We start from the raw sequence: 57,671 nt of genomic DNA on the forward strand, positions 1-57,671 counted from the left end.
GGACATCGGTGACAGTTCTGCATCAACACATCGGTGACAAAACAAGCACTCTTGGTGGTGACACTTCTTGATTTGTTAATCCATGAATCCATGGGGTGAACTGATCGGATGTGAAATCCAACGAACCCGTCGATGCCCGACTCCGGCTAGACATTGCCCAATGGCCCGACGATGCTCCCCGTGGCGCGGTGACGACTTTCTGCCAGGCCCACGGCATCAGCCGCAAGACGTTTTACAAGATCCGCGCCGTTGCCCGCAACGAAGGCCAGGCTGCGGCCCTCGAACCGCGCTCACGCCGGCCGAAAACCTCTCCCACCGCCCTGAGCGAATCGGTAAAGGACCAAGCTGTCAAGGTCCGCGCCGCAATGGAGTCATCGGGCCTGGACCACGGGACCATCAGCGTGCACGACAAAATGAAGTCCCTCGGCATGGACGCACCGTCCACCGCTGCGCTGGCCAGGATCTTCCGCGAACGGGACGTTGCCCGCAACGAGCCACAGAAGAAGCCACGTGCAGCGTGGCGCCGCTTCGTCTACCCGGCACCGAATGCGTGTTGGCAACTGGACGCCACCGAATACGTCCTGACCGGCGGACGCAAGTGCGTGGTCTTCCAGCTGCAGGATGACCACTCCAGGCTGGCAGTGGCCACGTTGGCCGCGTCCGGGGAAACCAGCGAAGCGGCCATCGCCGTGGTGAAGAAGGGCATCGCGGCACACGGGGTACCCCAACGCCTGCTCACGGACAACGGCATGGCTCTTAATCCGACCCGGCGCGGAGCGGTCGGCCAACTGGTCACCTACATGACGTCCCTGGGCGTCAGCATGATCACGGGCAAGCCGTACAAGCCCACGACCCAGGGCAAGAACGAGAGGTTTCACCAGACCCTGTTCCGCTACCTGGACAAGCAGCCCATAGCCGAGTCGTTGGCCGAGCTGCAAGCACAGGTGGATCGGTTCGACGTCATCTACAACACCCAACGGCCGCACCAGGCACTGCCCGGACGCATCACCCCTCAGCAAGCCTAGGATGCCACAGAAATTGCCGAGGCGCCACGCCCGGACGTTACCAAATCAACGCAGGGCGGCGGCGCCGAGCCCGCAGGGCCTTCGCCCCAAGGGCCCGAGCCGTCCGAGCCGCTGCTGGCCACGGAACCGGAAACACCCTTGGTCGAGGTCTCTGCCAGCCCTGCCCGGGTCAGCGGCAGCTTCAACACCACTGAACCGAGCGGAGACCGGACGCTGAAGGTCTACTCCAACGGCACGATTCGTTTCAAGGATGTCGTCTATTCGCTGACCACCCGACAGGCCCACCGGCAGGTGACCATCACGTGGGACCCCGAGGCGATCATCTTCGTCACCATGGAAGGCGAGATCATTGCGGAATTCGGCTGGCCGGCACCGGGAACCAAGCATGTTGGAATCAAATCCGCCCGAACGTCTTTTCAGCGAGCCGTGAAAACGTAGAAAACGCCCCGCAACCGGGCCGAACCGCTACCGATGTCTTGACACATCGAGTGTCACCGAAGTGCTGATGCAGAAGTGTCACCGATGAGTCGAGACATCACACGGAGAGTGTTAAGCCTCGTATGTGAACCCAAAACTCAACACCCTCCTGACCACACTCTACGTCCTACTCACCGACCGTATCTTGCCGGATTTGGGATACGACCGCTCGAGCAAACCCGGCCGCAAGGCCGCGCTTAGCGACGCCGAGCTGCTGTGCCTGGTCGTGGCCCAACACCTCTTGCACGGGCATTCCTCCGAGTCGCGGTGGGTGCGCTACGCCCGCACCCACCTGCGGGAACGGTTCCCCGGCATCCCGCAGCAATCCGGCTACAACAAACGCGTACGCGCCGCCGGAACCCTGATCTCAGCGGTGATCACCGCCCTGGCCCGGGACACCGAATCCTGGCACGAAATCCTCCGCCTGCTCGATTCCACCCCGGTGCCGTGCGGCACCAGCCGCGAAACCGTCAAGCGCTCGGACCTGGCCGGGCACGCCGGCTACGGGTACTGCGCCTCGCACTCGCGCTACTTCTGGGGCTTCCGCCTGTACCTGATCAGCACCCCGGAGGGCATGCCGGTGATCTGGGGACTGGCCAACCCCAAGCTCGGGGAACGCGAGGTCACCGAGGCCCTGCTGCGCCGCGACCACCACCTGGTCCGCGACGGGCAGGTCATCCTCGCCGACAAGGGCTTCGCCGGAAAGGACTTCGAGCGGTTCATCGCCGAGGACCTCGGTGCCAACCTGGTGCGGCCGGACCGCAAGGACGAAAAACCCCGGTTCAGGAAGTTCGGCGGCATCCGCCAGTGGATCGAGTCCGTCTTTGACACCCTCAAGGGCCAGCTTGGGCTGGAATATCACGGTGCTCGGACCCTCGACGGGCTTTATGCCCGCGTCGCCTCAAAACTGTTGGCCCTCGCGGCCGGAATCTGGCACAACTGGAAAGCCAACGAGCCCCGAAAACGGTCCCTGACCGCCTACGACCACTGAAATGAATAGGACTTAATCATCTAGTTGGCTCTTTCGCGGACGTCGGCCGCGGCCTCGCCGTGGCAAGGGCCGCCGTCGATGTCCTCACCTACGAGCGGCACGACGGGGCGACAACTACTGGACGCTCAGCCGGACCCGAACCGCAGAGGCTTTCCGAGTTGCTCCCTGGAGGGGCGAGCCGCCAGCGGGTCCGGCCGGAAACGTCCGGAGGGAATGTGAGATCCACGCTGGACCTGCCCCGTCCTGCCCGTCAGCCCCGGCCGCCCGGAAGGTATCGATTCGATTCCGGCAGATAGACGCGCTGGAAGTTCAGACGCTCCACGATGGGAGCATCGCTGAACCGGAACAGGTCAAATTCCGTGCCAGCTTCGAGTGACCATGGAATCCACGACGGGACGACGAATAGGTCACCCTTTGTCAACTCCCGCCGATCGCCATTCAGCACGATGGCGCCCGAGCCTTCGAAGACTTGCCATACCGACGAACCAACCTCGTGGCGGACGGCGGTTTTTGCCCCCGCGCGCAGTCGGTGGAATTCGGCCCTCATGGTGGGGAGTACGTCACCACCGTTCGTGGGGTTGGTGTATTTAATGGCTGCATGCCCCGGCTCCAGTGTGGCCGGATGCCCCTCGTCTTCCAGCTTCAGTTGCTCGCGCAGTGCCTGATCCGTGAACTCCCACCGATAGGCGGCAATGGGCGTGCTGGACTGTGAGTCCTGTGCGGACAGGGGCGTGAGGCCGGGGTGCGCCCAGAGGCGTTCGGACCGCGAGACGCTGGGTGACGCTTCGTCGGTGACCCGCTCCGAGCCGAATTCAAAGAAGCCGAAATCCATGTCGTGGACAAACGGGACATCAAGCCCGTCTATCCAGGCCATCGGCTGATCCGTGTCGTTGTGGTGGCCGTGGAAAGCCCACCCCGGGGTCATGAGTAGGTCCCCGCGCCGCATAGCGACCGGATCACCATTAACCACCGTCCAGACGCCTTCGCCCTCAACGACGAATCGGAAAGCATTTTGTGCGTGACGATGCTCGGGCGCTGTCTCGTGCGGACCGAGGTACTGGATGGCACACCACAGCGTCGGGGTTGCGTACGCGGTCGGAGCCAGTCCGGGGTTGGCCAGTCCGATTGCCCTGCGTTCCCCGCCACGGCCTACCGGCACCAGATCACCCGAACGTCGCGCAATGTCCAGTAGGTCGTGCCAGCGCCAGACATACGGGATTGCTTTTGGCGACGGCACGATCGGCATCAGATCATCGAGCTGGGTCCAGAGAGGGGATGTACTAATACGTGCGTAGTCCGCATATAGTCTATCGAGTTCCGGGCTGGGCTCTGGCCGGTTCATGGCGTCCAGTGAGACGGTTGACTCCGCGGTCATGCTGTCAGTTGATGGATCGTTGCTCATTTCCACTCCTTTGTAGTTGGCATTCGTGCACCGTGCGGCAGGCTGTGTCCGCTGCGGGATGTGGACTCCGCCAGGGAGCGACACATTACTTTTAGAATATCGATCGCACTTTTGATTGTCTATAAAAATGCGGTTCGTCGGAGGAAGGAACTTCCAATCATCCGTTCCGTCCAATAACGGCATCTAGGGCCGAGATGGTGTCTTCGGTACGTACCGCGGCATCATTGTCTGCCGAGGACCGCCTTGATTTTGTCCTGTGATTTCGGCGGTAATTCGCAGCCCTGGTTCCGCCATACGAATAACGGGATGTGGCCGTGAGACAACGGTGGCGATCGGGAAACCTGGAAAAACCCGTAAAGAGCAGGGACCCGTTCGGCATGGCTAGGGTGCGACCTCTAGGACCCATTCGAAGGCGGCAGTCTTTGAACGTGCGCCCTGGGCGGCCTTGGATCGGTTTGCCTCGCCGAGATCCGCGAGTAAGAGCTCGGTGAGGGCGACGAGTGCTCCGAACTTCCCCGGTGTCAGCCATGCCGGGCGTGTGGCGAAGAGGATATCCTCGCTCGAGCTGTTACCACTCGCGCCGGGGGCAAACGGGCAGCCCCCGAGTCCGCCGAGGGCACCGTCCACCATGGTTGCCCCCGCCTGGATTGCAGCGAGAGTGTTCGCCACGCCGAGGCCCCACGTGTCGTGGCCGTGAAAGACAATACGCCGTTCGGGTGTCTCGTGGAGGACTCGGCCGATCAGGCCGGAGACTTGCGCTGGCACAGCCTGACCAAGCGTGTCGCAGATGACGATGTCCACTGTTCCTGCGGTCCTTGGATCGTTGGCAATGTCGATAATCCGCTGAGGAGGGATCATTCCCTCAAAGGGGCAAGTGAACGATGTCGCAATGCACAGCTGGACCTGTCCGCCGACCTGATCCGCGCAGGCGATGGCCTGCGGCAGCGCGTCCAGGCTGGCTTCCACGGAACGACCAAGATTCGCCTGATTATGTGCTTCCGAGGCGGAGAGGCAATATTGAAACCGGGTGACCCCGAGTGCGGCCGCCCTCGCAACGTGCTTGGGCGTTGCCACCCAGATCCAGCACTTCGCTAATTCCTCCGGGGTCAGGGCCTGCACGACCTCCAAAGTGTTAGCCATGGGCGGCACGAGATCGGGCTGGGCCATCGACCCGATTTCGATTTCGCTGACCCCCAAATCGATCAGCGACCTGACCAGCTCGACTTTTCTCTCGACGGACAGGAGCTTTCCCGTCAGCTGAAGCCCGTCGCGCAGCGTCACATCGCGCAGGACGGCGGAAGGTGTGAATTCAAATTGTGTGGCGGGGTGTCTCATCGCGGCACCATCTCCTCGCCACCGCAAGCCTGAAGGATTTGATCCGGTGTCAGGTTGAGCAGGCCGCTCAGAATCTCCTCCGTGTGCGCACCAAGGTCGGGACCCAGGCTGCGCACGGGCAGCGACTCGTTGCCGATCACGGGAACAATACCCGGAAAGCCGATGTTTTCGAGTTCCTCTTCGCCCGTCGAGACGGTGACGCGCTGAATCATGTTGCGGGCAATATATTGTTCATCGGTAGCTATGTCCGCGGCTGTATAGATGGGGCCGGCCGGGACGCCTGAGGCGTCTAGTTCTGCCAGCGCCTCGAGGCTGCTGCGGCCTGCGGCCCACGCGCCAATGGCAGAGTCTAGCTCGTCGCGGCGCGCCCACCGGCCAGCATTGGACCGCAGATCCGGATCGGCAGCAAGGTCGGGGCGGCCGACGACTCCCATGTAGCGCTGGAAAATGGAGTCTCCGTTTCCGGCGACGACAATGCTCGCACCGTCTTGGCAGATGTAAGCGTTGGACGGTGCGATCCCCTCGACGCGGCCCCCCACACGTTCGCGGATTACACCGTAGGCCTCATAGTCCGGCACGAGGGATTCCATGATCGAGAAAATGGCCTCATGCAGGGCAACGTCGATGACACGGTGTTCCAGGGCCGAGCCGGGCAGCCGCTTCCCGCGCCGTGACTCCCGCTGGAAGAGGGCCATGACGGCGCCAAACGCAGCATAAATCCCGGCAATGGAGTCGCCGATCGAAACCCCGACCCGCACCGGCGCCCGATCGGAGTCGCCGACGAGTTCGCGCAGGCCGCCGTAAGCTTCAGCCACTGCCGCAAAACCCGGCCGGCTCGCAAGCGGACCGGTCTGTCCGAAGGCCGAGATCCGGCTGATCACCAGCTCAGGATTCGCTTCGTTGAGCACCTCAGGTCCCAAGCCCCACCGCTCCAGGGTGCCCGGCCGGAAGTTCTCCACCAGGATGTCGCAGTGCGCGACGAGTTCAATCACCGCGGCGCGGCCGGCATCGGTCCGCAGATCCAACACCACCGATTTTTTGTTCCGGTTGATGGTCCGAAACAGCATCGACGTCGTTCCCTTGTGCAGTCTCCAGTTGCGGAGTTCATCTCCGGTGCCAGGTCGCTCGACCTTGATCACCTCTGCGCCGAAATCCGCCAGCAGCCGCCCGGCCGTCGGTGCCGCGATGTAGTTTCCCAGCTCCAGGACGCGGATGCCGGCCAGCGGTGCAATCTGTTCTTCATTCATGGTCTATCGGTATCCTCTGATTTTTCTCGGTATTCAGGGCTGTCCGGCGTGACGATCAGCTAGCTTCAGTCAATTCGGCGGGGTGAGCGGAAGCGACGCCGGGGCGCGCGCCGTTGAGTATATGTGCGAGCAGTCCGCCGGAAGCCAAGACCGATCGTTCACTGGGTGAAAGATCCAGTCCCAGCTGCAGGCTCCCACCTCCGCCCACTAGTGCAGTTACCTCGGTGGCACTGGAGGTGATGGCGTCAGCCAGGCCCTCGATGACCCAGTGCTCCCCCGGCGTGCTCCGGGCGGAAGGTGGTATCAGCAAAGGCACGATGCCTACGGCAATGAGGTTCCGCCGATGGATGCGCGCATAGCTGCGCGCTGCGATGACTCGGATACCGAGGTAGAGCGGGACCAGTGCCGCGTGCTCGCGGGACGAGCCCTGGCCGTAGTTTTCACCGCCGACAATGACGCCCCCGTCCCATTCCCGTGCCCGGTCGTGGAAACCGGGGTCCACACGGCGGAACATGAAGGCTGCGCAGGCCTTGATGTTTGACCAGACGGACATGGCGATCGCGCCGTCGGGCGCCATGTCACCGGTGGAAACGTCGTCACCAACTACGGTCAGTACGCGGGCATCAATCGTCGGCGGCAACGGGCCGGGCACCGGCGGCGGTACAAGGTTCGAGCCACGGATAATTTCAATTGCCGTGCGTCTGGCCTCCGGAAGCGGTGCGGAAATGTGAATCGAGTGGATGTCCATGCCGGCATGTACCGCCGGACGCAGTGACTGAATGCCCACAGCGCTCGGATCGGTAATGACACCGGTCAGCGCACTGGCTGCAGCGGTTGCGGGCGAACACAGGTAGACCATATCCTCTGCGGTGCCGCTGCGTCCCGGGAAATTCCGGTTGAAAGTCCTCAGCGAGGCTTCGTTGCCTAACGGGGCCTGGCCGATTCCCACGCAAGGCCCGCAGATGGGTTCCAACATTCTCGCTCCGGCTTGTAGCAGGTCGTCATACACTCCCGAGGCAATAATGGTCTGCAGGATTTGCCGCGATCCGGGAGTCACCGTCAACTGGATGCGCGGGTGGATCTGTTGCCCCTTGAGGATCGCCGCTACCGTGGCCAGATCCTCGTAGGAACTGTTTACCGACGAGCCGACGCAGACCTGCGACAGTTCAACACCGGACGTTTCCGCGACAGTCTTAACATTGCCTGGCGAGTGCGGGATTGCGATCAACGGAACCAGCGCACCCAGTTCGATCGATTCCACGGAGTTATATGCTGCCCCGTCGTCAGCGGTGAGCTCTTGGAAATCGGCCTCGCGCCCCTGCTCAACGAGCCAGCGTCGCGTCTCACTATCGGAGGGAAAGATCGCCGTGGTGGCTCCGGTTTCAACAATCATGTTGCAGATGGTGCCCCGTGCCGAGGTGCTCAGGCCGGCCACTGCGTCCCCGAAAAACTCGAACACCTTCCCCCTGCCACCTCGCACATCGTGCCGGCGCAGGAGTTCCAGCACAATGTCCTTCGCCGACGCTGCTCCCACGAGCCGGCCGCGTAATTCGACGCCCACCACCTCCGGGCAGACGAAGTCAAAGCCGAATCCGGCCATCGCGACGGCCACCTCAAGTCCGCCGGCACCTGCTGCGAACATCCCTACAGCTCCCGCCATCGAGGAGTGAGAGTCCGCGCCCACCAGCACACCGCCGGGCCGGGCATACTTCTCTAGGTGGATGTAGTGCGAAATACCGTGGCCGGCCGGGGAGTAATGCAGGCCGTACCGGGCCGAAAACGTCCTCAGGTACTGGTGGTCCTGCATGTTCTTGTCGTCAATCTGCAGCACATTGTGGTCGACGTAGGTCACCGCCAGAGGGACGGCGACGGAATCCACTCCCAACATCTCAAACTGCATGGCCGTCATGGTGCCGGTTGCGTCTTCCAGGAGCACCTGGTCGACCGAAACCGTCACATCCCGTCCGGGGGACAGCTCGCCCGAAGCGAAGTGGGCCCGGAGAATCTTAGTGGTCAAGTTATCGGACATAATCGCCGCTTTCTTCAAGGATCTGTGGAGAATCAGCCATGCGGGCCTCCGCACACGGCGGACATCGGTCTGTACGAGTCGGCTAGGGGACGAACTTCTCCATATCGGGCAGTTTGTCGATCAAACCGTTTTTCAGCGCAAGTTCGGCAACTTCGTTGACGGAATCACGGTTGACCTGGGATGGGAAGCGCGGAAGAACGATCCTGTTCACCAGGTCGTCGTCCATGGCGGTGAACTCCGGCAGAATCTTCCGCACGGCGTCGGGATGCTCATCGGAGTACTTGAGGGACTTGGACATGGCCCGCTTGAACGCTTCCACCACTTCCGGCTTTTGGGCTGCCATCTGTTCCGAAGTAAAATATGCCGTTACCATCAGGTCGGTCAGCGGGGCGGCGTAATTCGAGACCGCCGAATGAGTCTTGTCCTCCAGGATCATGGAGCGGAACGGCTCCACGGTGGCCACCGCATCGACGTTTCCTTTTGCCAGCGCGGCCCGCATGTCGGGGAACGGCATCTCGACGAAGGTCACATTGGACCCATCAGCTCCGGCGGCTTCGATGGCGGCGCGGACAGTGGTGTCACTAATATTGTTCAGGGTGTTGACGGCTATCTTTTTGTGTACAAGGTCTCCGGCGTCCTCAATGCCGCTGTCGTCCTTGACCAGCACGTCGGCGAAGTCCTTGCCTTCTATGCCGGTGGTGGCGTTGCCGGCGGACACGATTTGGAGGGGCAGCCCCTTGGACCGTCCGATGATCAGCGACGTGACGTTGCTGAACCCAAAGTCGGCGCCGCCACTGACCACCAGCGGAACGATCGCCGCGCCGCCCTGGGCCGGAACCAGTTCCGCTTTGAGGCCCTCCTCCTCAAAGAATCCCTGGTCCACGCCTACGTATGCGGCCGCGGCATCGGTGATTGTGATGACCCCGACCTTGATCGGTGTCAGACCGCCCTCCCCGGCCGTCTTGGCGGCTGGGGAGGTTCCCCCGCAGGCCGTCAGGGACAGGAGGGTCGCTGCAAGGATTGCAACTGCTAATTTCTTCATGGCAACTCCCAAAGGTTCACCGCGTCATTGCGGATAGAATATATACAAGATATCGATCGTCTATAGTAACGTCAACCATTTTTTCGGAACGTGACCCAACCCAGGCAGTGGTTATGGTCGCGCCATTGGCGCAGGTCCGTTATCGGTGCAGGCCAGGATTCGGCGGCCGCCTGGCGGGCAGTACTCAGCAATCTGCCCGGGGAGCTCCTCGAATCGCGCTCCATTGTCAAGATCGACCGCGTGGATCCAAACTTCATGGGCCCGAAACCAAACGGTGTCCGCCAGCGGCAACTCACCGCCGTCCGGCAGCACCAACGTATTCCGCCAGGTCTCCGGCGTCGTGTCGCGCCACTGAACATCTAGGTGCACCGCAGAGTGGGCGAAAAGGTTTCGAAGTGCCTGCGGCGCAAGCGTCGCTCCGAAGGCAATAAGCTCATCCTGGGCCGCCGGAGGCGGGTACATACGTGATTCGACCCCCGCCGCCTCGGCCAGCCGAACGAGCGCCCTCGCTTGGTAGGCGGCATGCGCCACGACGTGGCGGCGGCTCCAGCCTGAAATTCGGGAGGGTCCGTCCAAATCCACATCCCGGAGTTCGTTGAGTTTCCTGCCGAAGTGGGAGGTGCCCCGGCGGGCGAGCAGCAGGGCGAGCCTGAGATCCGGGTCAGTGACCAAATCATGTCGGGCAACCATTAATACACCTTCCGAATTCGACCGGCATTAATGGCCGGCCTGCGCCGCGGCGGTGGGGCGGTGCCCTGCCTTGGCGAGCTGGATCTGTTCGTAGACGTGGTGGCGCAGTTCGGTGAACCGCGGCAGCGAGCGGGTGTTGAGTTGGTCCCGCTCGTCGGGCAGATCGATGGTCAGATCCTCCTGAATCACCGTCGGCGAGCTGGAGAGGATGATCACACGTTCACCCAGATAGACGGACTCGTCGATATCGTGGGTGACGAACAGGACGGTCACGCCGAGTTTGCGCCAAACGGTGCGGATCAGGTCCTCCAGGTCCGCGCGGGTCTGTGCGTCCACGGCCGCAAACGGTTCGTCCATCAGCAGCACCTCGGGCTGATAGGCCACGGCGCGGGCGATGGCCACGCGCTGCTGCATGCCGCCGGAAAGCTGCCAGGGGTAGGACTGCGGAACGTGGGCCAAGCCCACGGCCTCCAGCGCGTCGTCGACGAGCCTGTCGCGTTCAGCCTTGGGCACACCCTGGTTCTTCAGCGGCAGCTCCACGTTCTCCCGCACCCGCATCCAGGGAAAGAGTGAACGGCCGTATTCTTGGAACACCACAGCCATCTTCTTTGGCGGGCCGGAGACTTTCACGCCGTCGAGCAGGACCTCGCCCTCGGTCGGGGCCATCAGCCCGGCAATGCACTTCAGGAGCGTGGTCTTGCCGGAACCGGAGGGGCCGACCAGGCAGGCCAGCTCGCCGGCCTTCAGGTCGAAGGTCAGGTTCCGCACGGCCTCGATGTCGCCGCCGTCGGTCTTGTAGACCTTCTTCATGTTGCGGACCGAGAGCATGGCCTCGTTCCCGGGCAGGGTCTTACCGGCCGGAGCCGGGGTGGTTTCAGATTGCATTTTCTACCTCTCGCAGGCCGTGGTACCAGCGCAGCACACGCCGCTCGGTCCACTGGAAGATGAATGACATTGCCACGCCGATCAGGCCCAGGATCACAATGCCGGACCACATTTCCGGAATGGCGAAGGACCGCTGGAACTGGACAATGGCGAAGCCAAGTCCAGAGGATGAGGCGAACATTTCGGAAATGACCATCAGGATCAAACCGATCGACAGGCACTGGCGGATTCCGGCCATAATCTGCGGACCGGCGGACGGAAGCACCAGGTACTTAACCCGCGCCCAGCCCTGGATTCCGTAGGTGTGGGCCGAGTCTGAGAGCACCCCGTCGATGGCGCGGACACCTTCGATGGTGTTCAACAGCACCGGCCAGATACAGCCGGAGATGATCACAACCACCTTCATGGAATCGGAGATACCCATCAGCAGCATCAGGACCGGCACAAGGACCGGCGGCGGAATGGCACGGAAGAATTCAAGCACCGGTTCCGTCAGGTCCCGCAGCCACTTGACCGAACCGATCAACAGGCCCGTGACAATGCCGAAGATGATCGCCGAGGAAACCCCGACCACCAGGCGCCCGATGCTGGGCAGCACGTCCGAGAGGATGCGATCCCCGAGCCACGTCTCGGCGAACGCCTCGGCCAGCAGCGCCGGGGTAGGCACGAAGAAGTTCGTCTCCCCCAGCGTCGAGACCCACCAGATCGCAACCAGGATCAGAGGCAACGCCAGCACGTATCCAAGAGTCTTCAAGAACCTCATACGATCGCCTCCGAACGGATCGAGGAATGCCAGGACAAGGTCTTGCGCTCAATGAAACGCATGACCAGGTTGATGACGACGCCGATCAGGCCCGTCGCGAGTACCAGCGCGTACATCCCTGAGATCGCGCCGCCAGACTGGGCCAGAGCAATCTCGCGGCCCAGCCCGGGGGAACCGATCACCAGTTCGGCGGTGATCGCCAGGATCAGCGCCACGGAAGCGGCCAGACGGATGCCGGTCATCAGGTACGGCAGCGCCGTCGGGAACACCACGTGGCGGACCCGGGCCATGGTGCCGAGCCCGTAGGACTTGGCGGTCTGCATCGCCACGTTGTCCACATCGGCCACCCCGTAGAGCACCTGGATGAAAACCTGCCAGAAAGACGCGTAGACCACCAGCATCAGGGTTGATTCGATCTTCACGCCGAACAGCAGCACGGCCAGCGGGATCAGCGCCACCGAAGGGATCGGGCGGAGGAACTCCACCGTCGAGTTCGTGAACTTTCGCAGGACCATCGACGAACCCGTGATGAACCCCAGCACCACGGCCAGCACGATCGCCATCATCAGGCCGATCGCCCAAGCCAGCATGGTCTCGCCCACCGCAACCCAGAACGCCGTCAAACTGAAATCGGTGATCAGTGCCGCGATGACCTCACTGGCAGGTGGCAAGAACCGCGGCTCAACGACGCCCACGCGTGGAATCAACTCCCACAGCAGCAGGAACCCAATAATGCCCGCAAGCCCGGGCAACTGCTTCTTCGACCGTCTCATCTTTCCCGGACGAGGCTTTTCCCCTCCAGGGAAGGAACGGGGCAAAGGAAGGGGCCCGCTAGATTTCTCGTCGGCCAGCGGTCTGTCACTATGTCGGTCAAAAATGGGTGTCAAAGGCTGCATTGCCCGTTTCCTTGGTTTGGTCCGTATGTGCGCAAGCGGAGATCGACGGCAACAAGCCGTGTGTTAGGTGCAGATTGGAAGTTCTCGGACCCCCAGTGAAAGACGTTCCAGATGGGCCGTCTCTGCCACGAACAACTATTCGTGTGACACAAGACTCCACGATCGTGGCAACGTATGTCAACCATTGATTCCATCAGGGCAGTCATGCATAATGGATGACATCTAGAAATGCGTCCGCATTTATCAATGTCTAGCACATCGACGAAGAGGTAACCCATGAGACTGGCAACTTTTAACGGCGCACGACTCGGCATCGTGGACAACGACGAGTTGACTGACATAACTGATTTGGCAGGCGTCGCTGACTCCGGCAAAGGCGGGCCCCTGCTGGCACTGCTCGAGGCCGGAAAAACCGTTCAGGACCTCGCCGCCATGGACTTCTCCGCCGCTCCCCGGATTCCACTTACCGAGGCGACGATCAGCGCCCCGCTTCCCCGCCCGCACAAGGTCATCGGAGCCCCGGTCAATTACATCGATCATCAGATCGAAATGTCGGAGCAGAAAACCATTGGTGAGTATGGGGTGTTTCTCAAGTCCCCTTCCTCGGTAATCGGCCCGGGCGAGTCTATCCAGCTGCCATATCTCGACAAGCGCACGGACCAGGAAGGTGAACTGGGAGTCGTCATCGGCAAACTGGCCCGCAACGTTTCCGTCGACCAGGCGCTGGATTATGTCTTCGGCTATATGCCGGTGCTGGACATCACCGTCAGGTCCGGGGAGGACCGTTCAACAAGGAAGTCCTTCCGCACCTTCACACCCACCGGCCCCTATGTCGTCACGGCCGATGAAGTCGGTGACCCGGATGATCTGCAACTCAAATGCTGGGTGGGAGGCGAACTGCGCCAACAGGTCAACACACGGGAACTCATCTTCTCGATCGCCGAGGTGATCTCCTATGCCAGCCATGTCATGGATCTGGAACCTGGTGACATAATCGCCAGCGGAACCCCTGCCGGCGTGGGACCGCTGGCCGACGGTGATGATGTGATCCTGGAGATCGAGAAGCTCGGCCGTCTTGCCGTGGTTGTCAGCGCCGGAACAGCCATTAACTACGCGGACCGCCCGGGTCCGCGCCTTGCCGCAGATACGGTGCGCTGAGGTGGCAACCGCTACCCGCTCAGGGCTGGACTGTCTTTTCAACCCGCGGAGTGTTGCCGTTATGGGCGCGTCCGGAAATGCAGGCAAGGCCGGATACGCCATGGTTTCGTCGCTCGCTAACTTCCCCGGACCGGTGTACGCCATTAATCCCCGGGCGGCAGCTGTGGGAGAGAGCATCCTTAATCTGGAAACCAAAGCATCGGTGGCCGAATTGAAAGGACAAGTCGATCTTGCCGTTCTGACGGTGCCGGCCCAGATGGTGCCCGAGGCCCTTGAACAGTGCGGAGAGGCCGGAGTCACCGCCGCCGTTATCTGCGCAGGCGGATTCAGCGAGAGTGGCGACGAGGGATCCGCCCTTCAGCAGCAAGCGGTACATGTGGCCACCACCCACGGCATCCGGTTGCTTGGCCCCAACACTTCAGGGTTCATGAATCCAAGGCTCGGGCTGTTCGCCAATTTCATGCCCTCGGTTACCACTCTCAGTCCAGGCCCCGTCGCTGTCGTGGCCCAAAGCGGCGGTGTGAACTTAGCCCTCGCCTTCATGCTGGACCATGCCGGAATCGGGACAAGCCTGAGCGTCGGCTTGGGCAACGGCGCAGATGTCGGGTTCGTAGAGGTTCTCGACCACTTGGCCAACGATCCAGAGACGACCGCCGTGGCACTTCATGTGGAGGGAGTCGCCGACGGGGCGGCGCTGATGGACGCGGTCCTAAGGGTTTCCACCCGTAAACCGGTTATCGCCATCAAGGTCGGGAAGAACGACGTCGGTGATTTCGCCAAGTCCCACACAGGAGCCCTCACCGGTTCCTACGAGGTCACCCGCGCCGCACTGTCCCAAGCCGGCGCCGTCGTGGTGGACAGCCTGGCCGAGCTAGTCGATGCCGTCACCGCCTTGAGCACGATCCGGCTGCAGCCCCACCCCGGCCCCGGAGCCGCCGTCATCACCGGCCAGGCCGGTCCCGGCCTCATCCTGGCGGATGCCCTCGCCGAAGCCGGAGTGCCGATGCCAGCCCTCCACAGCGAGACAACCGCGCAGCTCCAACAGCTGCTCCCTGCTCTGACCTATCAAAGGAACCCCGTGGACACGGGCCGTCCGGGGGGAAGTTTCCCGGCGGTGGCACGCGCGGTTTCCGAAGACCCCTCGATTGCGCTGACCGCTGTGTATGCGCTCGACGAGCCGGGCGCGTTCGATCCCGTAGCCGCACTGGGCCCGTTGTCCGGGCACGTCATGTTCGCCTCCGGCGGCCCCAAGAATGTGCTCATCCAGCAGCGTGAGCGGCTGCGCGAATTGAGAATCCCGATGTTCCATTCCCCCGACGCATTGGCCCACGGTGTGGCCGCCGTCGTGAAGGATGCGCAGCTACAGTTCGCCGCCAGCCAGTGGCCGGTCCGCCCGGCCTTTGGCAGGGGTGCCATACTGGGTTCAACCCTTGACGAAAGCGAGGGCAAACGGCTCATAGCCGAGGCCGGGGTGCAAATACCAGCAGGCCGGACCGCCGCGAACCGGCAAGAAGCCCATGCGGCGCTGGAGGATTTGGGCGGACCCCTCGTCGTTAAGGTTTTGGACGCGGCAATCCTGCATAAAGCCGATGTCGGCGGTGTCCACACCAATATCCGAACCCCCGACCAGCTGGACGTGGCCTTGGATGTGATCGACCGGATACCGAACCGTTCATCCGGACGGTACCTGCTGGAACGGCAAGCGGGCTACGGTGTCGAGCTCATCGTCGGCGGTGTTCGCGACGCGGCATTCGGCCCCGTGGTGGCGCTCAGCCTCGGCGGCACCGATGTCGAAATCTCGAACGTTTCTCCCCAGCTGCGGGTCGCCCCCTTGAGCCGACCCGCAGCGATTGACATGGTACTGGGGTTGCCGCCGGCGCTATTGGCCGGCCACCGCGGGTCCCCGCCCATCGATCCTGAAGCCGTAGCCGACATCCTGCTGGCCGTCAGCGAGCTGCTGATGACCTACTCGGACATCACCGAAGTGGATCTCAACCCCGTACGGATCACCGCAGAGGGATCCATCGTCCTCGACGCACTGATTATCTGCGAACTCCAGCACTAGAAAGGCCTTGCAACCATGAGCAATTCCCATGACGCGATCGTCGTCGGAGCCGGACCTGTCGGCATGACAGCCGCGCTTGCACTCCATTCTGTCGGCGTCCAAGCGACCGTCCTCGAGGCGGAACCATTCGACCGGCAGCGACCCGGCAGCCGTGCGATCTTTACCCATAGCGAAAGCTTGAGGATTCTGGACCGCATCCGCCCCGGGCTGGGCTTTGCCCTCAGTGAATACGGAATCTACTGGGCTACCCAGCGGACATTCTTCGGCGGCAAAGAGGTCTACACCACGACATACCCCGCACCGAAACCCGGCACCTATCCCCATTTCACCTCTCTTCCACAGGTCCACATCGAACGCTTCCTCTTCGAGGCTTGTCAGGAAGCCGGCGTCAAGTTCGAATGGAACCGCGAGGTTCAAACGGTGGTATCCGACGAGGATTCGGTAGATATCACCACCACAGACGGAAGTTGTTACAACGCCCGTTATGTGATCGCCGCGGATGGCTCACGATCCAAGGTCCGAAAGCAGATCGGCGCCACGATGGAAGGCAGCCGGGACGAGGGATGGTATGTGGTCGTGGACCTGACGGAGGACGAAGACGATCCTCTGCCCTTCGAACGGATCTTCCACTACGAATCCCCCGCCGCTGGCGGCCGTAACGTACTGGCGGTTCCGTTTGCCGGAGGCTGGCGACTTGATCTGCAACTTAAGCCGGACGATTCGCCCGAAAAGTTCGGCAGTGAAGCAGGCGTTAAGGAATGGGTGGCCAAGGTTCTCGGCAGCAAGTACGCAGACCGTATCACCTGGATCTCGACCTATCAGTTCATGCAACTCGTAGCCCACGATTTCGCGGATGAGCACCGCCGCGTGATGCTGGCCGGGGAGGCGGCACACCTTTTCGCTCCCTTCGGCGCACGCGGCCTGAACTCTGGCATCCCGGATGCGGAGTCAGCGGCATGGGCAGTCGCCCTCGGGCTGAGTGGTACCAACCGGGCCGTGGGCCGTGCTGCGGTCGAGGCGTTTGCAGGCAATCGCCGTTCCGCAGCAACGTTCAATCGCAATGCGGCAGGGGAGGCCCTCGCACATTTGCGTCCCGATGAGGAAACACTGACGAAGATCCGGGCCGCTGCCGAAATTGCGCCGCATGACCAAACCGCCAGCACCTGGTTGGAAAAGGCACCCTACGGTCCTCGAGGGGTTCCGGCCGCCGAGTCCATTTACCGATACTGATGCGATCCGTACTGTAAATCCGGAAGGAAAAATAATGACGACTCAGTCTAAGCTGCCATCCGTCGATTTCACGTTCGGCGAAGAATTTAAGTCGATCCTGAAATTGAAGGGCGATGCCCCGGCTGTCTACCACGACGGCCGCTGGTCCACCTGGGCGGACTGGGGCAGCCAAAGCAGGTCCATGGCCGCGGCCCTTCAGAAACTTGGCGTCGGACCGGGCAGAGTGGTGGCGCTCCAGCTGCCGAACTCTTGGGAGTTCCTCGTGGCACATGCTGCGGCTGCGATGATCGGTGCCGTGACTTTTCCCATCCATATGCCTTACGGGGCATTCGAGCTACAGCACCTGCTCTCGCGCGTGGACCTAGCCGCGCTCATAGTTCCGGCCACATACAAGGGCCAGGACCGCAGCGGAACCGCACGCAGTGTGCTGGATGACCTCGCGTCTGATGCAAAGTTGATCGCTGTGTCGACCGCATCGCATCCTGAACCGCAAGGGCCCGGGCTCGTTGCATGGTCCGATCTGATCCAATCCGGGGGGGACTTGCCGTTGGCGCCAGTGGCGATCGGTCCCGATACACCTCTGACTTATCTGGCTTCCAGCGGCACTTCGTCGACCCGGCCGAAGATCTGCGTCCACACCCATGGCGGGCAGATTGGCGGTTCGTCGATCTGTGCAGCCGAAACCGGCCTGTCGACGAAGGACGTTCTGATCAGCGCAAGCCCCTTCAGCAATGCCTTCGGCATTTCGGTCATCTACATGGCTATTCGGTTCGGACTCAGGCAGGCGACGCTGCCCGTGTGGAATCCCGAAGTCCTTGCCGAAATAGCCAAGGCCAGTGCTGCGACAGAGGTCTTTGCGGTTCCGGCACAGCTTCGCGACCTAATCCGTAGCCTGAAACCAGGCGAGCTCAATCTGAGGAGGGTCAGAACCGGCGGATCCCCGGCAGCTGCGGAACTGGTACGTTCCGTTAAATCAGTCGTCGGGGCGGATGTCATCGTGCAGTGGGGAATGACAGAGGTCGGCGGCGGAACGTACTCACGGCCGGGCGATTCGGAAGAGCGCATCACACAGACGATTGGGCGAGCTCAGGGCGGCGCCGACGTTGCCATTTTCAATCCAGCCGGGAGCCCCGTTCCGGCCGGTCAGGTTGGAGAGCTGGTCTACCGCGCCCAGACCATGATGCGCGAGTATCTGGGGGACTCGGAACGGACGTCGCAGGCAATCGATGCCGAGGGTTGGCTGCATACCGGGGATCTGGCCTATCTTGACGACGACGGCTACGTCTACTACCAGGGACGAATGACAGAGTTCATCAACCGCGGCGGTCTGAAGTTCAGCGTGGGTGAAGTCGAAAATTTGTTGTCCGAGATATCGAAACTTGAACAGATCGCGATCATTCCGGTTGATGATGACCGGCTGGGTCAACGCGCGGTCGCAGTGGTCGTGGTCCGCGAGGGCCAAAGGGTCACGTTGGAGGAGATCACCGCACATCTTGAAAGCCGAGGGCTGGCGAAATACAAGTGGCCGGAACGGCTCATCATGATTAATGAGCTGCCGACGACGGCCACGGGCAAGATAATGCGGGCCAAGCTGACCAAGTCACTTGCCGAAGGTTGGGCCGCACCTGCCGAGTGGTAGAACGCGAAATCTCTATCCGGTGGCCCCCGCTGACGCGGGTCCACCGGGTATAAGTAATCCAACACGGCAGATGTTGGCTAGGCTAAGCTTGGCGCTTAACCTTTTTATCCCTAATTAGGCTGAAGAGTCGTTAGGGATTTGCCCCGGAACCGAATGGTTCCGGGGCATTCTCGTGTTTCGGGCCGAAAACTGTAGCCACTAAAAATTTCGTCAAAAGTCTTCCAACTCAAGTCTCACGGGCGTAGTTTGTTGCTATGGAACAGGGCACCAAGGCCATGCACGTAGCCATCAACACCTCCCGCCGGACCAATAAGGCCGGCGTCGAAGTCGAATACCGGTCCGCCCTGGTGCGCCGGACCTACCGCCAGGGCGGCAAGGTCAAGCACGAGACCCTGTGCAACATTTCCTTCCTCCCCGACCACGCGATCATGGACCTGAAGGCCTCCCTGAACGGCAAGATCATGGTGGACGCCGAGACCCGGATGCAGATCCTGCGCTCCCTGCCCCACGGACACCTCGACGCGATCTACGCCATGGCCCGCGGGCTGCGCTTCGAATCCCTGCTGGGCCACGCCTGCCGGAACCGCGACCTGGTCATGGCCCTGCTCGCCGCCCTCATCTGTAAGTCGACCTCCAAGCTTGCCACCCTGAACTGGTTCGCCGACACCACTTTGGGCCCCGACCTGGGCCCGGTCTCCTCCGATGACCTCTACGCCGCGATGGACTGGCTGCTGGAACAGCAGCCCCGCATCGAAAAGCAGCTCGCCCGCACCCACCTGGGCCCCGAACACAACCCCGAGGGCCTGGCCCTGTTCGACCTGTCCTCCTCCTGGGTCACCGGCACCCACAACCCCCTGGCCAAATTCGGGTACTCGAGGGACCGAAAGCGCGGCTGCGAGCAGATCGAATACGGCATGCTCGCCACCCGCGCCGGACTGCCCATCGCCGTGCGCGTCTTCCCCGGCAACACCGCCGACCCGGCCGCCTTCATCCAGATCGCCTCCGAGGTCCAGGGCCTCTCCGGTGTCCAGGAACTGGTCATGGTCGGGGACCGCGGGATGATCACCAATGCCCGCATCGAGGACCTCAAAAAAGACACCGACTTCCGGTGGGTCACCGCGCTGCGCAACACCGACATCCAGATGCTCGCCGAGGACAACGGGCCCCTGCAGATGACCCTGTTCGACGAACAGAACCTCGCCGAAATCAGCCACCCGAAATACCCGCACGAACGGCTGATCGCCTGCCGCAACCCCGCCCTGGCCACCAAGCGCTCCCGCAAGCGCACCAGCCTGCTCGAAGCCACGGAAGAGAAGCTCGAAACCATCAAGAAAGCGGTGGAGGCAGGCAGGCTCAAGGACGCCGGCAAGATCGGGGTGAAGGTCGGGAAAATCGTCGGTACCTACAACATGGCCAAGCACTTCAACCTGGTCATCACCGACGAAGAATTCACATACTCCCGCAACGCCGAATCCATCAAACGGGAGGCGGACCTGGACGGGATCTATGTCATCCGCACCAACCTCACCACCGATGCCATGGACGCCCCCGAGGCCGTGCGGACCTACAAGGCCCTGGCCAACGTGGAAAAGATCTTCAAGACGCTCAAGACCCGGCATTTGGGCATCCGCCCCATCCGCCACTACACCGAGGACCGGACCCGCGCCCACGTGTTCCTCTGCATGCTCGCCGCCCACCTGACCTGGCACCTACGCACCGCGCTCGCGCCGTTGACCTTCACCGACAAGAACCGGCCCGTGCCCGAAGAGCCGGTCGCCAAGGTGGTCCGTTCGGCCGCCGCGGCACGCAAGGCCAGCACCCGGAAGCTTGACGACGGGACCGTCGCCACCAGCTACCAGGACCTGCTCACCCACCTGGGAACACGGACACGGAACACCACCAGAGTCCCGGGCACCGGGAAGACCTTCGAACTGCTCTCCCTGCCCACGCCCCGCCAACAGCGCGCCATGGACCTCATCGACCACCACGCCCGAAACCACAGAAAGTAGCCAGACACCCGGAACCACAAACGCTAGGAACCCCGACAATCCGGGGTTCCTGGCGTTCTGTCTCACAGTAACTTCAGATTAGGGATAAAAAGGTTAAACGTCATGCTAAGTCGGCGGTGCCGAAAACAATTCTCGCAGTCTCCGGGTTGTGGGCCGCAACGATATCCCGGACGCACCGACGGGCGGCCCCCTCCAGCGCATTGTAGGCTGCCAGAAATGCTTGACGCGCATCCTGCATTGGCCAATCGTGAGGCAAAAGTTGCGTCGGTAACTGAGGATCGCGAGTGATAAAAATTCTCCACTCCCCCATCAGGCTGGTGCGTTTGACCAATGCCTCCGCATCGCTAAGCCGGCCTCCTTTTGCCTGCTCGCTGAGATGACATGCGTCCCCCTCAAACGCCCGATAATCCGAGGCGACCGAGGCCAAGTCCCAGGCGCGCAATGCCGATCCGGCAGGATTTCCATTGTCCACGATTTGGCCACGAATGCCAGTCGCCACCTCGATATTCAAGGCATGGCACGCCGCAAGAGCCTCGGTCACCGAATCGTGGGGTGATATCCACAACCCGTCATAGAGAGGTGCGAAGCCTTGCCAGCGGAGCTTCGTTCGGATGCTTCCGCGCCGACTGCGCTTAGCTTCGGGGACCGAGAAAGCAACCATGCTCCACAACCCGTCCCAGTCAGGTTGATCAAGTCCAAAACCAAAAAGCTTCGCGCCACCTTCTTCGAGCACCGCACGGCACCGATCCGTCAGCCCATAAAAGGTGTTGCGCCCGGATTTCTCCGAGTACAACAAATCCCGCTTCACCATCCGGGACAGGGCTGCGCGGGCCGACATACCGGTTACTCCAAAAACCGCGAGCAAATCTACTATGGCGGCCGACGGAAGCAGCTCGGTCCTTCCCAACCAGTAGTCACCCAGCAGCGTCATAAGCAGGTTCGGAGGGCCGCCGAACCTGCTGCCTGTCTCACCCGGCGCAGGCGTAGTTTGTCCAGCTGTCTCGGTCACAATGCATCCCTTCCCTAGAAGTACTATCAAATCACGCAGCGGCCGAAGCCTGATCCATGGCTGCGCCGACCACCACGTCGGTATCCGCTTTTCTTCCAGGGCCTTTTCAAAGTCCGGCGGGGTACGGGGCGGTGTCGCGGACGATGGAAGGGCTTGGACAGATGGAGAAATCCTGCTATTCGGTGTTTGTTCAGGACGGCCAGGCGAAAAGAGTTCTCCGATGTCATCTTCCCTCACGTACGTGCTGCAATGCCATTCCATGGCAGAGGCCGCCGTCTCCGCGGTGCGGAACAACTTCCCCGGCGAGCCGCCGAGCCGGCCAGCCTCATACTGGCCTGATGCCCAGGCATTACGAAAATCAAATGGGTCTGGCTCTTCTAGAGTGACACTCAGGCCGCCTGCGGAATCGCGTCCTGGGCATAGCGGACGGCATGGACACGCCGGAGTTCCTGTTGTTGGTGAAAAGTCCCAACACTCCTCGAAGTCGCCATTGCTGCGCAGGGCACGTAGCTGCAGGACGGCCTAGGCACCGTCCAGCCCCCAACGGGCTCCGGTGATATAGAGTCGGTCCGCGACCAGGTGTCAGCAGGCACCCTCGATGACGCCGGTGGCGATTGGCCACCCTCCGGCCAACGCCTGGGGATAGTCAAGACAGGGTGCCTTGTTGCTCAGGTAGGGGCCGCGTTGTCGGCGCCCTTGCGCGCCGTGGCACCCAGTTTGCGGGTGCTGGCGGTGCGCCGGAGGGTGGCAGCGACGGTCTTGGCCTTGCCTGCCAGGATGTCGCGCCCCTTGGCATGCACCCAGGCCTAGGCGGCCGGATCGCCTTCGGCATGGAAGCACCATGCTGCCTTCCATAAGTACTCCATAACGTGGACGATATCGATGAGGATATGCACGGTGATGTTTCGGGTTGCCGCTTCGGCGTTGATCCGCTCGATCTGGTGATTGGCCCCGTCAACCAACGCGACCCAGGTCCGCGCCTTGTCGGGGTCCCGGCGGGTGGCCTCCTCGAACACCGTGCTGATGACGCTCGCCGCGTCCTGGGCCACGCGGGCGGTCAACCACTTTCCGGTGGTCCGGGGACCATCCACGGCAGCGGCCCGTTCGGCATCGGTGGCCGGCAGGATGTCAGCGATCGTGCGCACCAACGGGGTCGCATCGTGCACGGCGCCGACACATGGCCATGGCGGGCTTATCCAGTGGCTTCGTGCTGGCCGCCAACAGAAACCACAGAAAGTACCCAGACACCCCGGAACCAAAATCGTCAGGATCCCCGACAATCCGGGGATCCTGACGATCTGTCTAACGACTCTTCTCTAAAAAATCAGTGAGCCCTTAGTCTCCGGGGACTAAGTAAACTGTATTGGGGCTAAGGCCAATGCCGTTTACTTAGACTTGATTTGTTAATCTTTCGGCATGGCACGTAGCTGATGGCAAACCCGGATCAAGGTTCGCGAACCCCACCGTCGAAATTCGCAGCCTCCGCTGGTCCACTGCCGCGCGTCAAACGTCTTGGAGGTGCCTTCCACTTCCGGCATCGCGTGGAGCCAACAATCACAGGTTGTATGCTAACCACACAATCCCATTGATCGCTCACTGCGCCGTCCCATAAGCCGATCCCCCAACGCGACACCTGAACGTCAACAATCCGAGATGTAAAAAAGTTGAAAATTCAAGGAAGTTGGATTCGCACATGCCCCGCCCAAGAGAGTGTCCGGTCAAGGTAGCCTAAACGCTTTTCAATACAGCATTGGAGCGAACTCGTGATCTTGCAGAAGTGAAGTTCAAGTTGAGTCAAGGGACGTAGGGCAAGAACCGCTATAGATCCCCTTAAGTTTCTGATTTTGCTTCGTGACCTCCGGCCAGAGCTGGCGTTGGTCTGTGTATTTCAGCGTTCCATGCCGGCGTTTTTGCAGCGTTCTTTGCCACGCCATTGTTTTCCGACGACCCGAGCGAAGCTTTTCCGGCATTGTCGGAAACTGCTGAGGCCCGACAATGATGTCATTGCTGACATTCGATGTGACAACGACATTCCGGGAACAACGAGAGTGCCAGATATCAGATCTGTTTTCCGCAGATCTGACATCTGGCACTAATGAGGGTATGACGTTTTTATACGCGGCTGCTGATCTTGCTTTGTACCAAGTCGAGCGCCTGAACCAGGTATTCCTTGAATACGGGGTAGTTCTCGCTCATTGGGAAGTGACCGATGGCCTTCATCTCGATGAACTCGGCGTTCGGGATCTGGCTGGCGGTACGTGCGCCGTCTTCCGGTGTGGTGAGGTAGTCGTATTCGCCGGTCATCATAACGACTGCACACTTGTCGGTCTGGATCTCGTTGAGCTTGCCGCGCATGTCGTGATCCACCGAGTAGAAGTGCAGGTCACCCTTGAATGCTTCGGAACCCTGAGTGTAGTAGAACCAAGTCTTCCAACGATCGGCATCTGGCGACTGCGGGGCCATGAGATCCCAAGTGCCACTGCCACAAACCTGTGCAGCGTTGGCATGCGGGTGCTGCCACCAATCGAGGTAGAAACCTGGGGAGTAGTCGGCGCCTTCGACAGGAATGACAGCGTCAAAGCGGTCAGGGAATCGATGTGCCAGCTGCAAAGCTATGTTGCCACCGAAGGAGGAGCCCATGAAGATGGGGTCAACCAGATCAAGTGCATCACATAGCGCCACGATGAAGTTGGCATAGTGACCAGCGGTGAGTTGGTATTCCTCGGTCCACCATTCCGTGTTTTCTGGTGGATCGGATTTGCCGTGGCGTGGCAGATCGTAGGCGATCACTCGGTAGTTGGAGGTGATTTCCGGGTCTTCCAGAAGTCCTCGCCATTGGTGGTTGTGTGCGCCTGCGGTGTGCTGGCACACCAACGGTTGCCCTTCGCCGTTTTCCAGGTAGAAGACCTTGTACTCAAGGCCGTCTACATCAACGGTGACGTAGTGCCCGGTAACGGGTGAAATTTTGCTCATGTCAGGATTCCTCGTTTTTAGACGGGTGCGCCGGTGGAACGCAGCAGTTCGATCTGGCGGGTTAGGCAGCGCAGGTTCTGCATTAGCACCAGAACATCGCCTTCAAGCTTCATATCGCGCTGGAATGATGCCGACCAGATGCCGTGGTACATCGGTGCGGGAACGGGCTTGCCGAATTCTCCCCAGGTGTGGGCACTAGCTCGAATGGCGAACTGGTACGGCACCTCGATGGATCCAGGATCGACGGAGATCTTAACGATGGTGCCGGACACTACCTGCACAACAAAGGTGTGTTCTTCCATGTCGAGCATGTATGAGCAGGTGAAGTACTTTCCGTGGGCCTGAATTTCCGGGTCTTGGTTGTTGGCCTCGGTGAAGCTCTGTGCCCAGGCGTCGACCGAAGGGGCGCGTGTTGCGACTGTCATCTCGTTGTTCCTCACGTTGTGTTCGTCGAGGCCCAGACCTCTATGTCCGTGCCTCGAAAGCAGGAATGCTGACGCTTTGTAACGGCGGTTCCAGCGATGTCCATTCCAGTCCAAGGAACGATGACGCGTCCAATACTTGTCTCCTATTCATCAATAGGTTGAGGCTATTGGATCTAAAATGAGACGGACGTTACAGTTGGGCAATGCAGCAACCACAATTGGACTTACGCGTTTTGCGTTATTTTGTCGCGGTGGCCGAGGAACTGCATTTTGGCCGTGCCGCTTCCAGGCTTCATATAGCGCAACCGTCACTGAGCGTTCAAATCCGTAAGCTTGAACATGAGCTGGGTGTTCCCTTATTGATCAGGAGTAGCCGCAGTGTTGAGCTGACCGATGCCGGCGAGGTGTTATTGACCGAGGCGCGACGGCTTCTATCGGCAGCGAAGCGGGTTGTTTCTATGACGCAGGAAGCGGCCAGCGGTGTGAAAGGGACTTTGATTGTTGGGTTCCAGAGCAATGCGGCCGCGGAAATGACACCCAGGATTCTTGCGGCATTCAAGAACAACCATCCAGGTGTGCACGTCCAGATGAGATCCTATGGGTTCTCTGATCCGACCGCGGGGCTTGCTGACGGAAGCGCGGATGTTGCATTTGTGCGTCCACCGCTCCCAGAAGCCGGTTGGCTTGCCATGGAGACGTTGTTTGTTGAGCCGAGGGTCTTAGCGGTCTCCAACGGTTCGCACCTAGCCAAGTTGTCCGAGGTTTCCGTCGAACAAGTTCATGATCAACCATTCGTCGCACGCAATGCACCTGAGAAGTGGCGAGATTTTTGGTTGGCAACCCAGTCGAGGGAAGGGCACCCAGTTCGTTTGGGCACTCAAGTTTCAACTGTGGATGAGTGCTTCGAGGCCATTCTCAATGAGCGTGGGATCGCTTTCACTCAGGCCTCCACTCAACGCTTCTATGACCGGCCAGGTCTTTCTTTTATCCCGGTCAAGGACATTCCACCTTCGACGTTGTCTATTGCTTGGCGTACTGATACCAATGACGAATTGGCGCGTGAATTCGTAGAGACCGCAAGGACATTGGCAACGTTCGGAGGCATTCCAAACGTTACGAGTAGTTTTATCGGTGACCCAATGAGCCCAATCGTCTAGGTGTGCGCCAGTAGAAAACTGACCCCGGCGAATCGTTCCCGGGACTCATGCTGGCATGTCGGGGCCTTCGGTCGGTCCGGGTCCCACTGGGGCTTCGCCGCGTCTCAGGTATTGGTACACCGTTTCCCTGCTCAGTCCGTATTCCCTGGCAAGCTGGGCCTTGGGAATCCCTGCAGCCGCCCGGGCAGTAAGCTCAAGAACCTTCTCCGGTCCAAGAACACGTTTGCGCCCCTTATAGACCCCGCGGGTCTTCGCCAACGCGATGCCTTCACGCTGGCGTTCCTTAATAAGGGACCGTTCGAACTCGGCGAAGGCCCCCATGACGGAGAGCATCAGATTCGCCATCGGGGAATCCTCCCCCGTAAACACCAGACCTTCCTTCACGAACTCGACCCGGGCACCCTTGCCGGTCAGGGTTTGCACCACCGAGCGAAGGTCATCGAGGTTGCGGGCCAGTCGATCCATGGAATGAACCATCACGGTATCCCCCGTGCGTGCGAATCTGATCAGCTCATCGAGCTTCGGCCTCCGGATGTCCTTGCCCGAGGCGCGGTCGGTGAACACTTGGTCCATGGCTTGACCTTCGAGCTGCCGTTGTTCGTTTTGGTCCAAGGTACTGACCCGAACGTACCCAAGTCGCTGTCCAACCACGAAACCCACCCCACATTTTCGAACGCCAACAATTATTTGTCAGGTTAGAGTCTAAGAGGTTCAAGGCAATATGTCCATAAATAAGAAATATGATCCTAATCTGACACTGTTCGAAATGATCGCCTGACGTCTGGTTGGGGTATACCCCAAACTGACGTCCCTGTCTAGGCAGAATTGAGCTGGGAAGCCCAGCTGGGCAGTGCCGAAGTTTTTGCCATAGAATCTAAAATGTCTAAATAATCTAAAGAAGAAAAAGGTTGCTGTGGCAAACCCATTCAAGCCGACGGCCGGCGCAGAGCCGCCGCATCTCATCGGGCGTGAGGACGCACTGGACCTCTTCGTCGAAGGACTCGAAGATGGCGCCGGCGCACCCGGCCTCCTGAGTATCATCTCCGGGCCTCGCGGTATCGGCAAGACCGCCCTGCTTCACCGCGCGGAGAGCATAGCGCTCGAACATGGGTGGGCGCCAATCTCCGACACCGCCACCCCGGGTCTGCTTGAACGCCTCAAGCACGGTGTCGAGGTGCATCTTCGGGAACTGGGCAAAAGAGAGCCAAGGTGGCACATCACTGCCGTGCAGGCAGCATCTTTCGCAGTTACGCGGGAGATAACCCCAGCTTCGCAAATCGATCTGCGGGAACGCATGACGGAACTGACCACGATTCTTCGTGAGCATGGCACCGGTCTGCTGATCACTGTCGATGAGATCCACTCAGTGGATCGCTCCGAGCTCGTTCAGTTGTCGGCGACGGTCCAGCACCTAATCCGAGACGGGCTGCCCATCGCATTCATTGGGGCCGGGATACCCCAAGCGATCTCCAACCTGCTGAACGACAAAATTTCCACTTTCCTCCGCCGGGCAGACCCAATCGTGCTCGACAGCGTCGCCTTAGACGCCGTGAGGGATTCCCTGCGTCAAACCTTTGCGGACAGCAACGTGGCCATCAGCGAGGATCAGCTGACAATGGCGGCGCAAGCCACCGGAGGCTATCCGTTCCTGGTCCAGCTCGTCGGATACCACGTATGGCGTCTTTCGAAGGTTGACGGGGTCACCGACCAAACACTGAGCAGAGGCATAGAGGCGGCACGCAAACGACTTGGATCGACGGTATTGGACACCGCGCTGGCCGATCTCTCAGACGTTGACCGAACTTTCCTGGTCAAGATGGCCATCGACGACGGGCCCTCGTACATGTCCCGCATTGCCGAAAGGATGGGCGAGAGCATTAAGTACGTCGGCGTCTACCGACGAAGGCTCTTGGACACCGGCATCATCAGGACGGCTGGCCATGGCAAGGTAGAGTTCACACTCCCCTATCTGGCCGAGCACCTCCGCAACCATGCCGTCCAGCTCCACAATCCGGGGCAAGGCTCATGAGCGCGTCCAGAGAATTTACCGGGAGAAACCATGTGTCCATTCGCTCCGCTGGGCCCGCTGACTTTCCTGGAGTGCTCACGCTTCTCACCCAGATGCCGCGCTGGAGAAACGCTACACATGGCGCATTTCGCGACGAGAACATCGTGGCGATCGACGACCAGGGACAGATCGTTGGATGGCTTATGGGCAATCATGACTCCGAAGCGTGGCGGAACGTCCACGGATATGACATGGTCGAGGGATGGCGATGCTCGTATATAACGTGGGTACTCGTCGACAAGGGCTGCCGCTCAGCCGGGGTCGGAGCCATGCTGATGGAAACCTTCGCCCATGATTCGGCCTCTGCCGGGAGGGATACCATCGTCGCCTCACCCCAGTCGGGCGAGCACGAGCTGGCGCTCCTGCGGTTCTATTCCCGAATGGGTTACCGCCGCGCGGAATCCGGGCAGGTTCACCGGGGGCCATGGGGATCACCGGTCGATGTTCCCCTACCGGAACCTGAAGTGAGGAGCGCGCCCTCTGCGCCGGATCCACAGGCTGAGGCGGCCATCAGCGAATACCTGCGGAAGCTTGGCTACACGCAATAACCCAGACAGCGGTCGGAGACGAACTTAATCGACGAGGTCAGGGGCACGCGCATATCGGTACATTGCGTGTCTCCGACATCATGGCCTCGACGAGGGCGAAGCTTTCTATGCCGCCGGTACTAAGAACGGCCACGTCGAAGCCACCAAATACCGGGAATTCGCGGAAGTCTTCGATTTCGCTGCGCTCGCTGCTGCGCAGCCACCCAGCATCCGGTGGGGAGTGTGGCATGGGCACTATGTTTACAGTATGGAACCCAACGAGCCTTTCAGTATCGGCATTGCCGTGCCGCTGACCCCCGTCGACGAGAATAACGCCGCAGGACTAGAAAGGGAGCTTTCCGAGCACTATTTCAGCATCAGCCCCGCGGAGTATTTTGAACGCCGCCTCTGGGAGATCATCAAGACTGCGGACACCGCCCACCAGGAAGTGCGCGACTGGCACACCGACGATCCGACGAACCTGTTCAACCAATACGCCACACTGATGGGCAAGGAAATTGACCTTGACAACCCTCCGGGTGACACTCTCGATTCAACGACCATGGCTTCAATCGAGTCCTACACCCTGATGCAGCACGTCATTGAGACCGTGCTCAGGTTGTATGTGGCAGCGAAAAGCCGAAAGCTAGGGACCAGCCCGATGCTGGTGTTGCTGAACATGAAAGATCCCCGGCAACTCCGCGATCCCATCAAGGAACTCCTTCGAGAAGAAGCCGTTCTGAAAGTAAAGGAGACTCTCCTTCCACCGGAGCTCAAACTGGGCGATGATCCCGAAGCATTAGTTGAATTTGAACAACATATTCTGTTCGTTACGCAGTGGCTATCCCACTTCGCACGTTTCTATTCCGATGACCATTTCGGCGGTGCCCAGGGCAATAACCAACTCAAGCACGGGGCGGCCGTCGCCCCCAGGGCAGACCTCGAATACTCGTTCCTTACCAATATTGAGCCTCATCAATCACTGACCAATGAGGAGTGGAACGCCGGAACCCCGATCATCAATGGCCCATCGATCTCATACATGGAGCTCATCAAGCAAGGAGGGTGCGAGCCAGGCATCCGGTTACGGACCGACAATTCAGATCCAGCAACCAACCTAGCCATCGCTGCTGTCGGCATCAGCATCATCAAATCGCTGTGGACCATTGCCGGAGCCGTGGCAGGTCCAGTGACAGGCCCCCCGCGTCAGATTGACTATCCTCTTGATTGGTCGCCTCTCCCAGATGAGGTGTTTGACAAATCGAAGCGGCCACCACGCTCCATCGTGCGCATGCTGCGGGCCCCGGCCCGCAAGGCAGGCGCTCAGAACGGCGCCAAAACAAAAGGTGGCCCGAATTCGCGAAGGAGCCGAACTCCATAAGCGGGCTGCAACTTTCCTGATAGCCAGCCCGTATCTCGTCTATGGCTGTTTTCGCCTTCGCCGCGACCGAACTCCCTGAGACACATTGGTGCGACGAGCTGCCAGGATCAAACCGTCAGACCAGAGAAAGTTCCCAAGTACTCGCTGCCCTCTCATCAAAGAACCCTTTGTTGAGACATCATTTCTCTTAATTCAATTAAACAGAGGTCGCGAAGACGTAGGAGTCAGTGGCGCTGACTCGGTCTTGAGGGTACGTCGACGAGGCGAAGCGGGATTTTTTTGATTAGTCTCGACCACTAAATAGATACCTTCATCGGAGACCTAACCGAGATGACGCCACAGAATCCCATCCGATCATCTCCGACCGGATAAGATTCGAGGGATGCCCGCCGTCATTCGTAGCGCCTATTGATCTACCAATGTATTGGGGTGTGCAGAGGGACCGAGCCATCGCGCTCGGTAGAAGGAGTCGCATTGGTAAAGCTCAATCTCAAGACCATCGAAGAGCGCGTCGCTCCCGTCGGAGGACAAGAAACCTACACCCGGGATTTCATTTTCGACCTGCTCACTGCCTATGGTCGGGCTCAGGGCAATATCACCCGGTTGCGCAATGGCTCATTGAACGTTGCTGAAGATCCGTCAACCGAGGTAGCCCAAAAGAACGTGGTTTACTTCAAGCAGACCACCGAGGACCCTCTGGCTGTCATTGAGGAACTTCGTACTTCGCCTGCAGTAGTTCGCTACAACACCAGATTCGTCATCGTTACCGACTTTGTTGAACTGGTTGCGATCGATATCAAGACGAATGAGAATCTGATGATTCCCATTCGCGACATTGATCAGCATTTCGTGTTCTTCCTCCCGTGGGCCGGGATGGAAAAGGCACAGTATGTTGCCGAAGCGCACGCCGATGTCAAAGCCGCGGAGCGCATGGGCAAACTCTTCGACGAGCTCCTCCAAGCGAACCCCGACGTATTTGATACTCCTACTGGCCGTCACGCACTGAACACGTTCTTTACCCGGCTCCTCTTCTGCTTTTTTGCCGAGGACACCGGTATTTTCACAGAGAACCAGTTCACCAACGCGGTCGGGACGCATACGCAGCCTGATGGCTCCGACGTTGCTGGATTCCTCAACGATCTGTTCACGGCGTTGGATACGCAGTTCGCCTCGGCAAAGCCGGCCCACCTGGCTTCGTTCCCATATGTCAACGGCCGGCTATTTCACACGTCCGATGAGCAGACCGTTCCTCAGTTCACGAAGAAGGCGCGCGGCCTTTTGATCGAGGCTGGCTCTTTGATTTGGAGGGAGATCAACCCGGATATTTTTGGGTCGATGTTTCAAGCGATCGTCACACCAGGAAAACGCTCGGATCTTGGCCAGCATTACACCTCTGTACCGAACATTCTGAAGACTATTGAACCGCTCTTCCTTAATGAGCTTAAAGAAAAGTTCGATAACGCTTACAACTCAGTTCCACAGCTTGAGAAGCTCCTTGACCGGATTAGTGAGATCAAGATTTTTGACCCTGCATGTGGCTCGGGCAACTTCTTGGTGATCGCGTATAAGGAACTGCGCCGCCTCGAACACGCGATCCTGGAACGTCTTGGAAATCTAAGCGTTAAGCATCAGAGAATATCCTTAGATTCACGTATCAATGTTGAGAACTTCTACGGCATCGAGATCGATGACTTCGCCGTAGAAGTCGCAATCCTTTCGTTATGGATTGCTAAGCATCAGATGAATGCAGAGTTCTTCGAGAAGTTCAATCTTAGGATCGAACTGATCCCGCTGAAGGAAGCCGGCCAAATTGCCCAGGGCAATGCTACTCGCGTTGATTGGAACTCGGTCTGCCCGAACGAAGGCGGCGAGATCTACCTGATCGGCAATCCCCCATATAAGGGCGGAAAATCGCAGAGTAAGGAAATGAAAGCCGACTATCCATTCGTCTTCGGCAAACGGCCCTATTCAAAGGACCTTGATTACATCGCGCTCTGGTTCGTAAAAGGCGCCAGTTATATTGAGGGAACGCGAGCGGAGCTGTCGTTTGTCTCCACGAACTCTGTAGCCCAGGGCGAGCACGTCGGTCTGATGTTTCCAATGGTCTTAACCATGGGCATCGAAATAGGATATGCCTACACCTCGTTCAAATGGGAGAACAACGCTAAGCGCAATGCTGGCGTCTCTGTAGTCGTGATCAACCTTCGTATGGAACGCACAGGTCAAAAGTACATCTTCACTGACGGTCTTCAGATTGAGGCAACCAATATTAATGGTTACCTCACCGATGCTCCTTCGGTATTCGTGTACCGACGAACGAGCGTGCTTAGTCCTTCTCTTCCTCGAATGGTTTTGGGATCAATGCCTAAAGATGGTGGACACTTGATTTTTGGGGCCCGAGAACGGGCCGAAATCGTGGCATCTGATCATCGATCAGAACAGCTTATCAAGCGCTATATGGGTTCAGCTGAATTTATTAATGATATTGAACGTTACTGTTTTTGGATTGCAGATAGTGAGTTGGAATTCGCCTACCAAATCCCTCTCATCAAGCGACGACTTGATGCGGTCGCGCAGTGGAGAAGCGAAAGTGTTGCCTCCACCACCGCCGACTTTGCTGTGCACCCAAACCGATTCAAACAGATGGCCTACCGTCCAACGAATTCCATCGTTGTCCCTAGGGTCTCATCTGAGCGACGAAAATATGTTCCAATGGGATTCCTTGGTCCAGAAACTGTTGTTTCAGACCTTGCGAATACTGTCTACGACGCGGAGCCGTGGATTTTTTCGCTGCTTACTTCGAGGATGCACAATGTGTGGCTGAGAGCTGTTAGCGGTCAGCTTGAGACTCGCATTCGTTACGGTGCATACATTGTTTACAACAATTTCCCGGTCCCACCGCTCTCAGCCGCGGTGAAAGAGAAACTCACGGTCGCGGCATTGCGCGTGCTGGATGTACGCGAGTATCACTGCGAACATACTCTCGCCGAGCTTTACGACCCTGAAAGCATGCCACAAGACCTCCGCCAAGCTCATTCTGAGGTAGACGCTCTGGTGGACTCGATCTATTCCAAGAAGCCATACGAGACTGATGAACAACGCCTGTCTGATTTGTTTGCAATGTACGAACGCATGACCGCTGAGGAAGCTGCGAAAGCTTCGGTCAAGAAGACCCGCACTTCGAGGAAGACTGTAGCCAAATGAACGCAATCAAAAAACCAGTGAACATCGTCAACGTCAGCTATGCCCAGACGAAGGCCTCGGTGAATACAGATGCGTTGGGTATGCGCGAAATGCAGCAGCGTGTCTTCGCCCAGCGCGAGGCCCAACACTTGTTGGTGAAGGCTCCCCCGGCCTCGGGTAAGTCCCGTGCGCTCATGTTTGTTGCGCTCGACAAGCTCTACAACCAGAATCGTAAAAAAGTCATCGTCGCCGTGCCGGAACGCTCGATTGGCGCATCGTTTGCGCCAACGAATCTCAGTAAGTTTGGGTTCTGGGCGGACTGGGAAATCAAGGATGGACACAACCTCTGTGATGCTGGTTCTTCAGCTGGTAAGGTCAATGCGTTCATCAAGTTCCTCGAAGGCCCTGATGCAGTACTCGTGTGCACGCATGCGACGCTGCGGTTCGCCTTCGAGAGGCTTGCTCCCGAGGCTTTCAACGGCACCGTCCTGGCTATCGATGAGTTCCACCATGTCTCCGCCGATATTGAGAACTCGCGTCTGGGCTCACTGCTGCGCGATGTGATGAACGGTTCGGACGTGCATATCGTCGCAATGACCGGTTCCTACTTCCGTGGTGACTCCGTGCCGGTCTTGTCCCCAGAAGACGAAGCCAAGTTCACTCCGGTCACTTTCAACTATTACGACCAGCTCAACGGTTACGCACACCTGCATTCACTGGGCATTGGCCACCATTTCTACCAGGGCCGGTACACCGAGGCCATCGAGGAAGTCCTTGACCTCGATAAGAAGACGATTGTGCACATCCCGAGCGTAAATTCGGGTGAGTCCACCAAGGACAAGATTGAAGAAGTCGGCTTCATTATTGATGCCATCGGGCATGTCGAAGAGACCGATGCTGACACGGGAATCATTAGCGTGCGGCGGAGAGACACCGGCCAGATCGTGCTTGTGGCCGACCTGGTCGACGATACCGACCAGAAGAAACGCGGCGACACGATGCACTACCTCGCACACACGGCCTCGAAGAACCGCGACGCGGTCGACATCATCATCGCCCTCGGCATGGCCAAGGAAGGCTTCGACTGGCCCTACGCCGAGCACGCCCTCACCGTAGGCTATCGCGCTTCACTGACCGAGGTTATCCAGATCATCGGCCGAGTCACCCGCGACAGCGAGGGAAAGACCCATGCCCAGTTCACTAACCTGATTGCTCAGCCTGATGCGGCAACCGATGAAGTGAAGCTTTCCGTCAACAACATCCTTAAGGCGATCACTGCATCGTTGCTGATGGAACAGGTCCTCGCACCGAACTTCACGTTCAAAACCAAACGCGGCAACGACGATGCACCAAAGCCTGGCGAACTGAAAATCAAGGGATTCAAAGAACCATCAACACCTCGAGTGAAGCAGATCATCAAGACAGATTTGAATGATCTGAAGGCAACGATTCTGCAAGACGATACGTTCGCCAAGGCTGCAGCAGGTAGCCTCGATCCGGAAACGACCAACAAGGTACTCATCCCGAAGATCATCCGGGAGAAATACCCGGATTTGTCGGATGCCCAAGTAGAAGAGGTTCGTCAGCAGGTTGTGGTCGACTCCGTCATCAAAAACGGTGAGGTTCGCGAAGTCGGAGACAAACGCTTCATCAAGATGGCTGAAAAGTTCGTCAACATAGACGACATCGACATCAATCTCATCGACTCGGTCAACCCGTTCCAGCGGGCCTTCGAAGTGATGAGCAAATCAGTCACGCCCAACGTGCTCCGAATCATTTCGGACACGATCACCGCGACCCGGGTAGAAATATCGGAGCAAGAAGCACTGCTGCTGTGGCCCAAGATTCAGGCGTGGGTCAAGGTTAACGGCCGTAAGCCGGATGTGCGCAGCGAGGATCCAAACGAAAAAAGGTACGCTGAAACGCTGTTGTTCCTGCAACGGAAGAAACAGCAACTTTTGGCACACCAGCGGGCAACACAGATGGTCGACGAGGCATGAGCGAACTAGGCAACGAGAACCCAGTAACAGGTACAGCTGAGCCCGTCTTAGACATTCAATCGTTGATTGACTCAGATCTCGATGGACTTCTTGATACACCTGAGAAGCCTAGGAAGATCACTGCCCAGGGCCGTTTAGAGCGCGCTTTTCTGGAGATCGTTGAGTTCAACAAGGCTCAGGGGCGTCTGCCAAGCTCGAGCACACGAGACATCGCTGAACGAAAGCTCGGTGCACGGCTTGAAGGAATTCTGGCCAGCGAAGAAAAAATCGCTGTGCTAAAGCCCTTGGACGATCTCGGGTTGCTCGAATTCCCCGAAGCGCCGGAGTCATTGGACGATCTGCTCAATGGTGGCGGACTCGACTTGCTGGACGATGATCTTGGGCTTCTCGACGTTTCTGCTTTGCCCCAGCGGCGGACTGCCGACACTCCGGACTCAGTTGCTAAACGCAAGAAAGCCGTAGGGTTCGAAGCCTTCGAACCACTGTTCAAGGCAAAGCATGCCGAACTAGCTCAGGGAACTTTCAAGCTGATCCAGTTCCCGGGCGCGCACACCATTGACTCCGGAAACTTCTTCGTGTTGAACGGTGTCATGCTTTTCGTGGCCGAAGTAGGCGAAACTACCGTGCTCGAAGTCGGTGGCAAAGCACGTCCGAAGCAACGTTTGAGGGTCATCTTCGAAAACGGCACTGAATCATCCATGTATAGGCAGTCTCTTTCGATCCGGCTCCATGAAGGCGATGGGCAAGCTATTGTTCGGACCGGACACGACTCTTCCGAGGTGGGTGATGCTGATGAAGAGTCAGGGCACGTCTATGTGCTTCGCTCGCTGAGCGACGATCCACAAGTGTCATCGATTCAGAATTTGTACAAAATCGGGTTCAGTACGACCACGGTTGAGAAGCGAATCGTTAACGCCGCAGGCAGTCCGACTTATTTGATGGCACCGGTGGAAATCGTCGCTGACTACAGGGCATATAACTTGCGTGCTTCGGCGTTGGAACACTTACTGCATCGGGTGTTCTCTTCGGTTCGTTTGGACGTTACCCAGGTAGATCGTGGGGGCAAGAATTACGATCCTTCTGAATGGTTTGTGGTGCCGCTGAACGTGATCAACCAGGCGATCAGCATGATCATGTCAGGTGAAATCGTCGATTACGTTTACGCCTCACAACAAGAGAAGCTCGTTCCTCGCGAGGGCCAGACTAACTGACGGTATCCAGCAGGGTTGAGAGGGGCGGTCCTAGTGACCGTTCCTCTCACGTCAAAATGAGATCAACCGCCGATAACAGCACATCCGACATGAATCCGCTCTCCTACTGGCTATCCGGGTCAGGTTCCTCCGACCCCAAACATCGACCCCATCAGGCGCTGCACGTATTCCGTTTGGGCTTTGAGGTTCCAGTGAAGTTCACCGGGTGGTTGCAAAGCGATCCTTTCCTGGCGCTTTGTGTAGGCCCGCCTCACACGTAGCAGCGCACTGTCCGGTCTCAATATTGTTGACAACGCTGACCTGGGGTTTTGCCAACTTCAATGAGACGGAACTTGCCCGTTTCGTCTCACTGAAGTTGGCAATTCCGTATCCTTCGTGTGGGGCAGTCAGCTGGACTGCACTTGGCAAAGGCGCACGGATACCGCCGATTCGACTGGACCGATCTCAAAATTGCCCAGCATGTGCACGGAATCATTCTGGTTCAGCAACATTGACCTCGAAGCCTCCGCGTTGCCAACTTGAATGAGACAAACCGTGTAATCCGTATCTTGCCAAGTCCAATGAGATTATTGCCAACAATACTGAGACAGGACACATACCGTTCTCGGATGGCGATTGAACTGACGGATCTCCTTTGACTCCAGCGGCGGGTTTTGACCATTGAGGGCAGATCGTCCGGTGTGACGCACCGTCCCGCCTCGGGCTCCGGGTGGAACAATCGCCCTCCCAAGTCAACTGAATATTGGCCCCTGTGGGCTCCACTTGTGGTGCGGGTGAGCTCCGCCGTCCGATAGGGCGATTGGTGTGCTTGAGCACCACCGCTGGCGTGTTTGGGCACCAACTGCAAGGCTCCTTCCACCATGTGATGGCCACATGGTGGAAGGAGTACCGGCAATGGTACGGAAGATCAAGGCGAAGTTGGTATTGCAGCTGCGTAACCAGAGCCTGTCGCGACGGGCGATCGAGTCTGCCCATAAGATATCCCGGCACAGCATTCAGGCGGTCCTCGATGCGGCGGAGCTGGCAGGACTTGGTTGGGATGACGTCGCCGAGATGACGTCGCCGAGATGTCGGAGGCCGAGGTATATACGGCGTTGTTTCCCGGCCGCGGGGTGAGGGAGAGCGTATTCGTGATGGCGCTCAGGGAAATTCCCTAGTTCTGCTCACCGGTTTCACCCAGCCCGCGTGAGCTAAGTTAGCAGGTTTGCCGGGGTGCCGGTAGTCGCCTTCCGGAGTTGCTCTGCCGCGTCGTGGTGGTTACGCAGCCGGTAGGAGTCCCCGTCAAGGTTCAGCACCACGGAACGGTGCAGCAGCCGGTCGAGCATGGCCGCGGCGACGGTGGTGTCGCCCAGGATCTCTCCCCACAAATCCCACCGGCCTGTTTGTCGTGATCACGATGCTGGTTTTCAGGTAGCGCTGGTTGATGACCTGGAACAGGGCCGAGGCGGCCTCGCCCGGCAGTGCCAGGTAGCCCAGTTCGTCGATGACCAGGAGCGTTGGCCCCGAGTAGTAACGCATGGTGGATGACCAGTGCCCTTCGATGGCGCCCTTGTGGCAGCGGGCCGCCAGCTCGGCCGCGGAGGTGAAATAGACGCGGTAGCCGGCTGCGACCGCCGCCCGACCCAGGCCGGCTCCTCACGGTTCGGTCGGCAACCGGAAACCCATTCTTGGCCTCCGCGGATTGTGTGCGCTCCCCCGCTTGCTGTTTCTCCTCCCGCTCTTCCCGGGAAAAAACTAGTATGTATAAAGAATATTGCCAAAAGACTTGGGACGCAGGGGAAGTCTCAGTGAAGCTACGTACAAGTAATTCAAGAAAATAGTGGCCTTTCCCTTCTTTCCATGCCTATGATGTGGGTCACAAGCTTTTTGATCCTCCGCTTTTCCAGCTCCCGATGTTGAGCTGGAGAGGATGCCCATCCTGCTTTTGAGCAGATAGAAAGGAACCACCGTGACCGTAGTGCAGTCCACGAGCTCCACCACTAACAAGGTCCTGCCCCACCCGCTGAACGCCTGGTATGTGGCCGGCTGGGACCACGAGGTCACGCGCAAGCCGATGTCCCGCCGCATCGCCAACCGCCCGGTGGCCCTTTACCGCACCGAGGACGGCCAGGTCGTGGCCCTGGCCGATGCCTGCTGGCACCGCTTGGCGCCGTTGTCGATGGGCAAGACTGTGGGCAAGGACGGGATCCAGTGCCCGTACCACGGCATCGTCTACAACTCGGCGGGCCGCTGCGTGTCCATGCCGGCGCAGGAGACCATCAATCCCTCCGCCACCGTTCCTTCCTTCCCCATTGTGGAGCGCTACCGCTACGTGTGGATCTGGATGGGCGACCCGACACTGGCAGACCCGGACCTGGTGCCGGACATGCATTGGGCGGATGACCCGGGGTGGGCAGGGGACGGCAAGGTCATCCATGCGCCATGCAACTACCAGCTGGTGCTGGACAACCTCATGGACCTGACCCACGAGGAATTCGTCCACGAGGGCAGCATCGGAAACGATGCCCTGAGCCAGGCCGGCTTCGAGGTGACGCACACCAGCACCACGGTCACCCTCTCCCGGTGGATGACCGACATCGAGGCTCCACCTGTGTGGGCTGGGTATCTGCGCGAGCGGTTTCCCGACTACAGGGGGAATGTCGATAGGTGGCAGATCATCACCTTCGAGGCCCCGTCAACAATCTGCCTTGACGTGGGGGTGGCGAAGGCCGGCACCGGCGCGCCGGAGGGCGACCGCAGCCAGGGCGTCAACGGGTATGTCCTGAACACGGTCACCCCGGAGACCGAGCGGTCGTCCCATTACTTCTGGGCGTTCATGCGCAATTTCAAGCTGGATAGCCAGCGGGTGACGACCCAAACCAGGGAGGGCGTGTCCAGGATTTTCGCCCAGGACGAGGAAATGCTTGTTGCTCAGCAGGCAGCCATCGACGCCAACCCCGACTACGAGTTCTACAACCTAAACATCGACTCGGGCGGCATGTGGGTGCGCCGCATCCTCGAGTCCATGCTGGCCGCCGAAGGGCGTCTGGCCGCCTCCGCCTAAGGCGGAGACGGACAGCGAAGGATACGGACAAGGACCATGGCAGCAACAAACATTGAAACCTGGCAATCGGCAACCGTGGTCGAAAAGATCCCGGTGGCCGACGGCATTGCACGCATCGTGCTCATACCCTCCCTGCCGCTCAAGGCCGAACCGGGATCGCACGTGGACCTGATGGTCGAAATCAACGGGGAACAGGCAAAACGCTCCTACTCGGTGGTGGAATCGAACCACGACGGGACCCGGCTGGTGATCAGCGTGATGAGGGCGCCGCTCTCGCGGGGAGGTTCGATCTTCATGCACGGGCTCGTGGCGGGACAGCAGCTGGAAATCACCCAGCCGCTGCAGAACTTCCCGCTGCGCGTCGGCGCGCAGCGCTACATCCTGCTGGCCGGGGGCATCGGTGTGACAGCCGTTGCCAACATGGCTGCGGTGCTCAAGCGGCTGAAGGCCGACTACACGCTGGTGTACGTCGGACGCAGCCGCAGCGCCATGGCCTACCTGGCCGAATTGTCCGAACTGCACGGCGAACGGCTCGAGGTGCACGTCGATGACGAGGGCTCCTCGCTGAAGGTCCCCGAACTGGTGGGCCGCGCGGATGCGGACACCGAACTGTACATGTGCGGGCCCATCCGGCTGATGGACGCGGTGCGCCGCACCTGGGTGGAGCGCGAGCTGGATTTGCCCAACCTTCGCTACGAGACCTTCGGCAACAGCGGCTGGTACGACCCCGAGGAATTCATCGTGCGCGTCCCCAAGCTGGATCTCGAAGTTAGGGTGCCCCAGGGCCGCTCCATGCTCGAGGCCCTCGAGGACGCGGGCGCGGAGATGATGTTCGACTGCCGCAAGGGAGAATGCGGACTCTGCGAGGTCCGCATCACCGAGCTCTCCGGTGCCATCGACCACCGCGACGTGTTCTATTCCGAGCGCCAGCAGCGCCTGGGCACGAAGATGAACTGCTGCGTCTCACGCGCCGTCACCTCAGCCACCGGTGCCCGGTCCGACACGAACCATGCCGGCCCGGCGGTCATCACCATCGGCGTCTCCTGAAACACGTCTCGTCCAGGTGGAATGACATCTAGCTGGTTCTCTGCACATTCTCTGGATACGTAGAAAGTCAGTACAAAGTAGATAGTTATCCCGGCAGCTCTTCCAATATAGCTCGAATCCATATATTCTGTATACGGAGTAAATCTCCTCTATCCGCTAGGAAATCAATGATGCCTACCGTAACGCGCAGTACCTCCATGGCCCGCAGGGTCGCCCTGTCGAGCCTCATCGGCACCACCATCGAGTGGTACGACTACTTCATCTACGGCAGCGCCGCCGTCCTGGTTTTCGGTCCACAGTTCTTCCCGGGCGATGACCCGACAGCGAGCACCCTCGCTGCCTTTGCAACATTCGCCGTCGGCTTCCTGGCACGTCCCATTGGCGGAATCGTCATGGGGCATTTCGGGGACCGCGTTGGACGCAAGTCCATGCTGATCATCTCCATGCTCCTCATGGGCGGAGCAACGGTGGCCATCGGCCTCCTGCCGAACTACGCGGCCATCGGCATCGCGGCGCCCATCCTGCTGGTGGTATTGCGCCTCGTCCAGGGCTTCGGCGTCGGCGGCGAATGGGGCGGGGCCGTCCTGATGTCCGTGGAGCATGCACCGCGTGGACGCCGGACGTTTTATGGTTCCTTCGCCCAGATGGGGCTTCCGGCCGGCATCATCTTCGCGAACCTGGTTTTCATCGTCGTCGTGAACGTGGTGTCCCCTGAGGCCTTCGCAGCCTGGGGCTGGCGGCTCCCCTTCCTGCTGAGCGCGGCACTGATCGTCTTCGGGTTCGTCCTGCGCTTCAAGATCACCGAAAGCCCCACCTTTACAGGCGTCAAGGACACCGGTTCGGTCGAGAAGCAGCCCCTGGTTGCCCTCGTCACCCGCCACTTCAAGCCCCTGGCCCTAGCCAGCGCGGCATCCATTGCGGCTCCCGCCTTGGGCTATTTGATCCTCGTGTACATGCTCTCCTACGGCACCGCCGTCCTGGGACTGTCCAAGACGACCATGCTCTGGCTGATCATCGGCGGTGCCGCCGTCTGGTTCATCGTCATCGCGGTGTCCGCCCAGGTAGCGGACCGGGTGGGCCGCAAGAAGGTATTCCTCGCCGGCGCGCTGCTGGTGGCGATCTGGGCATTCCCCTTCTTCGCCCTGGTCGATACCGCATCCCCGGCGCTGATCCTGCTGGCGTTCGCGGTCGGAACCTCGGCGATAGCCATGATGGCAGGGCCCCAGGCCGCCCTCGTAGCCGCACTGTTCCCCCCCGCCATCCGGTACAGCGGCGCATCGGTCGCCTACCAGATCGGATCCATCATCGGAGGCGCGTTCGCACCGATGATTGCCACCGCACTGTATGCCGCCACGGGCACCTCTGTCCTGATCGCCTGCTACATGGGCGGCCTGGGACTGCTCAGCTTCGTCGCCCTGCTCTTCCTGCGTGAGGAAAAGGACGCCGATAACATACCCGACGTCGTGGCAGCCGACGCCCCCAACTCCATTCGATAACCACCAATCCACAAGGAGGACACCATGAGCACCGCCCGTTATCACAGCACCGAAGTAGACCTCGACGGTCTCTACCAAGACATGAGCGAGCATAACCTGCAGCCCCTTTGGGCCATGCAAGGCCTGCTGACTCCCGAACCTGTACCCCGCACCCTTCCCCACCGTTGGCGCGCAAAGCACATGCGTGCCCTGGGTGAACGCGCCGGGGCCCTGGTTCCGATCGACCAGGGAGGGGACCGCCGGGTGCTGGCCTGCGCCAACCCGGGTCTCGACGGTGCCCCATACGCCACGGCAACCCTGTGGGCGGCCGTCCAATTCCTCGGACCCCGCGAAAAGGCCCCTGCCCACCGGCATTCCCCTTCCGCCTTGAGGTTTGTCCTTGAAGGCGAAAGCGTCTGGACGTTGATCGACGGAGACCCGCTGCACATGGCGGCCGGGGACCTGGTCCTGACGCCCGCCTGGACCTTCCACGAACACCACAACCCCAGCGACAAGGGCATGCTGTGGGTCGACGTGCTGGACCTGCCCATGGTGGAGTTCATGGAATCAGTCTTCTTCGAAGACGGTCCCAGCGAGGACGTGGAGCCGAAGACCGACCTGCAGTCGGCCTCCGAGCAGCTCTACGGACACCCCGGACTCGTCCCCGCCGGCCGCGCCGCCAATCCCAGCGACACGCATTCGCCGTTGCTGGCCTACCGGTGGGCCGATACCGATGCCGCACTCAGGCAGCAAGCCGCACACACCGGTCAGACGGATGTCACCATGCGGTTCACCGACCCGGTCCGCGGCGGCGACGTCATGCCGACACTGCGCTGCCAAATGCGCCGCGTCACGGCCGGCACCGCAACCTCAACCCACCGCCAAACCGGCACCCAGGTGACCACGGTGCTGCACGGCAGCGGCCGCATCACCGTCGGAGACCAGGAATTCGATATCGAGCACGGCGATGTCATCGCGGTTCCCTCTTGGGCACGGACCACGGTGCATGCCGACGCGGGCTCCGAGGACCTGGACCTGTTCACCACCAGCGACGCACCGGTGCTCAATGCACTCAAGCTCTTCCGGGAGGAATGGTCATGACCGACAACCATGTGGAAATGCTCATCGCCGGCGGCGGCATCGGCGGCCTGGCCACAGCCTTGGCCGTGGCTAGGACCGGGCGACAGGTGCACCTGGTCGAGCGGGCACCGGAATTCGGCGAGATCGGCGCCGGGCTCCAACTCGGCCCGAACGCCACCCGGGCCCTGGACCAGCTGGGCTTGCTAGACGGCGTCCTGGAAACCGCGGTCGTTCCCCGCCGAGGGGTGATCTTCGACGCGGCAACCGGCGAGAAACTCACCACCATCGACTTCGGGGAAAAATTCCGCGACCACTACGGATACCCCTACATCGTCACCCACCGCAGGGATCTGCTCGATGTTCTCCTGGCGGCCTGCCGAAAGGAAGAAAACCTCACACTGAGCAACAACCGGACGCTGGCCGCGGTGCGCGAGGACGGGGACCAGGTCCTCGTCGACTTCGCAGACGGCGACCAATGGAGCGCAGATATCCTGGTCGGGGCCGACGGCATCAAATCGACCGTCCGCACCCTGATCGATGACACACAGCCGGTCTTCAACGGCCACGTCGCCTTCCGGGGCACCGTGCCGACCGCCCACGTTGCGGACTTCATCAGCCAAGAGGACGTCGCCCTGTGGATAGGCCCCGGACTTCACCTGATGCAGTACCCGGTCCGCCACGGGGAACTCTACAACCAGGTCGCAGTGATCGAATCCGACCGTTTCGCCCAAGGCAGGGATGACTGGGGGACCCAGGAAGAACTCGCCGAAATGTTCGCGGACATGTGCGAACCGGTCCGCCGATCCGTGGGCATGATCGATTCCGGCCGCGGCACACCCATCAGCGACCGCGACCCCTCCGCCACCTGGAGCAGCGGCAGGACGGTATTGGTCGGAGACGCGGCCCATGCCATGCTCCAATACCTGGGCCAGGGCGCATGCCAGGCACTGGAGGACGCGTTGTCGCTGGCGGACAACCTGGACAAGGAGGGACACGACCACGTACGCGCATTCAGCGGCTATGAAAGCGAACGAGTGGACCGTGCCTCGGACTGCCAACGGGCGGCCCGGCCGTGGGGGGCCCTATGGCACACCCGAGACGAAACCACCCTTGCCCTGCGCAACCGCTACTTCCGGATGCGAACGGCAGATGACTATTCCGAATTCGACTGGCTCTACTTGCCAGCGGAGCACAACACGAAAGGGCAATCCAATGAAACTGGCAAGCTTTACCACGTCTGATGGCCGCCGAGGCGCCGGAGTTGTAACCGAGGAAGGGATCCGAGCCCTCGAGCTCGAGCCCGCTTCCCCCGACTTCATGGGTTTCAGCCCGATGCGCCGGATTCTGGCACAGTACGGAACCGAACTCACCGCGCTCGGGGCGAAGGCTGCCACCGGCGAACTCTTCGGCCTTGACGCCATCACCCTCGACGCACCGGTCCCCGACCCCGGAAAGATCGTGGCGGCACCGGTGAACTACCGAGACCACCAAGCCGAAATGAACCAGGACGCGCACATCGATGCCCTCGGGTTCTTCCTGAAGTCCCCCTCCTCCGTGCTGGGGCCAGGCGGCACCGTCCAGCTCCCCTACACGGACCGCCGGTTCGACCAGGAGGGCGAGCTCGCCATCATCATCGGGACGGCCGCGTCCCACATCTCGGTCCAGGACGCTCCCAGCATCATCGCCGGCTATACGCTCCTGCTCGATATGACCATGCGGGGCGGAGAGGACCGATCCACCCGCAAGTCATTCGATACCTTCACCCCCATGGGCCCGTACCTCGTCACCCCCGACGAGATCGGCAACCTGGACCAACTGTCCCTGCAGTGCTCGGTTGACGGTACCCTCCGGCAAGATGCCGACATCAGCGACCTGATCTGGGGAGTCCCGGAGCTGATCGCCTACGCCTCCTCGGTGACCAAGCTCCTGCCCGGGGACGTCATCACCACCGGCACCCCGGCAGGTATCGGACAAGTCGCCGACGGCCAGCGTATTGCCCTGGAAGTTTCCCGACTGGGCAAGCTCGAAGTGATCGTCAGCGCCGACGGGGCGGTGTCGTGCCCGACCCGAGGGGCCAATCGCGGACCAAAACCACCGGAAACCATCACCCCGGTACGCCAAACCCCCAGCTACAGCAAGTAGCCAAGCGCAACAGGACCTTCTGCCGGGGCTCAATCCCCGGTTGTAGGTCCTGTTGCGTCCGGGATGCACGTGAGCATCCGAACCAAGTCGGCCGATTCCTCCACGGAAAGTGGTTCCATCAAGGACTCCTGCACCTGCAAAACTCCCGGACTGGCCCTTCGGATGACCTTCCGGCCCTCATCGGAGACATTAAGGATCCGACGACGGCCATCGGCTGGATCCCTGTTCTTCGTCAGCCATTCCTTGCGAGCCAGCCTGTCCACAACATCACCGACAACGGACTTGTCCAAGGAGGCAAGTTCCCCCAACCGTTTCTGGTCCATCTCTCCGTGGCGGATCAAGGTTGCCAAGACGGCGTACTGGGGACTGGTCATATCCTCCTCGACAAGCGCACCCCACAACTGGGTATGAACTTGCAAGGACCGCCGAAGCAAGTGCCCCGGGGCGGTGGAGATGCCGATGACATCCGCCTCGGTCTGCGTCGGCTCCGGACCAACATCCGTTGCGGAGCGATACGCCACCTTCGCCAGCAGGCGAACGAACTCCACGGCATCGGCGGACGTGAATCCGACCAGCAATTTTCCGTGAACACCTTGCACCCTAGGGGTGATGTCCCGCAAGGCCACCCGGGCCGGCATGCTCAAACTCAGCACGCGCTTCCGTCGGTCCCCGGTGTCGCCACCGCGAATCAGCCAGCCCATCGAGGTAAGCCGGTTGATCACATCGGCCCCGGTGGACTTGTCCAGAGAGGCCAATTCACCGGCACCCGTCTGGTCAATGCCAGCCCACCGCGCCACGGCTGCCAGCACCGCATACTGCGGACCGGTCAGTTCGCTGCCGAACTCGTCAATCCAATATTTTGTGTTGAACTGCTGGGCCCGGCGCATCAGGTGCCCGATCGAAATGCGGGGTTCAATACCCGCCGAAAATTCTGGGGTGATATATAAAGTCGCATCCCTCGTCATTTACCCATTTTGTCACCCCTGGACAACTAATTCTCGATGCGGTCCCCCGAACCGCGGCAATTCAGGACCGGGCGTAGTCCAGCACAGTGCCAGGACAGCGCATGCCTCATGCCATCCCTTCGGATTCCAAATGACTTGATCCGCTCCATCTATACACATATGCCTCGATGCTGGCCGCCGATAATCGCACATATGAACCACTGTAATGATCCTATTTGCAGAATCCGCTGAATAGGGCTCGGTGATATGGCGTCCGCTTCGTGCGGTTCCTTGAAGCATAAAACCCCGCCACGTCATCACGTGTCGGGCAGGGTCTCCGGTTCGTGCTCGAGCGCTGCAGTGATGGCATCCGGAGACGGGAGGGTCGCCTTCACATCAACCGGAAGAGCCTCGTACGTATAGGACGACACGGCCAACGGCTTAGTTGAACCATCCAGGGCATAGCGCACGGTGCGATCGTTCTTTGACCCACACACCAGGATCCCGACCGTCGGTGCCTGCCGGGGCAACCGGAGCATGTCATCGACGGCAGCGACATAGAAGTTCAACTGTCCCAGGTTATGCGCAGCAGCACATAACGCAGGTTATGCGCAGCAGGACGTTATGGCGAATTCTTCGTTCGCACTTGCGTGTTAACAGCCACTGCCGAAGAGCAGGCTTGGCATAACGTCCCACCGCGGTGGGGTCAGTGTCCGAGGTTGGTCAGCCAGGTGAGCATGTCCTTGTCTTGGTGCCATAGGGGCATGGCATCGGGCGGGGTGAGATTGGTGAAGGCGCTCTGGAGTGCCTGTCGCTTCATCTCACCGTCGATGCGGGCGTAAATCTCGGTTGTCTTCAAGTCAGCGTGTCCGAGGATATCCCGGATATATACGAGGTTGACCCCTGCTTGAAGCAGGTGCATGGCCTTGCTGTGACGCAAGGCATGCGGCGAAATCGTCTCCGTCAGCATCGCAGGATCGGATTTCCTCGCGGTGGCTACGTGTTTGTCGAGGATGTAGGCGATTCCGGTGCGGGTCATCTTGTTCCCGGCACGGTTGGGGAACAGGGGCCGGGACCTGCTGGCGGCGCCGGTGAGCCCGGCACCTTCAGCGTACCGCTGGACCAGAGCGGCTGTCGGGGACATCAGCGGCACGATTCTTACCTTGTTGCCTTTGCCCGTGAGCTTGACTGTTGCCGGTGGATCGGCCCGGAAGTCCCCGAGGGTCAGGTCGGCGATCTCCTGGACCCTGGCGCCGCTGTCATACATGAGCGCCAGCAGGGCGAGGTCGCGCCGCCCTGTCGGCCGGCTGGCGTCGGGCTGAGCAAGAATCAGCCGGATCTCGTCGACCGAGACGTGGTGGGGCGGGGTGGTGCTGGTCTTCTTTTTAGGTATCGACAGCACTCGCTGGTATTGCCCGATCCGTTCGATATCTCGGGCCTGTAGGTAGCGGCAGAATGAACGGATCGCTGCCAGTCGCTGGTTGCGGGTTGCTGGTCCGCAGCCTCGCTCGGTCTCCGTCGAGGCCAGGAATCGTTCCACGAGCTCTTTGGTCAACAGCTCGCACCTCATGTGTTCGGGGGTGATGTCCTCGTGGGCCTTGCAGTACCTCAGGAGCAAGGTGAATGTGTCTCGGTACGACATGATGGTGTTCCTCGCTGCACCGACCTCACCGGGGAGGAACCGGGCGAGAAACTCGGAAAGGTAATGCTGGAAGTCGTGGGCGCTCATTCGGGATCGCCACCTGGGATTGCTCGTGAGGCGATGGCGCTCACCGCGGCGGTCACTTCGGGGAACAAGTCCGGGATCAGGCGGACATACTGGCCGGTTGCTGCAACCGACGCGTGGCCGAGGTAGGTGGCCAGCACTGGCAGCGCCCAGTAGGGATCGGCACCCCGATCAACCATGGCTTTAAGCGAGTAGACGGCGAACGAATGCCGCAGGTCATGAACACGGGGTCCATGACCACGACCACCGTGCGAGATGCCCGCCGCCCACAAGGCCTTCCTGAACCACCTATAAATGCTGTCCGCAGCAATGGATCGGCCGTCCTTGTGGGTGAAGAACAAGGTGTCCCGGTTAGTGATGAAGAGCCGCGGTACGGTGGCGTCGTAACGGCGCATGATGCCGGCCATCGATGGAGCAAGTGCCACGAGGCGGTCTTGGTCGAATTTCGCATGACGGACCGTCAGGCAGCAGTTCTCGAGATCGACATCGCCGCGTGTCAGGTTCAGGGCCTCGGAGACCCGCAGGCCGCACCCATATAGGAGCCTAAACAGGACCGGTAACAGGACCGGCATGACCGAGGGCGATTTGGCTTCGAGTCGGTCGCAGGCGGCGAAGAACTGGTCCAGCTCGCGTCGGGTGAACACGTAGGGGGTGAATGGCTCTCGGCCGCCCCGACGGCCTGGGCTCTGTGGGAATGCCACCGGGACACCCTGTGTGGCCAGGTAGCTGAAAAACTGGTTGGTGTGCACGATCCGTCCGTGCTGGGTGCTGTGACGCTCGTTGGGCCGCCTGCGGCACCACTGGTCGGCGAGCTCCTGGCTGATCGCCAGGTCGGTGTGACCCGTGGACGCGATGAACCTAGATAACGCCCGCAAAGACCAAGGCACGCTGGAGTAGCTCAGCCCTTGTGCGCGCTTGTAGCGGATGAAGTCGGCCATATGCTCGGCGAAGACGGAATCGTAGTAGGACGCCTGCTCATCAGCCCTCATTGCCGCCACCACCCAGGCTGTCGAGGTATCCCTGGTAAAGGCCGGGAACGTCCAGCGCGCACCCTCGCAGCTGTCCCAGATCGATCTTCAGGTAGGCGGCAGTCGACCCGGTGTCGGAGTGTCCGAGCGCCGCCGAGATCGCCGGCAGTGGCACCTTCTTCTCCAGCAAGGCCGAGGCAAGCGAGTGGCGTAGTGCGTGCGGACCGTGTTTCTTTCCCGGCGGGATCGCGACACCTGCGGCCTTCAACCGCGTGTGGACCACTGCGTGGATCGATAGCGGCCGCATCGGCTCGCACGGGCCGTTCAATTTAAGGAACACGTACTCGGAGTCGGAGTGTGGCCTGGCATTGCGCAGGTAATCAATGATGGCTTCACCCACGTCGTTGAGCAGGGGTAGCACCAGGACCCGGCCGGTCTTGTGCTGGACGATTTCGATGGCGTCTTGTTCCCACTTGAGGTTCGAGAACCGCAGTCCAGCGATGTCTGAGGCCCGCAGCCCGAGCCGTGCCGCCAGCAGGATGAGCGCCAAATCACGCCTTCCTCGGGGATTGTCCCGGTCAATGGCGGCGACCATCTGCTCCACTTCCCCGCGGGAGTATGCCGAGGGGATCCGGGCCTTCTTCGTGTAGCGGATCCTGGGCACCAGCGGGCTCAGGTCCCGTGGGACCAGGCCTTCCTCGTGCAAGTAGCACAGCACACCGCGCAGGACGCACACCGTGTGGTAAATCGTCGGCAGCTCGTAGATCGCCAGGCTTTCGACGAAACCGTGAACATGCACGTGATCCAAGCCCGCGATATCTACCAACCCGGCGTGATCCAAGAACGCCGCCAACCGCTCCAAATAAGTGCTTGAGTTGCGGATATGCGCCGCCGACAGGCCCTTCGCCGCCATGGAGTCCACGTACGTCTGGAAGGGGACCGCGGCCGCGCCGGCGAACACAAACTCCCGCCCGGGCTTGCGCAGTGTCAGGACACCGGTCCGGTTGAAGTCGCTCACTACATAGATCGCCTTCATCCACCGATGCGAGGTCGACTCACTCAATGGGTGAGATCGGATGTGGAGCACGTCCTCCAAGAAGTCCATGCCGTGCTCGATACTGAAATCCGATACGGGCATCTCACCTGAGTGCGTGCACAGTTTGTCCCACACGATGCGGTACTGCTTGATGACGGACGGCTTATAGTTCAGCCGATCCATCTCGGCGACGATCGTCCCCACGAGGTCGGCGACTGTATCAATCTGGTTCTCCATAACAGTGCTCCAGTCTTGAGTCGTGGTGCTTATGCACCACAACTCAAGACTGGAGCGTTATGCGATGTATTTACCATCAACCCCAGCGACGCAGCATCACCAATCACGCGGCGGAGGGCATAACGTCCTGCTCTGCATAACCCAGATGCTCGGGTTTGAACTTGCCGGCTTTCAGCTCCACCACCACGTAACGGTCCGAAGGCACGTGGTACAGCAGGAGATCCACGAAGAAGTCATCCCCATCGACATCGAGGTGGTACTGGCGTCCCACGAAAGCGAAGCCCGCTCCGAACTCTGCCAGGGTCTGGGACAGGCGCAGCGTCATGGCCTCCTCCAAGGCATGTTCATGGGCATCTTCGGTGAGGCCCAAGAAATCCAGCACCAAGGGGTCCTTGGCAACTTCCCGCGCCAGGTCAGTGCCTTCTCCCGGCAACCGTGCCTCGAGGTTGTTGGGGGCCGCACCGGTGCGGGTGTGCAGGGACGTGCGGATTTGGTGTTCCAGGACGGCCACCGACCACCCATGCTGAACCGCGCCGGAGGCATACCAGCGACGCAGTTCATGGTCATCGACCTTGTTCAGCAGCGCGACGTTGTGGCTCCAACTCAATTGTCCAGACGGTGTCTGGACAATTGGTTCCTCACCGCTCCAGGCCGCGGCGAAGGCGCGCATGTTGTACATATTGGTCCGGGAGAATCCCTTCATATGCGGGAATTCTGCACGCAGGTCGCGTGCAATCCTCTCCAGGACCTTGCTCCCCCAGGGTTGCTCATGCTGTCGTTGAAGGATGGTGTGGCCGATGTTCCAGTACAGCTCGATCATGGCGGTGTTCACGACGCGCTGTGCCCTGTACTGGGCTTCCCGTACGAGATCTTTCAGGGTGGTCAGTGCGTCGGCATAGTCGCCGGGAATATCCGGTTCGAGCTGGGTCATGCCTCAACCCTAGTTCCAGTCACCGATGCCCTGTCGCCAATTGTCCAGACACTGGCTGGACAATTGGCGGTGGAAGGGTTTGTTTGCCATCGGTTGCCGCAATATCCATGAATGCCAGGTCCCACGCCGACCATGGCCACGCTCGTTGGTTGCTGTGCAGGAATCCTCAGGATTCGTGCAGTGGGTACTCTCGTGTGAGGTCCCTGAACCAGCGGTCCTGGGCTGCGTTGTTGTCCCGGTCCAGGGCCTCGAGCTGCTGCACCAGGGCAGCATGACGGGGTGTACCCGACGATGTGGAGGCGATCTGCCGTTTGAGATCAAGACGCAGACCGTGAAGCTCTTGCTCCCGGGCGCGCGAGATTTCTTCCATGCCCATGGGGCCATCCTCCACGCCACGGCCCTCTTCCACAACAGCTTCGGGACTCCCGCCGGCAACAGGGAACTCCCCCGCTACCTGCCGCAGCCTAGCCAGCACGGTGCCCGCACCAAGGCGGTCCGGCGCTGCCCGAGCTCGGCGGGGCACCCAGCGCCTCAATGACGGCCAAGCCTGCGTGAAGACAAACAGACAGTAGTAATAATCTCAGTAAGATTCTTACTACTTCGCGCCCGATGATGATGGTCGATTCACCAATGGATCATGCGGCAGCACCAATCGACGCAATGGAGTCGGAGAACCTCAAGGTAACGGTCACTGCGGTGCGCTCACGCGCCGGCGTCTCCATCAAGGCCACAAGATATAAATCGCACCGGCAGGCATAGAAGCCCTGGACGAATTCGTGCTGCAAGGCGGAAAACGCACCCGCGCCTAACCGTCCGCCAAGATAACCCCAGCATCCGTAACCCGGCAAGGCCTGCCGGACCTCCATGGTCCCGCATCCGGTAACACTTACTCTTTGATGCCCTCTTTTTTATGCGTTTCGGTTTTGTTCCAGTACAGCGCGGCCTGTTCCTGCAAGATGGCCAGGGCCCCGCGGGCCTCGGCCAGGGCCTCGCGTGCCTCTTGGGTGCGGGTCTGCTCGGTTTCCAGGGCTTCGGCGGCCAACCGGCGCTCCCCCTGATGGCGGGCGGCTTCTTCGGTGAGTTGGCCCCGCAGCCGGGCCACCTCTTGTTCCGCGGCTATGGCACGCTCTTTTTCGGCCTCGGCGCGCGCCGCTTCGGTGTCCACCAACTTCCCGGCCTCTTGAGCCTCCGCCGCGGCTGCGGCGACCAGTTCCCGGGCCGCCTCACGGTCCGACTGGTAACGCGCATCGGCATCGGAGACGGCGGTGGCCCAGGCACTAGCGAAGATCCGCTGGACGGTCTCAGGCATTGGGATCTCAGGCTGCCGGGACTGGGTGCGCCACTGCTCGACGCCCAGACGCGCCGCTTCCATGGAGACCCCGGCGCGGGCGCGGACGGCCGAGACCGTGACCTTCGCCCCGGCGGCGTCCATCTCGGCGCTGGCGTCGGCAGCGCGCTGCGCCGGTGACGGTGACGATGTCGGGTGCTGCTCCATGAAGACTCTCCTGAGATAGAAATAATAGTTATATTACTACTACTATTACTTCTATTTATCGACGTGTCCATCCCTGCGTGTGCTGCTCGCCGTGGGCCTGGGCCTTTGTGGGGGTCCACCGGGAACCGCGGAGGTCCTCGGTCGTGCGGCGGGCGCCGCTGCCGCCACCGCCCGGTCCTTTGTCATCACGGGGCGCTGGTTTCGCGCACGCAGGTGCCGATCCACCGGGGAGGGTGACTACCCTGCAGGAAACACAGACACACACCCGGTGCGTTTGATCGCCTGCGTCCCCGGAGTCGGCGTATTAGTCAGGTTGCTTGGGGGCTGGTCTGGTGCCGGCCACGGCAAGTCATCATCAAGGGATTCGGGCGCTTGGCCCCGCAGCGCAGCAAGAGGCTTGTGCCCTTGGTGTCGGGCCATAAACTCCGAAGGACAGCAACCGAAAAAAGGGGACGGCCTTTAGGCCGGCACCTGATTCGCCGAAAGGCGGATCAGGTCAACAGCCGCACCGCGCAGCGGGCGCCCGGTTCTTTGGTGCGAGCGAGCGAGTGCCCGGGACTCCCTCAAACCCTCGGCATCCCGCACGGAGTAGACGATGTATTACCCATTGACTCACACGAGTGCGTGAGTAAAAGACGAGATTCCACACGCCCTGCACAAGAAGCGATGACCCATGGGCGACAAGGATTCAGCGGAGTTGAATTAGCTGGCGTACACGGTCAGCAGTTCGTCCCAGTGGGTGGTGTAGCGCGGTGACATCATCTCGCGGCGCATCGTCCATTCGGGCCCGGTCTTCATTCCCGACAGGCCCTGTGCGATTCTTTTCGCTGGCTATCGCTCAAACTCAGACTCGGTCGAGCGCCTCCGGCACAATATCGAACCATGCCGCCCGCTCTGCGACCGTTGGAGCAGCCGGCAGGTTTCCCTTGCCATCCGGCTCAGGGATCGCCGCGACGAGCGAACGCGTATAAGGATGCCGTGACTCGTTCCAAACCGCATCGGTCGCACCCGATTCCACCACCCGACCGCGGTACATCACAAGAGTGCGGTCGGCGATGAGACGTACCACCGCGAGGTCGTGTGAGATGAAGAGCAGGCCCGCACCCGACTCGAGCGCGAGTTTACGCATCATCTCTGCGACGGCTGCCTGGCTTGACGCGTCGAGCGCGGAGATCGGCTCGTCAGCGACCAGGAGATCAGGTCGGGCAGCGAGTGCTCGCGCGATGGCGATGCGCTGCCGTTGTCCACCAGAGAACGAATGCGGATAACGGTTGACCACGGTCGCAGGCAGGCCCACGCGCTCCAGCCATTCTTCCGGCCGCGTAGCCTCCATCCCACGTCGCCGGGCCGCGGCTATACCCTCGGAAATCTGGGCACCGACTCGGATACGAGGATTGAGCGACGAGTTAGGGTCTTGGAAAACCATCTGGATCGAGGTGAAGTCATTGGACCGCTGGCGGACTCCGAGTGTGGGAACAGGGCGGCCCCGGTACTGCACGCTTCCCTCGCTTGGGGTCTCCATTCCTACAACGGCACGGGCGAGGCTGGATTTACCACAACCGCTCTCACCGACGAGAGCGACAACCTCGCCTGCATCGATGCTGAGCGAAACGCCGTCGACGGCGCGTACGACCTTGGCGCCTCGGTACTCTACCGCTAGATCATCGACTCTGAGCAGGCTCATTCCGCGTCTCCATTCATGCTGTTGGTCTTCGCACCTGGAAGGGAAGCAAGCAGCTCCCGCGTATATTCGTGCTGCGGCGTCATGAATAGCTGCTCCCTTGTTCCCGACTCGGTGATCAGCCCCGCCCGCATGACCGCGACATCGTCAGCTACCGCGCTCATCACACCCAAATCGTGGGTGACGAGCAGGACGGCGAGTTGGCGCTCGAGGGCTAGATCGCGCAACAGTTGGAGGATCCCGGCCTGCACTGTGACATCGAGCGCCGTCGTCGGTTCGTCGGCAAGCAACACGTCGGGATCGCACGCTAGGGCGATGGCGATGGCGATACGTTGCCGCTGACCGCCTGAAAACTGGTGCGGAAAGCGTGACAGGGCCTCCGTGGCATCCGGAACTTGAACGCGCTCAAGCAATTCAATCGCGTGGGCGCGCGCCTTCTTCCGGTCGTAACCGAGGTGGCGCCTCACATGATCAGTAAGTTGGCCTCCGATACGGATCTGCGGGTGCAGGCTAGCCGACGGGTCCTGGAAGATCATGGCAATGCGACGGCCACGGATGTCACGCAAGCGCGCCAGTGGGAGCCCGATGAGTTCAGTGCTACCAAGTCGCATGGAGCCAGTGACGATCGCGTTCGCAGGAAGAAGCCCGAGCACTGCAAGCGAGGAGACAGTCTTGCCGGAACCAGACTCCCCCGCGAGTCCCTGGATGCGCCCAGCGTATAGGTCAAGGGAGATGCCGTTGACGATGCGAGTGGGTGATTTCTTGTTTCCGATCGCGATCGTCAAATCACGGATCGTGAGTGCGGGCGTAATCACGAGCTGACTCCTGTCTTGCTGAGCGCAGAGGTAGGGTCAAATATGTCGCGCAGGGAGTCTCCTATGAAGTTGAAAGCCATCACGACGGTGAGTATGGCAAGCCCGGGAAACACACCGATCCACCAGCTGTCAAAGTTCTGCAGGGAGGCGGATATCATCGACCCCCACTCGGCGGTAGGAGGCTGGGCTCCCAGTCCGAGGAACGAAAGGCCGGACAGCAGTAGGATCGCAGTCCCGATATCGAGAGTTGCCAGTACCAAAATTGGCCCCACGATGTTGGGGGCGATGTCGGAGATTAGCGATTTCGCAGGCGAATATCCAAGCAGCCGCCCAGCGATCACGTAGTTCTGTGTGCGTAGGCTGAGCACAAGGCTTCGCGTCATGCGAGCGTACTGAGGCCAAGAGACGATGATGGCTGCGATGGCGGCATTCCAGAGCGATGGGCCGAGGGAAGCTGCAACAACCATGGCGAGGATGACGGTAGGGAACGCCATCACGAGGTCAGTTAGGCGCATGAGACCTTCATCGACCCATTTGCCGAAGAAGCCGGAGACGGCCCCGACGATTGTTCCAAATAACATCGATACTGCGACGAGCAGGAGTGCCACCGGTACGGTCACGCGCGCTCCAGAAAGCAGACGCGAGAATACATCTCGGCCGAGTGCGTCGGTGCCCATCAACGTATCGATGCCCGGGGCCTGCAATCGCGGAAGGCCCTGTGCGAGGGGGTCGTGCGGCAGGTACAACGGCGCGGTGAACGCAATGACGACCCAAGCCAAGGCGATGGCGGCACCGATAACTCCGAGCGGTGAGACCCAGTGCTTCGGAATTCGTAATCTCAAACGTCTCATGCGAGCCTCGCCCTCGGGTCGAGCACACCGTAGAGCATGTCGACAATGAAATTGATACCTAGATAGATCACTCCGACCACGAGGCCGACCCCCATGATCCCGGGCAGATCGAGGCTCGTCGCTGACAGATAGGCGTATGTGCCAAGACCTGGCCATGCGAATACGGCCTCAACAAGTACCGTGCCAGACAGGAGCGATCCAAAGGCGATACCGACGATCGTAAGGATCGGCAGGGACGCGCCACGCAGCACGTACCCGAAGAGCATCCGTGAACCACCCAACCCTTTGGCCCGTCCGGCGCGAACGTAATCAGCATCAAGCACCTCGAGCACCGACGTGCGAACGAAGCGGGTGAGCAGGCCAATTGTGAACAACGAGAGCACAAACACCGGCAGCATCAGGTGGGCCATCACATCAACAAAGCTCTCCCACTGTCCCGCGAGTAGGGTGTCGACCGTGTAGAGGCCGGTGACACTCGGGGGCGGAGCATAAATGGGCGATAGCCTGCCTGATCCAGGAGCGATCCCCAGCTGAAGGAAGAAAATGTTGAAAGCGGTCAGGGCCATCCAGAACGTCGGGATACTAAGACCAATGAGCGAGAGAACTCGCACAAGCTGATCGCTGAGCCGACCGCGGCGGTACGCCGCGACCGCACCTAACGCGGTGCCCACGGCGAGACTGACGACTATGGAGGCAAGCGCCACCTCAACCGTTGCCGGTACCGCCTTGACGAGGTCATCGGCCACCGGCTGGCGAGTGTGTAGCGACGTACCCATGTCGCCCTGCAGCAAGTTTCCCACGTATGTGAGGTACTGCATCGGCAAAGGCTTGTCGAGACCATACTTCTCTACGTATGCCGCGACTGTGTCTGGGTTGCTCGCCGCCCCTTCCCCGAGGGCCGCAGCGACGGGGTTGCCGGGCACCAGATTAGTTAGGGTAAACGTCACGATCGTCACGCCGATTAACAGCAGGATGGAGGTCACGAATCGACGCAACAGGTACCCGATCAAGGGGCTCTTGACCGAGTACCTGCGCGGCGCATTAATACTTTTTGCCACTGGTTACAACTATCTCTAGTGGAGTGAACCGTTACTTGGAGTGGAGCTCGGCGATGTCCATCGTCCATGTGGAGTTATATGCCACTCCAGTGATGGATTCTGCAGTTGCGATGTTCGATCCCGGTACGATGAGTGGTACGAAAGGACCTGATTTCTGCATTTCCTCGGTGAACTTTCGGAATGCAATCTCACGCTCGTCGACGGTCGTGGCGTTGGCAGCTGCGGATGCAAGCTTTACCGACTCCGGGCTCATGCCGTCGTTCCAGCCCGCACGGAGTCCGACCTTGTCTCCTGCGGCGAAGGGCAGGAAGTTCGCGGAATCCGC

At 60.3% G+C, this 57,671-nt stretch carries 49 protein-coding genes and 2 pseudogenes (1 of these 51 running past the window's edge); 20 read left to right on the forward strand and 31 right to left on the reverse strand.

What is annotated here, in order from left to right:
- Positions 1-110: 110 nt before the first annotated feature.
- Together ADIAG_RS18650 and ADIAG_RS18655 are read left to right on the forward strand one after the other, a co-directional pair.
- A pseudogene (locus ADIAG_RS18650) lies at positions 111-1,463 on the forward strand (integrase core domain-containing protein).
- Positions 1,464-1,587: 124 nt separating this feature from the next.
- The gene (locus tag ADIAG_RS18655) at positions 1,588-2,493 is read left to right on the forward strand and encodes an IS982 family transposase (RefSeq protein WP_007272991.1); all 906 of its coding nucleotides are present in this window, start codon (positions 1,588-1,590) and stop codon (positions 2,491-2,493) included.
- A gap of 250 nt (positions 2,494-2,743) precedes the next feature.
- Here the strand turns inward: ADIAG_RS18655 and ADIAG_RS18660 are convergent, their stop codons facing one another.
- From ADIAG_RS18660 to ADIAG_RS18700, 9 genes are all read right to left on the reverse strand, one after another.
- Entirely contained in the window at positions 2,744-3,895 is a 1,152-nt protein-coding gene (locus ADIAG_RS18660; protein WP_007272992.1) for a cupin domain-containing protein, read from the reverse strand.
- A 381-nt stretch (positions 3,896-4,276) separates the two neighbouring features.
- On the reverse strand, positions 4,277-5,230 hold the full coding sequence (locus ADIAG_RS18665) for a beta/alpha barrel domain-containing protein (RefSeq protein WP_007272993.1): 954 nt from the start codon (positions 5,228-5,230) through the stop codon (positions 4,277-4,279).
- Entirely contained in the window at positions 5,227-6,477 is a 1,251-nt protein-coding gene (locus ADIAG_RS18670; RefSeq protein WP_007272994.1) for a CaiB/BaiF CoA transferase family protein, read from the reverse strand. The genes ADIAG_RS18665 and ADIAG_RS18670 overlap by 4 nt, the downstream gene beginning before the upstream one ends.
- 55 nt (positions 6,478-6,532) lie before the next feature.
- Complete coding sequence (locus ADIAG_RS18675; protein ID WP_007272995.1) at positions 6,533-8,506, reverse strand: aconitate hydratase; 1,974 nt, start codon at positions 8,504-8,506, stop codon at positions 6,533-6,535.
- Between the two features lie 82 nt (positions 8,507-8,588).
- Positions 8,589-9,548 (reverse strand): ABC transporter substrate-binding protein, encoded by a 960-nt coding sequence (locus ADIAG_RS18680; protein WP_007272996.1) that lies wholly within the window; start codon positions 9,546-9,548, stop codon positions 8,589-8,591.
- A 111-nt stretch (positions 9,549-9,659) separates the two neighbouring features.
- The gene (locus ADIAG_RS18685; protein ID WP_007272997.1) at positions 9,660-10,238 is read right to left on the reverse strand and encodes a maleylpyruvate isomerase family mycothiol-dependent enzyme; all 579 of its coding nucleotides are present in this window, start codon (positions 10,236-10,238) and stop codon (positions 9,660-9,662) included.
- Positions 10,239-10,265: 27 nt separating this feature from the next.
- The gene (locus ADIAG_RS18690; protein ID WP_007272998.1) at positions 10,266-11,123 is read right to left on the reverse strand and encodes an ABC transporter ATP-binding protein; all 858 of its coding nucleotides are present in this window, start codon (positions 11,121-11,123) and stop codon (positions 10,266-10,268) included.
- Positions 11,113-11,886, reverse strand: coding sequence for an ABC transporter permease (locus ADIAG_RS18695; RefSeq protein WP_007272999.1), 774 nt, complete (start codon positions 11,884-11,886; stop codon positions 11,113-11,115). The genes ADIAG_RS18690 and ADIAG_RS18695 overlap by 11 nt, the downstream gene beginning before the upstream one ends.
- Positions 11,883-12,659, reverse strand: coding sequence for an ABC transporter permease (locus ADIAG_RS18700; RefSeq protein ID WP_235045962.1), 777 nt, complete (start codon positions 12,657-12,659; stop codon positions 11,883-11,885). The genes ADIAG_RS18695 and ADIAG_RS18700 overlap by 4 nt, the downstream gene beginning before the upstream one ends.
- Positions 12,660-13,058: 399 nt before the next feature.
- Between ADIAG_RS18700 and ADIAG_RS18705 the strand changes: the two genes are divergently transcribed.
- From ADIAG_RS18705 to ADIAG_RS18725, 5 genes are all read left to right on the forward strand, one after another.
- Positions 13,059-13,940, forward strand: coding sequence for a fumarylacetoacetate hydrolase family protein (locus ADIAG_RS18705; RefSeq protein ID WP_007273001.1), 882 nt, complete (start codon positions 13,059-13,061; stop codon positions 13,938-13,940).
- Between the two features lies 1 nt (position 13,941).
- Positions 13,942-16,005, forward strand: coding sequence for an acetate--CoA ligase family protein (locus ADIAG_RS18710; protein WP_043476065.1), 2,064 nt, complete (start codon positions 13,942-13,944; stop codon positions 16,003-16,005).
- A 15-nt stretch (positions 16,006-16,020) separates the two neighbouring features.
- Positions 16,021-17,235 (forward strand): FAD-dependent monooxygenase, encoded by a 1,215-nt coding sequence (locus tag ADIAG_RS18715; RefSeq protein WP_007273003.1) that lies wholly within the window; start codon positions 16,021-16,023, stop codon positions 17,233-17,235.
- Between the two features lie 34 nt (positions 17,236-17,269).
- Positions 17,270-18,874 (forward strand): class I adenylate-forming enzyme family protein, encoded by a 1,605-nt coding sequence (locus ADIAG_RS18720; protein WP_007273004.1) that lies wholly within the window; start codon positions 17,270-17,272, stop codon positions 18,872-18,874.
- 254 nt (positions 18,875-19,128) lie between these two features.
- Entirely contained in the window at positions 19,129-20,883 is a 1,755-nt protein-coding gene (locus ADIAG_RS18725) for an IS1634 family transposase (protein WP_007273005.1), read from the forward strand.
- Between the two features lie 100 nt (positions 20,884-20,983).
- Here the strand turns inward: ADIAG_RS18725 and ADIAG_RS18730 are convergent, their stop codons facing one another.
- The 5 genes from ADIAG_RS18730 to ADIAG_RS18745 all read right to left on the reverse strand — a co-directional run bounded on the left by ADIAG_RS18730 (position 20,984) and on the right by ADIAG_RS18745 (position 25,290).
- Positions 20,984-22,153 (reverse strand): PaaX family transcriptional regulator, encoded by a 1,170-nt coding sequence (locus ADIAG_RS18730; protein ID WP_152426226.1) that lies wholly within the window; start codon positions 22,151-22,153, stop codon positions 20,984-20,986.
- Between the two features lie 407 nt (positions 22,154-22,560).
- Positions 22,561-22,692, reverse strand: a complete 132-nt coding sequence (locus ADIAG_RS22470) for a hypothetical protein (RefSeq protein ID WP_007273007.1) — start codon at positions 22,690-22,692, stop codon at positions 22,561-22,563.
- A gap of 6 nt (positions 22,693-22,698) precedes the next feature.
- The gene (locus ADIAG_RS20555) at positions 22,699-23,058 is read right to left on the reverse strand and encodes a hypothetical protein (protein WP_007273008.1); all 360 of its coding nucleotides are present in this window, start codon (positions 23,056-23,058) and stop codon (positions 22,699-22,701) included.
- A gap of 946 nt (positions 23,059-24,004) precedes the next feature.
- Positions 24,005-24,865 (reverse strand): alpha/beta fold hydrolase, encoded by an 861-nt coding sequence (locus tag ADIAG_RS18740; RefSeq protein ID WP_007273009.1) that lies wholly within the window; start codon positions 24,863-24,865, stop codon positions 24,005-24,007.
- A gap of 17 nt (positions 24,866-24,882) precedes the next feature.
- On the reverse strand, positions 24,883-25,290 hold the full coding sequence (locus ADIAG_RS18745; protein WP_007273010.1) for a hypothetical protein: 408 nt from the start codon (positions 25,288-25,290) through the stop codon (positions 24,883-24,885).
- Positions 25,291-25,493: 203 nt separating this feature from the next.
- Between ADIAG_RS18745 and ADIAG_RS18750 the strand changes: the two genes are divergently transcribed.
- Positions 25,494-26,447: a LysR family transcriptional regulator gene (locus ADIAG_RS18750; protein ID WP_007273011.1), complete on the forward strand. Its 954-nt coding sequence runs from the start codon at positions 25,494-25,496 to the stop codon at positions 26,445-26,447.
- Between the two features lie 45 nt (positions 26,448-26,492).
- Here the strand turns inward: ADIAG_RS18750 and ADIAG_RS18755 are convergent, their stop codons facing one another.
- Complete coding sequence (locus tag ADIAG_RS18755; protein WP_051060019.1) at positions 26,493-27,098, reverse strand: recombinase family protein; 606 nt, start codon at positions 27,096-27,098, stop codon at positions 26,493-26,495.
- Positions 27,099-27,360: 262 nt separating this feature from the next.
- Between ADIAG_RS18755 and ADIAG_RS18760 the strand changes: the two genes are divergently transcribed.
- Together ADIAG_RS18760 and ADIAG_RS18765 are read left to right on the forward strand one after the other, a co-directional pair.
- Positions 27,361-28,476 carry an ATP-binding protein gene (locus ADIAG_RS18760; RefSeq protein WP_007273013.1) on the forward strand — a complete coding sequence of 372 codons (1,116 nt, stop codon included), beginning with the start codon at positions 27,361-27,363 and terminating at the stop codon, positions 28,474-28,476.
- Entirely contained in the window at positions 28,473-29,063 is a 591-nt protein-coding gene (locus tag ADIAG_RS18765) for a GNAT family N-acetyltransferase (RefSeq protein WP_007273014.1), read from the forward strand. The genes ADIAG_RS18760 and ADIAG_RS18765 overlap by 4 nt, the downstream gene beginning before the upstream one ends.
- 37 nt (positions 29,064-29,100) lie before the next feature.
- Here the strand turns inward: ADIAG_RS18765 and ADIAG_RS21505 are convergent, their stop codons facing one another.
- Positions 29,101-29,292, reverse strand: a complete 192-nt coding sequence (locus tag ADIAG_RS21505; protein ID WP_152426227.1) for a hypothetical protein — start codon at positions 29,290-29,292, stop codon at positions 29,101-29,103.
- Between the two features lie 18 nt (positions 29,293-29,310).
- Here ADIAG_RS21505 and ADIAG_RS18770 point away from each other — a divergent pair, with 18 nt between their 5' ends.
- The 4 genes from ADIAG_RS18770 (at position 29,311) to ADIAG_RS18785 (ending at position 36,817) form a co-directional block, all read left to right on the forward strand.
- Positions 29,311-30,423 carry a hypothetical protein gene (locus tag ADIAG_RS18770; protein WP_007273015.1) on the forward strand — a complete coding sequence of 371 codons (1,113 nt, stop codon included), beginning with the start codon at positions 29,311-29,313 and terminating at the stop codon, positions 30,421-30,423.
- A gap of 474 nt (positions 30,424-30,897) precedes the next feature.
- Positions 30,898-33,627, forward strand: coding sequence for a DNA methyltransferase (locus tag ADIAG_RS18775; RefSeq protein ID WP_007273016.1), 2,730 nt, complete (start codon positions 30,898-30,900; stop codon positions 33,625-33,627).
- Positions 33,624-35,606 carry a DEAD/DEAH box helicase gene (locus tag ADIAG_RS18780; RefSeq protein ID WP_007273017.1) on the forward strand — a complete coding sequence of 661 codons (1,983 nt, stop codon included), beginning with the start codon at positions 33,624-33,626 and terminating at the stop codon, positions 35,604-35,606. The genes ADIAG_RS18775 and ADIAG_RS18780 overlap by 4 nt, the downstream gene beginning before the upstream one ends.
- Positions 35,603-36,817 carry a GIY-YIG nuclease family protein gene (locus tag ADIAG_RS18785; protein WP_007273018.1) on the forward strand — a complete coding sequence of 405 codons (1,215 nt, stop codon included), beginning with the start codon at positions 35,603-35,605 and terminating at the stop codon, positions 36,815-36,817. The genes ADIAG_RS18780 and ADIAG_RS18785 overlap by 4 nt, the downstream gene beginning before the upstream one ends.
- Before the next feature lie 1,190 nt (positions 36,818-38,007).
- Here the strand turns inward: ADIAG_RS18785 and ADIAG_RS18795 are convergent.
- Positions 38,008-38,446 (reverse strand): annotated as a pseudogene (locus ADIAG_RS18795) (ATP-binding protein); the annotation flags it as partial.
- 319 nt (positions 38,447-38,765) lie between these two features.
- Between ADIAG_RS18795 and ADIAG_RS18800 the strand changes: the two are divergent.
- The 6 genes from ADIAG_RS18800 to ADIAG_RS18825 all read left to right on the forward strand — a co-directional run bounded on the left by ADIAG_RS18800 (position 38,766) and on the right by ADIAG_RS18825 (position 45,604).
- Complete coding sequence (locus ADIAG_RS18800; RefSeq protein ID WP_007273022.1) at positions 38,766-39,860, forward strand: aromatic ring-hydroxylating dioxygenase subunit alpha; 1,095 nt, start codon at positions 38,766-38,768, stop codon at positions 39,858-39,860.
- A gap of 36 nt (positions 39,861-39,896) precedes the next feature.
- Positions 39,897-40,907, forward strand: coding sequence for a PDR/VanB family oxidoreductase (locus ADIAG_RS18805; RefSeq protein ID WP_007273023.1), 1,011 nt, complete (start codon positions 39,897-39,899; stop codon positions 40,905-40,907).
- 170 nt (positions 40,908-41,077) lie between these two features.
- Positions 41,078-42,403 carry an MFS transporter gene (locus tag ADIAG_RS18810; protein ID WP_051060013.1) on the forward strand — a complete coding sequence of 442 codons (1,326 nt, stop codon included), beginning with the start codon at positions 41,078-41,080 and terminating at the stop codon, positions 42,401-42,403.
- A gap of 24 nt (positions 42,404-42,427) precedes the next feature.
- On the forward strand, positions 42,428-43,483 hold the full coding sequence (locus tag ADIAG_RS18815; protein WP_007273025.1) for a cupin domain-containing protein: 1,056 nt from the start codon (positions 42,428-42,430) through the stop codon (positions 43,481-43,483).
- Entirely contained in the window at positions 43,480-44,703 is a 1,224-nt protein-coding gene (locus tag ADIAG_RS18820) for an FAD-dependent monooxygenase (RefSeq protein ID WP_007273026.1), read from the forward strand. The genes ADIAG_RS18815 and ADIAG_RS18820 overlap by 4 nt, the downstream gene beginning before the upstream one ends.
- A complete protein-coding gene (locus tag ADIAG_RS18825; RefSeq protein ID WP_007273027.1) occupies positions 44,675-45,604 on the forward strand; it encodes a fumarylacetoacetate hydrolase family protein in 930 nt (309 codons plus the stop codon). Before ADIAG_RS18820 ends, ADIAG_RS18825 begins: the two co-directional genes overlap by 29 nt.
- A 29-nt stretch (positions 45,605-45,633) precedes the next feature.
- Here ADIAG_RS18825 and ADIAG_RS20560 read toward each other — a convergent pair whose 3' ends face one another.
- The 14 genes from ADIAG_RS20560 to ADIAG_RS18895 form a co-directional block, all read right to left on the reverse strand.
- Positions 45,634-46,569, reverse strand: a complete 936-nt coding sequence (locus ADIAG_RS20560) for a MarR family winged helix-turn-helix transcriptional regulator (protein WP_007273028.1) — start codon at positions 46,567-46,569, stop codon at positions 45,634-45,636.
- A 296-nt stretch (positions 46,570-46,865) separates the two neighbouring features.
- Entirely contained in the window at positions 46,866-47,126 is a 261-nt protein-coding gene (locus ADIAG_RS18835; protein WP_051060015.1) for a PDDEXK nuclease domain-containing protein, read from the reverse strand.
- Positions 47,127-47,254: 128 nt separating this feature from the next.
- Complete coding sequence (locus ADIAG_RS18840; protein ID WP_007273030.1) at positions 47,255-48,277, reverse strand: site-specific integrase; 1,023 nt, start codon at positions 48,275-48,277, stop codon at positions 47,255-47,257.
- Positions 48,274-49,263, reverse strand: coding sequence for a tyrosine-type recombinase/integrase (locus ADIAG_RS18845; RefSeq protein WP_007273031.1), 990 nt, complete (start codon positions 49,261-49,263; stop codon positions 48,274-48,276). Before ADIAG_RS18845 ends, ADIAG_RS18840 begins: the two co-directional genes overlap by 4 nt.
- Positions 49,253-50,515 (reverse strand): tyrosine-type recombinase/integrase, encoded by a 1,263-nt coding sequence (locus ADIAG_RS18850; RefSeq protein ID WP_007273032.1) that lies wholly within the window; start codon positions 50,513-50,515, stop codon positions 49,253-49,255. Before ADIAG_RS18850 ends, ADIAG_RS18845 begins: the two co-directional genes overlap by 11 nt.
- Before the next feature lie 103 nt (positions 50,516-50,618).
- On the reverse strand, positions 50,619-51,446 hold the full coding sequence (locus tag ADIAG_RS18855; protein ID WP_007273033.1) for a PDDEXK nuclease domain-containing protein: 828 nt from the start codon (positions 51,444-51,446) through the stop codon (positions 50,619-50,621).
- 166 nt (positions 51,447-51,612) lie between these two features.
- Positions 51,613-51,822: a hypothetical protein gene (locus ADIAG_RS21100; RefSeq protein ID WP_007273034.1), complete on the reverse strand. Its 210-nt coding sequence runs from the start codon at positions 51,820-51,822 to the stop codon at positions 51,613-51,615.
- Positions 51,823-52,332: 510 nt separating this feature from the next.
- The gene (locus tag ADIAG_RS18870; protein WP_007273036.1) at positions 52,333-52,941 is read right to left on the reverse strand and encodes a DNA-binding protein; all 609 of its coding nucleotides are present in this window, start codon (positions 52,939-52,941) and stop codon (positions 52,333-52,335) included.
- Between the two features lie 702 nt (positions 52,942-53,643).
- Positions 53,644-53,739: a DUF4113 domain-containing protein gene (locus ADIAG_RS21105; RefSeq protein ID WP_007273037.1), complete on the reverse strand. Its 96-nt coding sequence runs from the start codon at positions 53,737-53,739 to the stop codon at positions 53,644-53,646.
- Between the two features lie 46 nt (positions 53,740-53,785).
- A complete protein-coding gene (locus ADIAG_RS18875) occupies positions 53,786-54,625 on the reverse strand; it encodes an ABC transporter ATP-binding protein (protein WP_007273038.1) in 840 nt (279 codons plus the stop codon).
- Positions 54,622-55,437 carry an ABC transporter ATP-binding protein gene (locus tag ADIAG_RS18880; protein WP_007273039.1) on the reverse strand — a complete coding sequence of 272 codons (816 nt, stop codon included), beginning with the start codon at positions 55,435-55,437 and terminating at the stop codon, positions 54,622-54,624. Before ADIAG_RS18880 ends, ADIAG_RS18875 begins: the two co-directional genes overlap by 4 nt.
- The gene (locus ADIAG_RS18885) at positions 55,434-56,288 is read right to left on the reverse strand and encodes an ABC transporter permease (RefSeq protein ID WP_007273040.1); all 855 of its coding nucleotides are present in this window, start codon (positions 56,286-56,288) and stop codon (positions 55,434-55,436) included. The genes ADIAG_RS18880 and ADIAG_RS18885 overlap by 4 nt, the downstream gene beginning before the upstream one ends.
- Positions 56,285-57,346 (reverse strand): ABC transporter permease, encoded by a 1,062-nt coding sequence (locus ADIAG_RS18890; protein ID WP_007273041.1) that lies wholly within the window; start codon positions 57,344-57,346, stop codon positions 56,285-56,287. Before ADIAG_RS18890 ends, ADIAG_RS18885 begins: the two co-directional genes overlap by 4 nt.
- Positions 57,347-57,377: 31 nt before the next feature.
- Positions 57,378-57,671, reverse strand: partial view of an ABC transporter substrate-binding protein gene (locus ADIAG_RS18895; protein WP_007273042.1) — the 3' portion only. It continues 1,278 nt past the right edge of the window; the window shows 294 of its 1,572 coding nt (coding positions 1,279-1,572); the start codon falls outside the window, past its right edge; it ends in the stop codon at positions 57,378-57,380.

Source organism: Paeniglutamicibacter gangotriensis Lz1y (genome assembly GCF_000348945.1).
In the GTDB taxonomy this organism is placed as follows: Bacteria; Actinomycetota; Actinomycetes; order Actinomycetales; family Micrococcaceae; genus Paeniglutamicibacter; species Paeniglutamicibacter gangotriensis.

What these genes read in the sequence shown, in the direction of transcription:
- ADIAG_RS18660 (WP_007272992.1), bottom strand. Translation starts at nt 3,895, where the DNA reads ATGAGCAACGATCCATCAACTGACAGCATGACCGCGGAGTCAACCGTC.
- ADIAG_RS18665 (WP_007272993.1), bottom strand. Translation starts at nt 5,230, where the DNA reads ATGAGACACCCCGCCACACAATTTGAATTCACACCTTCCGCCGTCCTG.
- ADIAG_RS18670 (WP_007272994.1), bottom strand. Translation starts at nt 6,477, where the DNA reads ATGAATGAAGAACAGATTGCACCGCTGGCCGGCATCCGCGTCCTGGAG.
- ADIAG_RS18675 (WP_007272995.1), bottom strand. Translation starts at nt 8,506, where the DNA reads ATGTCCGATAACTTGACCACTAAGATTCTCCGGGCCCACTTCGCTTCG.
- ADIAG_RS18680 (WP_007272996.1), bottom strand. Translation starts at nt 9,548, where the DNA reads ATGAAGAAATTAGCAGTTGCAATCCTTGCAGCGACCCTCCTGTCCCTG.
- ADIAG_RS18685 (WP_007272997.1), bottom strand. Translation starts at nt 10,238, where the DNA reads ATGGTTGCCCGACATGATTTGGTCACTGACCCGGATCTCAGGCTCGCC.
- ADIAG_RS18690 (WP_007272998.1), bottom strand. Translation starts at nt 11,123, where the DNA reads ATGCAATCTGAAACCACCCCGGCTCCGGCCGGTAAGACCCTGCCCGGG.
- ADIAG_RS18695 (WP_007272999.1), bottom strand. Translation starts at nt 11,886, where the DNA reads ATGAGGTTCTTGAAGACTCTTGGATACGTGCTGGCGTTGCCTCTGATC.
- ADIAG_RS18700 (WP_235045962.1), bottom strand. Translation starts at nt 12,659, where the DNA reads ATGAGACGGTCGAAGAAGCAGTTGCCCGGGCTTGCGGGCATTATTGGG.
- ADIAG_RS18705 (WP_007273001.1), top strand. Translation starts at nt 13,059, where the DNA reads ATGAGACTGGCAACTTTTAACGGCGCACGACTCGGCATCGTGGACAAC.
- ADIAG_RS18715 (WP_007273003.1), top strand. Translation starts at nt 16,021, where the DNA reads ATGAGCAATTCCCATGACGCGATCGTCGTCGGAGCCGGACCTGTCGGC.
- ADIAG_RS18720 (WP_007273004.1), top strand. Translation starts at nt 17,270, where the DNA reads ATGACGACTCAGTCTAAGCTGCCATCCGTCGATTTCACGTTCGGCGAA.
- ADIAG_RS18725 (WP_007273005.1), top strand. Translation starts at nt 19,129, where the DNA reads ATGGAACAGGGCACCAAGGCCATGCACGTAGCCATCAACACCTCCCGC.
- ADIAG_RS18730 (WP_152426226.1), bottom strand. Translation starts at nt 22,153, where the DNA reads ATGGAATGGCATTGCAGCACGTACGTGAGGGAAGATGACATCGGAGAA.
- ADIAG_RS18740 (WP_007273009.1), bottom strand. Translation starts at nt 24,865, where the DNA reads ATGAGCAAAATTTCACCCGTTACCGGGCACTACGTCACCGTTGATGTA.
- ADIAG_RS18745 (WP_007273010.1), bottom strand. Translation starts at nt 25,290, where the DNA reads ATGACAGTCGCAACACGCGCCCCTTCGGTCGACGCCTGGGCACAGAGC.
- ADIAG_RS18750 (WP_007273011.1), top strand. Translation starts at nt 25,494, where the DNA reads ATGCAGCAACCACAATTGGACTTACGCGTTTTGCGTTATTTTGTCGCG.
- ADIAG_RS18765 (WP_007273014.1), top strand. Translation starts at nt 28,473, where the DNA reads ATGAGCGCGTCCAGAGAATTTACCGGGAGAAACCATGTGTCCATTCGC.
- ADIAG_RS21505 (WP_152426227.1), bottom strand. Translation starts at nt 29,292, where the DNA reads ATGCCACACTCCCCACCGGATGCTGGGTGGCTGCGCAGCAGCGAGCGC.
- ADIAG_RS18770 (WP_007273015.1), top strand. Translation starts at nt 29,311, where the DNA reads ATGGAACCCAACGAGCCTTTCAGTATCGGCATTGCCGTGCCGCTGACC.
- ADIAG_RS18780 (WP_007273017.1), top strand. Translation starts at nt 33,624, where the DNA reads ATGAACGCAATCAAAAAACCAGTGAACATCGTCAACGTCAGCTATGCC.
- ADIAG_RS18785 (WP_007273018.1), top strand. Translation starts at nt 35,603, where the DNA reads ATGAGCGAACTAGGCAACGAGAACCCAGTAACAGGTACAGCTGAGCCC.
- ADIAG_RS18805 (WP_007273023.1), top strand. Translation starts at nt 39,897, where the DNA reads ATGGCAGCAACAAACATTGAAACCTGGCAATCGGCAACCGTGGTCGAA.
- ADIAG_RS18810 (WP_051060013.1), top strand. Translation starts at nt 41,078, where the DNA reads ATGCCTACCGTAACGCGCAGTACCTCCATGGCCCGCAGGGTCGCCCTG.
- ADIAG_RS18815 (WP_007273025.1), top strand. Translation starts at nt 42,428, where the DNA reads ATGAGCACCGCCCGTTATCACAGCACCGAAGTAGACCTCGACGGTCTC.
- ADIAG_RS18820 (WP_007273026.1), top strand. Translation starts at nt 43,480, where the DNA reads ATGACCGACAACCATGTGGAAATGCTCATCGCCGGCGGCGGCATCGGC.
- ADIAG_RS18825 (WP_007273027.1), top strand. Translation starts at nt 44,675, where the DNA reads ATGAAACTGGCAAGCTTTACCACGTCTGATGGCCGCCGAGGCGCCGGA.
- ADIAG_RS20560 (WP_007273028.1), bottom strand. Translation starts at nt 46,569, where the DNA reads ATGACGAGGGATGCGACTTTATATATCACCCCAGAATTTTCGGCGGGT.
- ADIAG_RS18840 (WP_007273030.1), bottom strand. Translation starts at nt 48,277, where the DNA reads ATGAGCGCCCACGACTTCCAGCATTACCTTTCCGAGTTTCTCGCCCGG.
- ADIAG_RS18845 (WP_007273031.1), bottom strand. Translation starts at nt 49,263, where the DNA reads ATGAGGGCTGATGAGCAGGCGTCCTACTACGATTCCGTCTTCGCCGAG.
- ADIAG_RS18850 (WP_007273032.1), bottom strand. Translation starts at nt 50,515, where the DNA reads ATGGAGAACCAGATTGATACAGTCGCCGACCTCGTGGGGACGATCGTC.
- ADIAG_RS18855 (WP_007273033.1), bottom strand. Translation starts at nt 51,446, where the DNA reads ATGACCCAGCTCGAACCGGATATTCCCGGCGACTATGCCGACGCACTG.
- ADIAG_RS21100 (WP_007273034.1), bottom strand. Translation starts at nt 51,822, where the DNA reads ATGGGCATGGAAGAAATCTCGCGCGCCCGGGAGCAAGAGCTTCACGGT.
- ADIAG_RS18870 (WP_007273036.1), bottom strand. Translation starts at nt 52,941, where the DNA reads ATGGAGCAGCACCCGACATCGTCACCGTCACCGGCGCAGCGCGCTGCC.
- ADIAG_RS21105 (WP_007273037.1), bottom strand. Translation starts at nt 53,739, where the DNA reads ATGAAGACCGGGCCCGAATGGACGATGCGCCGCGAGATGATGTCACCG.
- ADIAG_RS18875 (WP_007273038.1), bottom strand. Translation starts at nt 54,625, where the DNA reads ATGAGCCTGCTCAGAGTCGATGATCTAGCGGTAGAGTACCGAGGCGCC.
- ADIAG_RS18885 (WP_007273040.1), bottom strand. Translation starts at nt 56,288, where the DNA reads ATGAGACGTTTGAGATTACGAATTCCGAAGCACTGGGTCTCACCGCTC.